This is a genomic window from Pseudomonas sp. GL93 (genome assembly GCF_003408955.1).
Classification (GTDB): domain Bacteria; phylum Pseudomonadota; class Gammaproteobacteria; order Pseudomonadales; family Pseudomonadaceae; genus Aquipseudomonas; species Aquipseudomonas paracarnis.
Genome location: NZ_NKRF01000119.1, coordinates 57,672 through 106,237, shown reverse-complemented (window position 1 = coordinate 106,237; position 48,566 = coordinate 57,672). Strand labels below are relative to the sequence as shown.

Genomic DNA, 48,566 nt, shown 5'->3' with positions numbered 1-48,566 from the left:
GTGCAAGTGATGGCGGCGCGGCGCGATATTGATTGGGGTCGCATTTCATCACAGATGCCTTGGGTCAGCTACTTCTCGCCTGCCAACTGTAGGAGCGAGCTTGCTCGCGAAAAACTCAAGGGCAGCGCGTTAATCCTGGATACACGCGTTATCGTTTTCGTCTTTCGCGAGCAAGCTCGCTCCTACAGGGCAGGAGCGAGTTGCTTTTAGTGCTGCAGGATTTTCTCGAGGAAGTGCTGCGCACGTTCGGAGCGTGCGCTGATGTCGCCGAAGAACTCTTCTTTCGGGCAGTCTTCGATGATCTTGCCGGCGTCCATGAAGATCACGCGGTCGGCCACTTTGCGCGCAAAGCCCATTTCGTGGGTCACACACATCATGGTCATGCCTTCGTGGGCCAGTTGCACCATCACGTCGAGCACTTCGTTGACCATTTCCGGGTCCAGCGCCGAGGTCGGTTCGTCGAACAGCATGACGATCGGGTCCATGGCCAGGGCGCGGGCAATCGCCACACGTTGTTGCTGGCCGCCGGAGAGCTGGCCAGGGTGCTTGTGGGCGTGTGCCGACAAGCCCACGCGTTCGAGCAGTTGCAGGCCCTTCTTGGTGGCTTCTTCTTTGCTGCGGCCCAATACCTTGATCTGCGCGATGGTCAGGTTTTCGGTGATGGTCAGGTGCGGGAACAGCTCGAAGTGTTGGAACACCATGCCTACGCGCGAACGCAGTTTTGGCAGGTTGGTCTTCGGGTCCGCGATGGAGGTGCCATCGACGACGATGTCGCCTTTCTGGAACGGTTCCAGCGCGTTCACGCACTTGATCAAGGTGGATTTGCCCGAGCCGGACGGCCCGCACACCACGATCACTTCGCCTTTTTTAACCTCGGTGCTGCAATCGGTCAGCACCTGGAAGTCGCCATACCACTTGTTGATGTTCTTGATAGAGATCATACGGCAAACCTTTTTTGCAGACGCTTGACCAGCAGCGAGGCGGAAAAGCTGATGATGAAGTAGACGACACCGGCAAAGATCAGGAACTCATTGGAGCGGCCGATGATGTCGCCGTTGGAGCGGGCGGAGTTGAGGAAGTCCACCAGGCCCACGGTGTAGACCAGGGAGGTGTCCTGGAACAGGATGATCGACTGTTGCAGCAGCAACGGCGTCATCTTGCGGAACGCCTGGGGCAGGATGATCAGGCGCATGGTCTGGCCGTAGGTCATGCCCATGGCTTGTGCCGCCGCCATCTGGCCCTTGGGAATCGACTGCACGCCGGCTCGTACGATTTCGCAGAAGTACGCGGCCTCGAACATCATGAACGCCACGACGCAGGAGGTGAACGCGCCGATCGGGGTGTCTTCGCCGGTTATCCAGCGCAGCACGAACGGCACTGCCAGGTAGAACCAGGTGATCACCAGCAGCAACGGGATCGAGCGGAAGTAGTTCACGTAGGCGCCGGCCACGCGGGACAGCAGTTTGTTGGACGACAAGCGCATCAGGGCCAGGAGGGTCCCGATGATGATGCCGCCGACCACGCCCATGACCATCAGCTTCAAGGTCATGACCATGCCGTTCCACAGGCCTGGAATGGCGGGGATGATGCCGCTGAAATCGAAGTCCATTATTTGCCCCCCACGGAGATCAGGCCGGGCACTGCGACTTTCTTCTCGACCACGCGCATCAGCAGCATCAGGCTCATGTTCAGGGTGAAGTAGATCAGCGTGGCCAGGGTGAAGGCTTCAAACAGGTTGGCCGAGAACTCGGCGGTCTGTTTGGTTTGCGCCAGCAGTTCCATCAAGCCGATCAAGGACGCCACGGAGGAGTTCTTGAACACGTTGAGGAATTCCGAGGTAAGCGGCGGAATGATGATGCGGTAAGCCTGGGGCAGCAGCACGTTCCAGTAGATCTGCGGCAGCTTGAAGCCCATGGCGCGCGCCGCGGCTTCCTGGCCGCGTGGCAGCGCCTGGATACCGGTACGCACTTGCTCACACACACGGGCGGCGGTGAACAGGCCCAGGCACACTACGACACTCAGGTAGGCCGAGGTGGTCGGGTTCAGGTCTTGTTTGTACCAGTCCTGCAGGTTCTGCGGCAGCATGTCCGGTACCAGGAAGTACCAGATGAACAGCTGAACCAGCAGCGGCACGTTACGAAACAGTTCCACGTAGCAGGTCGCGATGCCCGATACGAGGCGGTTTGGCACAGTGCGCATGACCCCCAGAATGGAGCCCAGCAGCAAGGCGATAATCCATGCCACGATAGCGATGGCGATGGTCCAGCCCAGCCCGGAGAGGTACCAGTCGAGATAAGTCTCGCTGCCCACGCCGGTGGACTTGAAGAACACGCCCCAGTCCCAGTTGTAATTCATTAGGGTCTCCCCTCGAGATCGATCGATGTACAAGCACCCGCTTGGGGAAGATCCGTTCCCGCCTGACGTTGAACGCCAGGCACACACGATCGGCTCGAAAACCGCCAGGTCGAGTGTTCCAAGTTAAAACCAGCAGGTAATTACAGACGCCTGAGGGAGGGTTGGCTCCCTCAGGACATAAGCTTAGTCAGGTATCAGATTTTTACTTCTGGCGCTGGTTTGTCGCTTGGGTTAGCGATCAGCTCCTTGACCTTGTCGCTCATCGGGAAGTTCAGGTTCAGGCCTTTCGGTGGGATCGGGCTTTCGAACCATTTGGCGTAGATCTTGTTGATCTCGCCGGACTTGTACAGGGCAACAATGGCGTCATCCACGGCTTTCTTGAAGTCCGGGTCGCCTTTGCGAACCATGCATGCATAGGCTTCGAAGGACTGCGGAGTGCCGGTGATAACCCAGTCATCGGGCTTCTTGGCCTTGGCTTCTTCACCGGCCAGCAGGGCGTCGTCCATCATGAATGCAACGGCGCGGCCGCTTTCGAGCATCTGGAAGGATTCGCCGTGGTCTTTGGCGGAGATAACGTTCATGCCCATCTGCTTGTCGGCGTTCATCGCCTTGATGATGCGCTCGGACGTGGTGCCGGCGGTGGTCACGACGTTTTTGCCTTTCAGGTCGGCAAAGTCAGCGTAGGACGGCTTGCCTTCCTTGTCTTTCTTGACGAGCAGGCGGGTGCCGATTTCGAAGATGTTGACGGTGAAATCAACTTGCTGGGCGCGTTCGGTGTTGTTGGTGGTGGAGCCGCACTCCAGATCCGCGGTGCCGTTCTGGATCAACGGGATACGGGTTTGCGAGGTCACCAGGTTGTACTTGGCTTTGAGGTCGGGTTTGTTCAGGTCTTTTTTCAGTTGCTCGACAACGGCCAACTGGATGTCGTGGGAGTAGCCCACGGGTTTGCCCGAACCATCCGCGATGTAGGAAAACGGAATGGAGCTGTCGCGGTGAGCGAGAGTGATGGTGCCGGAGTCGTTGATTTTCTTCAGTGTGCCGGTGAGTTCGGCGGCAAAAACTGGAGTGCTGATCAGAGCAGCAGCGATAGCTGCGCCCAGGATATGGGGAACGATGCGCATCAATACTTCCTCGACATTTGTTTTTTTTATGAAGCCAGCTGAACGGCTCTCTTGTACAGCGACTGCCCGTGACGGCTCCTAAGGCGCCGCAGGCAATCGTTGAAGAGTGTAGAGCATGAGTCGTGCCATACCGAAAACAAAAGGATAACTACATGATTTATATGAAAATTAAGTTTTTGTTTCGGCAATATTCTCGGTTGATAGTCCGGCAAACCGAATAGGGTAGAGGGGCGTGTTCGGAAAACCGAATAGTCCGTAGGAGCGAGCTTGCTCGCGAAAAACCTGAGAGCCCCGCTGGGCGCCAGGCTTCCCGCGTCATCGTTAACGATCTTCGCGAGCAAGCTCGCTCCTACAGTTTTCAGGGGCAAACAAAAATGCCCCGGACCTTTCGGTACGGGGCATTTCTTAACTGTTACGCAACCTGGGCTACGTGGCAGTTGTTACCACTTAGGCTGCAGCAGGAACGCTCAGAGCCTTGATGTGGCCATTCAGGCGGCTCTTATGGCGAGCGGCCTTGTTCTTGTGGATGATGCCTTTATCGGCCATACGGTCGATAACAGGCACAGCCAGAACGTAAGCTGCTTGAGCTTTTTCAGCGTCTTTGGTGTCGATGGCTTTGACTACATTCTTGATGTAGGTGCGAACCATGGAACGCAGGCTGGCGTTGTGGCTGCGACGCTTCTCAGCCTGTTTTGCACGTTTTTTGGCGGAAGGTGTGTTGGCCACCGTCGAGCTCCTCGAAAGACTTTTTAGGAAATAGCAAACAAAATAGGCCGCGAATCATGCCGATGACTTGACGGGTTGTCAAGGGCGGCTGATGCGAACTGCTGAGTGGTCGATCTGAAGAGGCGGGTGATTTATTTCCGGCGCTTGACCTGTAAACTCGCGAGCTTTGGCTCTGTGCTGTTGCAGGCGCGCAGTATCGCATAAGTGGGCGCGTAGTTCGCCTGCTCTTTATCTATAGGCGCAAACTCTTTCAATGAATCTGCTCAAATCGTTGGCTGCGGTCAGCTCTATCACGATGATCTCCCGGGTATTGGGGTTTGTGCGTGACACCCTGCTGGCCCGCATCTTTGGCGCCAGCATGGCCACGGATGCGTTCTTTATTGCCTTTAAACTGCCCAACCTGTTGCGGCGAATCTTCGCCGAAGGCGCGTTTTCCCAGGCGTTCGTGCCGATTCTGGCCGAATACAAGACCCAGCATGGCGAGGAGGCAACTCGTACGTTCATCGCCTACGTCTCGGGTTTGCTGACGCTGGTGCTGATGCTGGTAACCATCGTCGGGATGCTCGCCGCGCCCTGGGTGATCTGGGCCACGGCGCCCGGTTTTGCCAATACGCCGGAAAAGTTCGCGCTGACCACTGATCTGCTGCGCGTGACCTTTCCTTATATATTGCTGATCTCCCTGTCGTCCCTGGCCGGCGCGATCCTCAATACATGGAACCGTTTCTCGGTGCCGGCCTTCGTGCCGACCTTGCTGAACGTCAGCATGATTATTTTTGCGCTGTTCCTCACACCGTACTTCGACCCGCCCGTCATGGCCCTGGGCTGGGCGGTGCTGGCCGGTGGCCTGGCACAGTTGCTGTACCAGCTGCCACACCTGAAAAAAATCGGCATGCTCGTGCTGCCCCGGCTGAACCTCAAGGACACCGGCGTCTGGCGCGTCATGCGCAACATGCTGCCGGCGATCCTCGGGGTGTCGGTCAGTCAGATCTCTCTGATCATCAACACCGCGTTCGCCTCGTTGCTGGTGTCCGGCTCGGTGTCGTGGATGTACTACGCCGACCGCCTGATGGAATTGCCATCCGGTGTGCTGGGCGTGGCGTTGGGCACGATCCTGCTGCCGACCCTGGCGCGTACCTACGCCAGCAAGGATCGCCAGGAATACTCACGTATCCTCGATTGGGGCCTGCGCCTGTGCTTCCTGCTGGTGTTGCCGTGCGCCTTGGCCCTGGGCATCCTCGCCGAACCGTTGACGGTCTCGCTGTTTCAATACGGGCAGTTCGACGCCCATGACGCCTTGATGACCCAGCATGCGCTGGTCGCCTACTCCGTCGGCCTGCTCGGCATTATCGTGATCAAAGTGCTGGCGCCCGGCTTCTACGCCCAGCAAAACATCCGTACCCCGGTGAAAATCGCGATTTTCACCCTGGTCGTTACGCAATTGCTCAACCTGGTGTTTATCGGCCCGCTGGCCCACGCCGGCCTGGCCTTGGCGATCAGCGCGGGTGCGTGCATAAACGCAGGCCTGCTGTTTTACCAATTGCGTAAACAGCAGATGTACCAACCACAGCCAGGCTGGGGCGTGTTTGCGCTCAAGCTGCTGGTGGCGGTCGCCGCGATGTCGGTTGTGCTCTTTGCCCTGATGCACCTCATGCCGGCCTGGGACCAAGGCAATATGCTGGATCGCTTCATGCGCCTGGGTGTGTTGGTGATAGCGGGCGTGGTGGTGTACTTCGGGATGTTGCTGTTGCAGGGTTTTCGCCTGCGCGATTTCAATCGCAAGTCGCTGGGGTAGCGAGTTTGCCGCGATAAAACGGTTGTTTTATCGATTCGACCCATTTGGCCTGCGCTGTTGCCTGTCGTCCACGGCTGGGTATGGTTATAATCGACCACTTTATGAGCAAGAAGCGCGTTATGCAGCTGGTTCGAGGTCTCCACAACCTGCGCCCCGAGCATCGGGGCTGCGTCGCCACTATTGGCAACTTTGACGGTGTTCACCGTGGCCACCAGGCTATCCTGGCTCGGCTGCGCGAGCGTGCGGTCGAGTTGGGCGTGCCCAGCTGCGTGGTGATTTTTGAGCCACAACCTCGGGAGTTCTTTACCCCGGAAACGGCGCCGGCCCGCTTGGCGCGCTTGCGGGACAAGCTGCAGCTGTTGGCGGAGGAGGGCGTGGACCGTGTCCTCTGCCTGGCATTCAACCAGCGTTTGCGCAGCCTCAGCGCCGCCGAGTTCGTCGACCGCATCCTGGTGGACGGCCTGGGTGTGCAACACCTGGAGGTCGGCGACGACTTTCATTTCGGTTGTGACCGGGTCGGGGATTTCGATTTCCTGCAACATGCCGGCGTCAATCAGGGTTTCACTGTCGAAGCCGCGCAAACCGTCGAACTGGACGGCCTGCGCGTGAGCAGCACCCAGGTGCGTAACGCCCTGGCCGCCGCCGACTTCGACCTGGCCGAGCGTTTGCTCGGTCGCCCGTTCCGCATTGCCGGGCGGGTACTGCACGGCCAGAAGCTGGCGCGCCAATTGGGCACGCCAACCGCCAACGTGCAGCTCAAGCGCCGTCGTGTGCCGCTGACCGGGGTATACCTGGTCAGCGTCGACATAGACGGCCGATCGTGGCCAGGAGTCGCCAATATAGGCGTCAGGCCCACGGTTGCAGGTGATGGCAAGGCCCACCTGGAAGTTCACCTTTTGGATTTTGCCGGTGATTTATACGACCGGCGTTTGACGGTGGTTTTCCACCAGAAGCTGCGTGAAGAGCAGCGTTTCGCCTCCCTGGAGGCGTTGAAAACGGCGATCAATGCGGATGTCGCCGCCGCCCGTGCACTAGCCGCACCTAGCGCCCATCGCTAACCGAAGAGCCTTAAATGACCGACTATAAAGCCACGCTAAACCTTCCGGACACCGCCTTCCCAATGAAGGCCGGCCTGCCACAGCGCGAACCGCAGATTCTGCAGCGCTGGGACAGTATTGGCCTGTACGGAAAGTTGCGCGAAATTGGCAAGGATCGTCCGAAATTCGTCCTGCACGACGGCCCTCCTTATGCCAACGGCACGATTCACATCGGTCATGCGCTGAACAAGATTCTCAAGGACATGATCCTGCGTTCGAAGACCCTGTCGGGCTTTGACGCGCCGTATGTCCCGGGTTGGGACTGCCACGGCCTGCCGATCGAACACAAAGTCGAAGTGACCTACGGCAAGAACCTGGGCGCGGACAAGACCCGCGAACTGTGCCGTGCCTACGCCGCCGAACAGATCGAAGGGCAGAAGTCCGAATTCATTCGCCTGGGTGTACTGGGCGAGTGGGACAACCCCTACAAAACCATGAACTTCAAGAACGAAGCCGGTGAAATCCGCGCCTTGGCCGAAATCGTCAAGGGCGGTTTCGTGTTCAAGGGCCTCAAGCCCGTGAACTGGTGCTTCGACTGCGGCTCGGCCCTGGCCGAGGCGGAAGTGGAATACGAAGACAAGAAGTCCTCGACCATCGACGTGGCCTTCCCGATCGCCGACGACGCCAAGCTGGCCGAGGCTTTCGGCCTGGCAAGCCTGGCCAAGCCGGCCGCCATCGTGATCTGGACCACCACCCCGTGGACCATCCCGGCCAACCAGGCGCTGAACGTGCACCCGGAGTTCACCTACGCCCTGGTAGACGTTGGTGATCGCCTGCTGGTGCTGGCTGAGGAAATGGTCGAGTCGTGCCTGGCGCGTTACGAACTGCAAGGTTCGGTGATCGCCACCACCACCGGTTCCGCGCTGGAGCTGATCAACTTCCGTCACCCCTTCTATGACCGTCTGTCGCCGGTGTACCTGGCTGACTACGTGGAGCTGGGCGCCGGCACTGGCATCGTTCACTCTGCGCCTGCCTATGGCGTAGACGACTTCGTGACCTGCAAAGCCTATGGCATGGTCAACGACGACATCCTGAACCCGGTGCAAAGCAACGGCGTGTACGCGCCGTCCCTGGAGTTCTTCGGCGGCCAGTTCATCTTCAAGGCCAACCAGCCGATCATCGATAAGCTCTCGGAAGTCGGCGCGCTGTTGCACACCGAAACCATCAAGCACAGCTACATGCACTGCTGGCGCCACAAGACCCCGCTGATCTACCGCGCCACTGCGCAGTGGTTTATCGGCATGGACAAAGAGCCGACCAGCGGCGATACCCTGCGTAACCGCGCGATCAAGGCCATCGAAGACACCACGTTCGTCCCGGCCTGGGGCCAGGCGCGCCTGCATTCGATGATCGCCAATCGTCCGGACTGGTGCATCTCCCGCCAACGTAACTGGGGCGTGCCGATTCCGTTCTTCCTGAACAAGGAAAGCGGCGAGCTGCACCCGCGCACCGTCGAGCTGATGGAGCTTGTGGCCCAGCGCGTCGAACAGGAAGGTATCGAAGCCTGGTTCAAGCTGGACGCCGCCGAGCTGCTGGGCGACGAAGCGCCGCTGTACGACAAGATCAGCGACACCCTCGACGTGTGGTTCGATTCGGGCACCACCCACTGGCATGTGCTGCGTGGCTCGCACCCGATGGGCCACGAGACCGGTCCGCGCGCCGACCTGTATCTGGAAGGCTCGGACCAACACCGTGGCTGGTTCCACTCGTCGCTGCTGACCGGTTGCGCCATCGACGACCACGCACCGTACCGCGAACTGCTGACCCACGGTTTCACCGTCGACGAGAACGGCCGCAAGATGTCCAAATCCCTGGGCAACGTGATTGCGCCGCAAAAGGTCAATGACACCCTGGGCGCCGACATCATGCGTCTGTGGGTGGCCTCGACTGACTATTCGGGTGAGATGGCTGTTTCGGAGCAGATCCTGCAGCGCAGCGCCGACGCCTACCGTCGTATCCGCAATACCGCGCGCTTCATGTTGTCGAACCTGACCGGTTTCAACCCGGCCACCGACCTGCTGCCGGCTGAAGACATGCTCGCGCTGGACCGTTGGGCCGTGGACCGTACCCTGTTGCTGCAGCGTGAGCTGCAAGAGCACTACGGCGAATACCGCTTCTGGAATGTTTACTCCAAGATCCACAACTTCTGCGTGCAGGAGCTGGGCGGTTTCTACCTCGACATCATCAAGGACCGCCAGTACACCACCGGTGCCAACAGCAAGGCGCGCCGTTCGGCGCAGACCGCGCTGTACCATATCAGCGAAGCGCTGGTGCGCTGGATCGCACCGATCCTGGCGTTCACCGCCGACGAGCTGTGGGAATACCTGCCGGGCGAGCGTAACGAGTCCGTCATGCTCAACACTTGGTACGAAGGCCTGACCGAACTGCCGGCCGACTTCGAACTGGGCCGCGAGTACTGGGCAGGCGTCATGGCCGTCAAGGTTGCGGTGAACAAGGAGCTGGAAGTGCAGCGTGCGGCCAAGGCCGTGGGTGGCAACCTGCAAGCTGAAGTCACCCTGTTTGCCGAGGATGGCCTGACCGCCGACCTGGCCAAGCTGAGCAACGAACTGCGCTTCGTGCTGATCACCTCCACCGCGAGCCTGGCACCTTTCGCCCAGGCCCCGGCAGATGCCGTGGTCACCGAGGTGCCGGGCCTGAAGCTCAAGGTGGTGAAGTCGGCCTTCCCTAAATGCGCCCGTTGCTGGCACTGCCGTGAAGATGTCGGTGTGAACCCTGAGCACCCGGAAATCTGCGGTCGTTGTGTCGATAACATCAGCGGTGAAGGCGAGGTTCGCCACTATGCCTAATGCAGCCAGTCGTTTCGGACGTCTGGGCTGGCTCGTACTGAGCCTGCTGGTGCTGGTCATTGACCAGGTCAGCAAGGCTCACTTCGAGGGCTCCCTGGAAATGTTCCAGCAAATCGTGGTGATCCCGGATTACTTCAGCTGGACCCTGGCCTACAACACTGGCGCCGCCTTCAGCTTCCTCGCTGACGGCGGTGGCTGGCAGCGCTGGCTGTTCGCTGTTATCGCCGTGGTGGTCAGTGCCGTGCTGGTGGTGTGGCTCAAGCGCCTGGGCCGCGACGACACCTGGCTGGCTATCGCGCTGGCCCTGGTATTGGGCGGCGCGCTGGGCAACCTGTATGACCGCATCGCCCTGGGCCATGTGATCGACTTCATCCTGGTGCATTGGCAGAACCGCCACTACTTCCCGGCGTTCAACTTTGCCGACAGCGCCATCACCGTTGGTGCAATCATGCTGGCGCTGGATATGTTCAAGAGCAAAAAAACCGGAGAAACCGTCAATGACTGATCAGGTATTGGCTGAGCAACGCATCGGCCAGAACACGGAAGTCACTTTGCATTTCGCATTGCGCCTGGAAAATGGCGACACGGTCGACAGCACCTTCGACAAAGCCCCGGCGACCTTCAAGGTTGGCGACGGTAACCTGCTGCCCGGTTTTGAAGCGGCGTTGTTCGGGTTCAAGGCGGGCGACAAGCGCAACCTGCAGATCCTGCCGGAAAACGCCTTCGGCCAACCCAACCCGCAAAACGTGCAGATCATTCCACGTTCGCAATTCGAAGGCATGGACCTGTCGGAAGGCTTGCTGGTGATCTTCAATGATGCGGCGAATACCGAATTGCCTGGTGTGGTTAAAGCCTTCGATGATGCGCAAGTGACCATCGATTTCAACCATCCGTTGGCCGGTAAAACCTTGACGTTTGATGTTGAAATCATCGACGTTAAAGCGCTCTAACTGACGAAACCGGTTCCTGTGGGGCTGGCTTGTGTGGGAGCTGGCTTGCCTGCGATAGCATCACCTCGGTGTACCTGATACATCGAGTCGCTTGCATCGTGGGCAAGTCCGCTCCCACAGAGGCTTATTCTATAGAGCTGAGTTGGTCCAATTTCTTGCCCTGCAAGGCACGAGGCACAGCATGCAAATCAAACTCGCCAACCCCCGTGGCTTCTGCGCTGGTGTGGACCGGGCGATCGAAATCGTCAACCGCGCCCTGGAAGTCTTCGGGCCGCCGATTTATGTGCGCCACGAAGTCGTGCATAACAAGTTCGTGGTCGAAGACCTGCGCGCACGCGGTGCGATCTTTGTCGAAGAACTCGACCAGGTACCCGACGACGTTATCGTCATCTTCAGTGCCCATGGCGTGTCCCAGGCCGTGCGTACCGAAGCGGCCGGCCGTGGCCTTAAAGTGTTCGATGCCACCTGCCCGCTGGTGACCAAGGTGCACATTGAAGTGGCGCGTTATAGCCGCGACGGTCGCGAATGCATCCTGATCGGCCATGCCGGTCACCCGGAAGTCGAAGGCACCATGGGCCAGTACGATGCCAGCAACGGCGGCGCCATCTACCTGGTGGAAGACGAAAAGGACGTTGCCAACTTGCAAGTGCACAATCCTGATCGCCTGGCTTTCGTCACCCAGACTACCTTGTCCATGGACGATACCAGCCGCGTCATCGACGCCCTGCGCACGCGATTTCCTGCTATTGGCGGCCCCCGCAAGGATGACATCTGCTATGCCACGCAAAACCGCCAGGATGCGGTCAAGCAACTGGCGGACGAATGCGATGTAGTGCTGGTGGTCGGCAGCCCTAACAGTTCCAACTCCAACCGCTTGCGCGAGCTGGCCGAGCGCATGGCTACACCGGCGTACCTGATCGACGGCGCCGAGGACATGCAGCGCAGCTGGTTCGATGGTGTCGAGCGTATCGGCATCACGGCGGGCGCCTCCGCTCCGGAAGTACTGGTGCGCGGTGTGATCCAACAGTTGCAAGCCTGGGGTGCCACCGGCGCCGATGAGCTGGCGGGCCGTGAAGAGAACATCACGTTCTCCATGCCCAAGGAGCTGCGGGTCCGCTCGCTGCTCTGACGGCAAGGGTGCTGGAATAGCCTCGGCATAACGCCTGTTCGGTCTTATCACTGCGCAGGCTCACGCGACCGCTGGGGGCCAGCACCACCTGGTACAGGCTCTGTGCCTGGTCCTTGTCACACACATGCACCGTGCCGGCACGAAATCCTCCGCCGGCGAACACCGGCTCCCCCAAGCTGCTGAAGCGTACCTGGCTCGTAACCGGGCCATTACCGGCGACCGGCACGCGCCCACTGTCCTCGCGCTCCAGCAATACCGGATTGTCGTCATCCAGGTGGCCGCGTCCACTCACATCCAGTATCACTCGCCATCCCAGGCTCCAATCCTCGCCCTTTGCATGAATGACCACCGCCCGGTTGCGCGCGATGGCCTCGGTGCGTGCGTAGCGCAGCCCGGAGGCGAGTGATTGGGCCGCGCTTTGTCGTTGCTGTGATTCAAGTAAACCCTTGAAACCAGGTACGGCCAGTTGTGCGAGAAAACTGGTGACGATCAGCCCCAGCAGCATTTCAATCAGGGTAAATCCTCGTTGTTTCATGTGCGTTCCCTCCTTGGGCACGAGTGGGTTTTCTAGGTATAGCGCTTGGTCCTTGACGCTGGATGATGGCCTTTATGTCCAAAGTATTTCCCTTTGTTCCGGGAGCAGCGCCGCTCGAAAACCGGCGCTAGTCTTGGATCGCACAGCAGGTCTTGCCTGCTTTTTTCTCCGGCCTTCGACATGGATGACGACGGAAATGCCTGCCTGCCCGAACCGATTCCTGCGCGTTGCGCATTCGCGCCAATCCGGCATGACGCTGGTCGAGGTGCTGGTAGCGCTGTTGATTTTGGCGATCGGCCTGATGGGCGCTGCGGTGCTGCAACTCAACGCGCTCAAGTACACCAACAGCGCCAGGATGACCAGCCAAGCCAGCTTTATTGCCTACGACATGCTCGACCGCATTCGCACCAATGCTGGCGCCGATTACACATGGGGCAGGGCGGAGTTGGCGCCACCCAACACTGCCGCCGCCAGCGTACGTGACCTGGACCTGCACGATTTCGAGGCCAATATCATGGGTTTTGCCGGCGAGGATGCCAAAGGTTCAGTGGTGGTGAATGGGCACGAGGTCACCATCAGCATCAGTTGGGCAGATGCCCGGGCAGCAAACCGTCCAGGGGCGCGGGAAACCTTCACCCTGACCAGCCGCATCAGCAATGAACAGGGAGTATCGCAATGAAGCGCCTTGCGCGAGGTTTCAGCCTGGTGGAAGTGTTGCTGGCGCTCGCCATCGGGTTGGTCCTGATACTTGGGGCGAGCCAGATACTGATCAGCTCACGGTTGACCCATGCCAGCCAGCAGGCCGCCATGGTGCTGCAGGATGATGCGCGGTTTGTGCTGAGCAAGATCACCCAGGATATTCGCCAGGCAGGCATGCTGGGCTGTTTGGCCGTGGCCGCTATCGACAATGCTCCGGCTGCCTTTGATCGGCCGATAAGCTGGGAAGCGGCGGGGGGCGCGAAGTCAATCACGTTGGTCACCGCGAATGTCGGCGATGGCGTCGGCAAGCCGGACTGGACAGTGTTGTCCGACTGCAAGGGGGCGGCCAGGGCTTATGCCGGCACACCACCCGTTGTCGAACCTGGCCAGCTTCGCTTTGGCATACGCCAACTTACCTACACCTACGAATCGGGCCAGTTGAAGATCAGTACCCCGGCAGCACCGGCCAGGGCAGTATTGATGGATAACGTGCGGGCATTCGACGTCAGCTTCGGCATGGCGGCCACCTCGGCATCAACGGTTGTGGTGCGCTATGACAGCCATCCGGCCGATGAGTCGCTGATACGCAGCGTGCGCATCCTCATGACCCTTCAAGACCCCGCTGGGCGGGTGAAGGACCAGACCTACAGTGTCGTGGCAGCACTGCGAAATCGGCTGGGGTAGGTGCAATGACCAAGCATGGTGGCATTCGAGTAGAGCAGACCGGGATGGTGCTGCTGATCAGTCTGGTGTTCCTGTTGGTGCTGTCGCAGTTGGGACTGTCATCGATACAGGCTGCGGTCTCCCAGCAAAAAGTCGCGAGCAGCCTGTGGCATCGCAATCAATCGTTTCAATCTGCCGAAAGCGGCCTGAGGTTGGGAGAGTCGGCCGTGCAGAGGGTTGGCCAGGCGATGCCTGTCTGTCACTCGATCATCCGCTGTGCGCCGCCTGCTGAAGCGTCTTCCTTGACGGCGGCCGGGACGAACCCTGTCTCGGCGGTCACCTGGCTTGCCTTGAAGAATGGGTTTTATGGCATTCAGTCCCTTGGGGAGGGTGAAGGGCTGGCTCACTTGCCGCCCCGTTCTCCAGCCACGCTTTTTCGGGTCACTTCGGTCGGTCTCGCGGGGCAATCGCGCACGGTGCTGGAGACGGTCTATGCACGGGTGGAGGAGGGCGGCCGCGTCAAGTTTCGACGGGTCTTATGGCGGCAACTTCAATAAGGAGCAATCGAATGGGCAAGGAGAGCCAGGGTTTTACCCTGATTGAGCTACTGATGGTCGTGGCGATCATCTCGTTGCTGGCTGGGATTGCGTATCCCGGGTACCTCGGCCAGGTGAAGAAGGTGTATCGGGCGCAGATCGTCGCGTTGTTGAGCGAACAGGCCCAGCACCTGGAGCGTTCTTATACGAGGAATGGCACTTTTATTGATGCAGGCGACGTCAGTGCGGGTAATGATCATTATAGAATCAGTGCCGTCCTCAACCCTCAGGATTTTGACCTGCTCGCCACTCCCGCTGCGGACTCGGTCATGGCGAACGACGCATGCGCAGCATTCAGCTTGACCAGCACGGGTATGCGCGGAAACCCGGGAGCGGGGCCTGAAATGTCGCCCAAGGTCTGCTGGGGGCAAGGATGAGCGTGCTTGAAGAATGGGCGCCGGGCGCGCCTTTCCCTGTTTATCGGCTGGATCAAATGATGGCTAAGCAACAGCAAATGGTGATTGTCGGCGGCGGAGTAATCGGGCTGTTGACGGCGTACAACCTCGCCAGTGAGGGCCAGGCGGTCACACTGCTGGAGCGCGGTGGGCTTGGGCAAGAGTCTTCCTGGGCGGGCGGTGGGATTGTCTCGCCGTTGTACCCGTGGCGCTATAGCCAGGCGGTCACTGCCTTGGCCCATTGGTCCCAGGATTTTTACCCGCAACTGGCGCAACGGCTGTTTGCTGCTACCGGCGTCGATCCAGAGGTACATACCACGGGTTTGTATTGGCTCGACCTGGATGACGAGGCGCAAGCACTGGCCTGGGCTGCCCGTGAAGGGCGACCGTTAAGCAAGGTGGACGTGTCGGCGGCCCATGACGCGGTGCCGGTGCTGGGGGGCGGCTACTCCCAGGCGATCTACATGGCCAACGTGGCCAATGTTCGCAACCCGCGCCTGGTCAAATCACTGAAGGCGGCGCTGCTGGCGTTGCCGAACGTGACGATTCGCGAGCAATGCGATGTGTCGGGCTTTGTGCTCGGCGACGGCAGGGTGGTGGGTGTGAATACCGCTATGGGCCAGGTTTTGGCGGATCAAGTGGTGCTCGCGGCCGGCGCCTGGAGCGGGCAATTGTTGGGTACGCTGGGCCTGGGGCTACCCGTGGAGCCGGTCAAAGGCCAAATGATCCTGTACAAATGCGCGTCCGACTTTTTATCCAGCATGGTCCTGGCCAAGGGGCGTTATGCGATCCCGCGGCGGGATGGGCACATCCTGATCGGCAGCACGTTGGAGCATGAAGGATTCGACAAGACGCCAACCGACACCGCGCTGGAAAGCCTCAAGGCGTCTGCGGTGGAGCTGATTCCCGCCTTGGCGGACGCCGAGGTGGTCGGGCATTGGGCCGGTTTGCGGCCTGGCTCACCCGAAGGTATACCGTTTATCGGTGAGGTCCCTGGGTTCAAGGGGTTGTGGCTCAATTGCGGGCATTACCGCAATGGTCTGGTACTCGCACCAGCCTCTTGCCAGTTGTTCACCGACTTGCTGCTGGCGCGGGTTCCGATCATCGATCCAGTGCCTTACGCCCCCGCAGGTCGCCTCAACGCTGGATAGACTTTGGCCCTTGTTCCAGGTGCGCCTGGGTGCAGTACCATTCCTGGCGTGAACTCAGTGCGCGGTCCTGCGGCAGGTGCACGCCACAGTGGGCGCAACGCACCATCAGGGCCGCATCCGGCTCGGCAGGCCGTTGCTGGCGAGCGGCAGGGTTTTTGAATTTGCGCCAGAACCATACCGCGGCAGCAATGACGGCAATCCAGAACAGTAGACGAAGCATGATGGGCAGTTTCTCGACAAGGAATGCGCCAGTTTAGCCAAGGTGAACACGGGCGCACAGGGCAATAAATACTCGCTCATAAAAAAGGGAGCTCCTTCAGAGCTCCCTTTCGCGTTGCGTCGAACAATCAGTCGAACACACCAAAGGTCATGTAGCTGAACCACGAGCGGTCCTGGTTGTTGCCCAGGGCTTGCGGCTCTTCTTCTTCGATCACATCGCCGTTCTCGTCGTGCGGCTTGAGCTCCGAAGGAATGGCGTCTTTGGCGTCCTGGTACTGCTTGATCACGTCCTGGTTGGCGCGAGTTTCACCCGGCGGCAGCGGTGGACGGGACTCGATCAGGCCCAAGGTGTACTTGCTCAGCCACGAACGGTTGTCTGCTTCGTCAACCTGAGGCACGAACTGGCCGTCTTTCAGGCTAGGGTGGTCAGGGTAGTTGAGCTTCAGGGTTTCCAGGCTGGTAGTCGCCAGGGTGTCCAGGTGCAGACGCTGGTAAGCCTCGGTCATCACGGCCAGGCCGTCACCCACGGACGGGGTTTCCTGGAAGTTTTCCACCACATAGCGGCCACGGTTGGCGGCGGCCACATAAGCCTGACGGGTCAGGTAGTAGTGGGCCACGTGGATCTCGTACGAAGCCAGCAGGTTGCGCAAGTAGATCATGCGCTGCTTGGCGTCCGGCGCGTAGCGGCTGTTGGGGTAGCGGCTGGTCAGCTGGGCGAACTCGTTATAGGAGTCGCGTGCAGCGCCCGGATCACGCTTGGTCATGTCCAGCGGCAGGAAGCGCGCCAGCAGGCCAACATCCTGGTCGAACGAGGTCAGGCCCTTCATGTAGTAGGCGTAGTCCACGTTCGGGTGCTGCGGGTGCAGGCGGATGAAACGCTCGGCAGCGGACTTGGCAGCTTCCGGCTCGGCGTTCTTGTAGTTGGCGTAGATCAGCTCAAGCTGGGCCTGGTCGGCATAGCGGCCGAACGGGTAACGCGACTCCAATGCCTTCAGCTTCGCTGTGGCGCTGGTGAAGCTATTATTGTCCAAGTCTGTCTGAGCTTGCTGGTACAGCTCGACTTCGCTCAGGTTTTCGTCGACGACGTCCTTTGTTGACGAGCAAGCAGCAGTCATGGCGAGGATGGCGATCAGCAGCAGGTGTTTCACTTGCATGGCGGCTTGCGTCCCTATGACGGCCGCTGTCTTGGGCGGGGCCGTCCTGTTATGATGAGCGCCCCGTTGAAAGCCTCGGGGCAAAAGACGCCGTATTTAACCACAAGCGCGCAGCCGAAACCAAAGGCTACGCCACGCCTAGTCTGAGCATGTCCGATAAAATTGAACTTCGCGCAGAGGTGCCGTCCGAATTGGGCGGCCAACGCCTCGATCAAGTCGCCGCACAATTATTCGCTGAGCACTCGCGCTCGCGCCTTTCCGCCTGGATCAAAGACGGCCGCCTGACTGTGGATGGAGCGGTTATCCGCCCGCGAGACATAGTCCATGGCGGTGCGATTCTTGAGCTGACTGCCGAGCAGGAAGCCCAGGGAGAATGGGTTGCCCAGGACATCGAGCTGGATATCGTCTATGAAGACGACGACATCCTGGTCATCAACAAACCCGCGGGCCTGGTGGTTCACCCGGCCGCCGGGCACGCTGATGGCACCTTGCTCAATGCCCTGTTGCACCACGTGCCGGACATCATCAATGTGCCGCGCTGCGGCATCGTGCACCGTCTGGACAAGGACACCACCGGCCTTATGGTGGTAGCCAAGACCATTCAGGCGCAGACGCAACTGGTTACGCAATTGCAGAGCCGCAGCGTCAGCCGCATCTATGAGTGCATTGTGATCGGCGTCGTTGTAGCCGGTGGCAAGATCAACGCACCCATTGGCCGTCACGGCCAGCAGCGCCAGCGTATGGCGGTGATGGAAGGTGGCAAGCAGGCCGTCAGCCACTACCGTGTGCTGGAACGTTTCCGCTCCCACACCCATGTGCGGGTCAAGCTGGAAACCGGGCGTACCCACCAGATTCGCGTGCACATGGCGCATATCAACTTCCCGTTGGTCGGCGATCCTGCCTACGGTGGCCGCTTCCGTATTCCGCCAGCGGCCAGCCAGACCATGGTTGAGTCGCTCAAGACGTTCCCGCGCCAGGCACTGCATGCACGCTTCCTGGAACTGGATCATCCGACGAGCGGTAAGCGTATGAGCTGGGAATCGCCCCGGCCGGACGATCTGGTCTGGCTGCTGTCGCTGCTCAAGCAGGATCGCGAGGCGTTTGTCGGATGAGTGACTGGCTGATACCTGACTGGCCCGCGCCGGCTCGGGTAAAAGCCTGTGTTACCACCCGTGCGGGCGGCGTCAGCCTGGCGCCGTTCGACAGCCTCAACCTGGGCGATCATGTCGAGGACAGCCTTGAGGCGGTCCTTGAAAATCGCCGTCGGCTGAGTGACGCCTTCGATATCCAGCCTGCCTGGTTGCGCCAAGTCCATGGTACTCACGTGGTTGAGGCCGATCCGGCCCTTACTGTCGAGGCTGACGGCAGTTGGACCAGCACCGCTGGTATCGCCTGCACGTCTATGACAGCCGATTGCCTGCCGGCGCTGTTCTGTAATCGGGCGGGCCCCCGGGTTGCCGCAGCCCATGCCGGTTGGCGTGGTTTGGCGGCCGGCGTGCTGGAGGCCGCGTTCGAAAGCCTGGATACCGCACCCGAAGACGTTCTGGTCTGGCTCGGCCCTGCCATTGGCCCACAAACCTTCGAGGTCGGCCCGGAAGTGCGTGAAGCATTCATGCAGCAACTGCCGGCCACTGCTGAAGCCTTTGTTCCCGGCCGCAACCCCGGCAAATTCATGGCCGACATCTACCAGCTGGCGCGCCTGCGTCTGGCAGCGCGCGGTGTTAGCGCTGTGTATGGTGGCGGTTTGTGCACTGTGACCGACCCGCGTTTCTTTTCTTATCGCCGCAGCCCGCGTACGGGCCGATTCGCCTCCCTTATCTGGCTTGAACGCTAGACTGTCCTGACCTGTATCAACCGTGCGCCGCTTGAAACGCCCAGAATCCACCCCATCTATAAGGGTATCTGGCAGGTTTCTTCATTCAGGATGTGTTTGTTCATAGCTCCGGCCTGCTCAAAAGGAAGGTGACTAATGCGTATTGATCGTTTAACCAGCAAATTACAGTTGGCCTTGTCCGACTCTCAATCCTTGGCGGTGGGCCTCGACCATCCGGCCATTGAGCCTGCGCACTTGATGCAGGCGCTCCTGGAACAGCAAGGTGGTTCTATCAAACCCTTGCTGATGCAGGTGGGCTTTGACGTTAATAGCCTGCGCAAGGAGTTGAGCAAAGAGCTCGACCAACTGCCGAAAATCCAGAATCCCACCGGCGACGTGAATATGTCCCAGGATCTGGCGCGCCTGCTCAACCAGGCTGACCGCCTGGCCCAGCAGAAAGGTGACCAGTTCATCTCCAGCGAACTGGTGCTGCTCGCCGCCATGGACGACAACAGCAAACTCGGCAAATTGTTGCTGGGCCAGGGCGTGAGCAAGAAAGCCCTGGAAAACGCCATCAACAACCTGCGTGGCGGCGAAGCGGTCAACGACCCCAACCACGAGGAGTCGCGCCAGGCCCTGGACAAATACACCGTCGACCTGACCAAGCGTGCCGAAGAAGGCAAGCTCGACCCGGTGATCGGCCGTGACGACGAAATCCGTCGCACCATCCAGGTGTTGCAACGTCGCACCAAGAACAACCCGGTGTTGATCGGTGAACCTGGCGTGGGTAAAACCGCGATTGCCGAAGGCCTGGCCCAGCGCATCATTAATGGTGAGGTGCCGGACGGTCTCAAAGGCAAGCGCCTGCTGTCTTTGGATATGGGCTCGCTGATTGCCGGTGCCAAGTTCCGCGGTGAGTTCGAAGAGCGCCTCAAATCTCTACTTAACGAATTGTCGAAGCAGGAAGGACAGATCATTCTGTTTATCGACGAATTGCACACCATGGTTGGCGCCGGTAAGGGCGAAGGCTCCATGGACGCCGGCAATATGCTCAAGCCCGCCTTGGCGCGGGGTGAGTTGCACTGCGTCGGTGCGACCACGCTTAACGAATACCGTCAGTACATCGAGAAGGACGCAGCCCTTGAGCGTCGCTTCCAGAAAGTACTGGTGGAAGAGCCGAGCGAAGAAGACACCATCGCGATCCTGCGTGGCCTGAAAGAGCGCTATGAGGTCCACCATAAGGTGGCGATCACCGACGGTGCGATCATTGCGGCGGCCAAGTTGAGCCACCGCTATATCACCGATCGCCAGTTGCCGGACAAGGCTATCGACCTGATCGACGAAGCGGCCAGCCGCATCCGTATGGAGATCGACTCCAAGCCGGAAGTGCTGGATCGCCTGGATCGCCGCCTGATTCAACTGAAAGTCGAATCCCAGGCGCTGAAGAAAGAAGAAGACGAAGCGGCCAAGAAACGCCTGGAAAAACTTCAGGAAGAAATTGTCCGCCTGGAACGCGAGTATTCGGACCTCGAAGAAATCTGGACCTCGGAAAAAGCCGAAGTACAGGGCTCGGCGCAGATCCAGCAAAAGATCGAGCAGTCCCGCCAGGAACTGGAAGCGGCGCGCCGTAAAGGTGACCTGAACCGCATGGCCGAGTTGCAGTACGGGGTGATCCCGGACCTGGAGCGCAGCCTGCAGATGGTCGACCAGCATGGCAAGCCTGAGAACCAGTTGCTGCGCAGCAAGGTGACCGAGGAAGAAATTGCCGAAGTGGTCTCCAAGTGGACCGGTATTCCCGTGTCGAAGATGCTCGAAGGCGAGCGCGACAAGTTGCTGAAGATGGAAAGCCTATTGCATCAGCGCGTCATCGGCCAGGAAGAGGCGGTGGTGGCGGTCTCCAACGCGGTACGGCGTTCGCGGGCAGGTTTGTCCGACCCGAACCGTCCAAGTGGCTCGTTCATGTTCCTCGGCCCAACCGGCGTGGGTAAGACCGAGTTGTGCAAGGCCCTGGCCGAGTTCCTCTTTGATACTGAAGAGGCCATGGTGCGGATCGATATGTCCGAATTCATGGAGAAACACTCGGTGGCTCGTCTGATCGGTGCGCCACCAGGCTATGTGGGTTACGAAGAGGGCGGTTATCTGACCGAAGCCGTGCGGCGCAAGCCTTACTCGGTGATCCTGCTGGATGAGGTCGAGAAGGCGCATCCGGATGTGTTCAACATCTTGCTGCAGGTGCTGGAAGATGGTCGCTTGACGGACAGCCACGGGCGCACGGTGGACTTCCGCAATACGGTGATCGTGATGACTTCCAATCTGGGGTCGGCACAGATCCAGGAATTGGTGGGTGATCGTGAAGCCCAGCGTGCGGCGGTGATGGACGCGTTGACCACGCACTTCCGTCCGGAGTTCATCAACCGGGTCGACGAAGTGGGGATCTTCGAGCCTCTGGCGCGGGATCAGATCGCGGGTATTACCGAAATCCAGTTAGGCCGCCTGCGTAGCCGTCTGGCCGAGCGCGAGTTGGACCTGGAGCTGAGCAGCGAAGCGTTGGACAAGCTGATCGCGGTCGGTTACGACCCAGTATATGGCGCACGGCCACTCAAACGTGCGATCCAGCGCTGGATCGAGAACCCACTGGCGCAGCTGATTCTGTCGGGCAGCTTTATGCCTGGCACCCGCGTCACGGCGACGGTGAAAGACGACGAAATCGTCTTCCATTAAGGCCTGTGCTTGGCGCAGCCAGAGAAGGCCCCGCATTGCGGGGCCTTTTTTTTCGATAGGGCGTTGAACTGTAAGGCAAAGGCTTGTAAAGTGCGCCCCGCAGCAACGTCAGCCCACGGGTTTCTTCTCCCCAAGAAGAAATCAGAAAGAAGCGCAAATCATTGTCTTAAAAGCAATTTAAAGGGTTGACAGGGGTTTTTAAGATTGTAGAATAGCGCGCCTCAGAGACGCTAACGTAGCGATACGGACAGGGTCGAAGAGGAAGCAACACAGCAGTAACTTTGAAATATGTAGTTCCGTGATAGCTCAGTCGGTAGAGCAAATGACTGTTAATCATTGGGTCCCAGGTTCGAGTCCTGGTCACGGAGCCAATTTCAAACCGGGGTATAGCGCAGTCCGGTAGCGCGCCTGCTTTGGGAGCAGGATGTCGGGAGTTCGAATCCCCCTACCCCGACCATATTTGGGTCGTTAGCTCAGTTGGTAGAGCAGTTGGCTTTTAACCAATTGGTCGTAGGTTCGAATCCCACACGACCCACCATTTTTGAGACCAGTTAACGCTGGGATCGAATCTTAAGATCAGAGGCCAAAAGCGCTGATCGAAGAAGGCGACTGAAAGGTCGCCTTTTTATTACCGGGGTATAGCGCAGTCCGGTAGCGCGCCTGCTTTGGGAGCAGGATGTCGGGAGTTCGAATCCCCCTACCCCGACCATATTAAAAATCCTCGTATCGAAAGATACGGGGATTTTTTTTGTGTGCGCGAATCCTGAATTCTCCGCAAAACAAATGTGGGAGCGGGCTCCCACATTTACCAGGTCTCCTTCGAGACCAGGTTGTTAATGCAATTTAAGGCGTGGCTCGGTGCCGCGGCCGATCTTGCTGCCCAGCATCAGCATCGCCGTGCGGAAGAACCCATACAGCGCCATCTGGTGCATCCGGTACAGCGACACGTAGAACATCCGCGCCAGCCAGCCTTCCAGCATCACACTGCCCGTCAAATTGCCCATCAAGTTACCCACCGCGGAAAAGCGCGACAGCGAGATCAGCGAACCGTAGTCGGTGTACTTGTAGGTCGGCAGTTCCTTGCCTTCAATTCGCAGCTTCAGCGACTTGGCGAGCAATGAGGCCTGTTGGTGAGCCGCTTGGGCCCGTGGCGGCACATTGCGGTCGGTGCCCGGCTGCGGGCAGGCGGCGCAATCACCAAAGGCGAAGATATTTTCGTCGCGGGTGGTTTGCAGTGTTTGCAGGACTTGCAGCTGGTTGATGCGGTTGGTTTCCAGGCCATCGATGTCCTTGAGGAAACCGGGCGCGCGGATACCGGCCGCCCATACTTTCAGGCTGGCCGGAATCACCTGGCCGCTGCTGGTGATCAAGGCATCGGCGGTCACTTCACTGACCGCCGAGTTGGTCAGTACGGTCACCCCTAGTTTTTCCAGGGTCTTGTGCACGGGCCCACCGATCCGCTCCGGCAGTGCAGGCAGTACTCGCGGGCCGGCTTCGATCAGGGTGATGTGCATGTTTTCCGGCTTGATACGGTCCAGGCCATAGGCGGCTAGCTCGTGGGCGGCGTTATGCAGCTCGGCGGCCAGTTCAACGCCGGTGGCACCGGCGCCCACGATGGCGACGCTGATCTGTTCGACGGCGTCGGTCTGCCCGGCATGGGCGCGCAGGTAGTGGTTGAGCAATTGCTGGTGGAAGCGCTCGGCCTGCTTGCGGGTGTCGAGGAATAGGCAATGTTGCGCTGCGCCTTCAGTGCCGAAGTCGTTGGTAGTGCTGCCTACCGCAATCACCAGGCTGTCGTAGCCCAGCACCCGGGCAGGCACCAGTTCGCGGCCTTCTTCGTCGAGGGTGGCGGCCAGCTGGATTTTCTTCTGCTCACGATCAAGCCCGCTCATGCGCCCTAGCTGGAACTCGAAGTGGTTCCATTTCGCTTGGGCAACATAGTTGAGTTCGTCTTCAGATGAGTTCAGTGAGCCGGCGGCCACTTCGTGCAGTAACGGCTTCCAGATGTGGGTCAGGTTAGTGTCGACCAGCGTGATGCTGGCCTTGCCACGCTTGCCCAGGGTCTTACCCAGGCGGGTAGCCAACTCCAGGCCGCCGGCACCGCCGCCGACGATAATAATACGATGGGTCATGGGGATATCTCGCAAGGCTAAAAGAAATCGGAGCAGTTACCCTCGCGAGCGCCAGGCGGCTCATAGCGTCAGGTAACTCAATAGGCGGCTCAGCGCACCGAGCCCGATGACCACTACCAGCACCACGCAGAGGAGCAGCCACGGCCGGAAAGGCTTGCGCTCGACTCTGTTCTGGGAAAGTCGCAGGTACTCTTCGACACGCTCTTGGTCATCGGGTTTCAGGCGGCTGGTCATAAAGGCCTCGTCAGGTAGACGTTGCAAAGGGGCGCCACGTTACAGCCAGGGCATCAAAGGCTGATGCCGACATCAAACACTATGCTGCGCCCCAGGTTGTTGCGCAAGAAGTCCGGCGCGTCGGGATGTGCAAACAGCACCCGGGCGAAGGTCGGCCCCACCAGTGAAAGCGAGCGCCAGCCCTGGCGCAGGTATTCGGTCGGCGGCGGAAAATGGCTGTTGAGGTCCAGTACTTCGCGCTTTAGGCTGGTAAACGCAATGAGGTCCAACTCCCCCAGGTCCATGCCGCGTTCTTTGTAGTTGTGGGCTTTTTTACGCAGTGTGGGGGCCAGGCGCAGCAGGAACTCATGGGCGGGAATTCGCCGTGGCTTGGCTTCGCGCCGTACCAGTTGGCTTAAAGAGAAAGCACTGCGCCTGCGCAGCAGCTCATCGCGCCACTCGTCGTTCAGGCGTCGGCCCTCGTCCAGCACAAAAAAGACCTCGAAGCTGGCGTCACGAAACAACACGTCGGGCGGCTCCTGGCCCGCAGCGTGAAACTCTTCGACGCGGTAGGGCACGTTCAAGCCTTGCAGCAGGCGCTGGCAGACCCAACGCTCACGCTCCCACTTGCGGGCATTGGACAGAAACGCATTGGCTTGTTCGGCTGCTACGGTGAGCAGGCGCAAATAATCTGAGTCATCCATAGTCGCAGCTTAGCGTTCAAATGATGACCACAGGAAGTCTTGCCTTAAAACGCGGGTGTAGAATGCTGATGTGTAGCAGGCCCAGGGACGAGGTGTGTGATGAGGTTTTTGATAAAGGCAGAGCATCCGTGATCAGTGCAGCGGTTCTGGCACCCCAGACGCTCGGCCTCGGCTGGCTGGTGTATGCGCCCGTGTTGATGTGGGCGATGCTGCGCTCGCCATGGCTGGAGCTGTTTGCCGACCGTCGGCGCCAGCACTTGCTGTTCGGCACGGTGTTCGCGCTGTTCATGCTGTGGCTGGTGCGACGGGATTTCGATACCGGCGTGTCCTACCACTTTATCGGCATGACCGCCGTGACCTTGCTGCTGGATTGGCCGCTGGCAATCGTCGGTGGCTTTGCCGCCCAGCTTGGCTTGATGCTGTTGGGGCGCGAGGATCTGGCCGCGCTTGGCGTCAATGGCCTGCTCCTGATCGTGCTGCCGGTGTTGGTCACCGAAGGGTGCGCGCTGTTGGTAGAGCGGGCTCAGCCGCGAAACCCCTTTGTGTATATCTTCTGTTCGGGCTTTTTTGCGGCCGCACTCTCGGCATTGCTGTGCCTGTTGGCCGGCCTGGGCCTGCTGTGGTTCGACGGCCTTTTTGCGATGCCTGAATGGCTGGAGGATTTTGTCGGTTACCTGTGGCTGATCATCTTTCCCGAAGCCTTTATCAACGGCATGGTCATCAGCGCGCTGGTGGTGTTTTGCCCGGAATGGCTGGAGACCTTCAACCGTACTCGCTACCTCTCGGCGCCGTGGAAGGACGACGATTCGCGGCGTTGATCCAGGTCAAATGCCAGGCAGCGGCGCGGGTCCATGCTCTGCAAAATTTTCAGGAGCACGGATCATGAGTGTGTACGAGTGGGCACGGCAGGAGTTGCGCAGAAGCCAGGATGCAGCGCAGGAAATCGGTTTTGACCCCGGCTTGACTTTGCGCGCCATGCTCAGTGCAGTGGTGCAGCAAAGCAAGGGTGTACGCAGTTTTGAAGACCTGGCCGACGAGTTGCAATACCTTGCAGAAAATCTCGACGACCAGCAGGAATATGCCTTTATGCGGCCTTAGTGGCGCGGCGGCAGGTCTTCGGAAAACAGTTCATCTTCGGCGTCCGGGGCCACGGGAATCTTGTGTTCTTCAGCGGCCCAGGCACCCAGGTCGATAAGCTTGCAACGGTCCGAGCAGAACGGCCGGTTGAGGTTGGTCGCTTTCCATTCCACGGGTGCACCGCAGGTTGGGCAGTCGACGGTCAAGGGTTGGCTCATGATCGGCCTCCACGCAAAGTAAGGTAAAAGTGGTGCAGTCGCTCGACCTCGCCGTGCAGCCAGGCGAGGTCCTTATCGTTGACCAGCACGTCATCGGCATGGTTCAGGCGGTCTTCGCGGCTGGACTGGGCCTTGAGAATTGCCTGCACCTGTTGTTCGCTGATGCCGTCGCGCTGCAGGGTACGCTGAATCTGCAGCGATTGCGGCACGTCGATCACCAGGATGCGCTGGGTCATGCTGTACTGCCCGGACTCGATCAGCAGTGGCGACACCAGGATCGCGTAGGGCGATTGGGCGCGTGCCAGGTGGCTGCGAATTTCCTCGGCGATCAGCGGGTGCAGCAAGGCTTCCAGCCACAGGCGCTCTTGCGGGACCTCAAAGATCAGTTTGCGCAGCGCGGCACGGTCCAGTTGACCGTCGGCTTGCAGCACGTCGCTGCCGAAGTGTTCGGCGATGCGTGCCAGGGCCGGGCGGCCAGGTTCGACGACCCAGCGCGCGGCGTGATCGGCATCCACCAGGTCGATGCCCAGCTTGATAAAGTGCTCGGCCGCAGCACTTTTGCCGCTGCCAATGCCGCCCGTGAGCCCAAGAATCCAGGGTGTTGCAACAGAAGTGGTCATCTGAAACCGACAGACTGCAAATAGAAGTCGGTTATTTGACCACCCCAGAGCAATGCAATCCAGCCGGCAATTGCCAGGCAGGGGCCAAACGGCATCGGCGCTGACACCTGGGCCTTACGCAAACGCAGCAGGATCAGCCCGACAAACACGCCCAACAGTGAGGCCATCAGCAGGGTCATCGGCAGAATCTGCCAGCCGCCCCAGGCTCCCAGCAAGGCCAATAACTTGAAGTCGCCATGGCCCATGCCGTCTTTGCCGGTGGCCAGCTTGAACAGCCAGAACAGGCACCACAAGCTCATGTAGCCGATGACCGCGCCCCACACAGCATCGGGCAGGGGCGTCAGCAGGTCAGCACTGTTGAGGATCAGCCCCAGCCATAGCAGCGGCAGCACCAGCACATCCGGCAGCAGTTGGTGGTCCAGATCAATCAGGCTCATGCCCAGCAAGCCCCAACTCAACAGCATCACTGCGCCGGCTTGCCAGCCGAAGCCGAAGTGCCAGGCGACAGCGGTTGAGATCAGCGCGCACGCGAGTTCGGTGAGGGGGTAACGCAGGCCGATGGGCTCGCGGCAGTGGGCACAACGCCCCCGGAGCAGCAGGTAGCTGAGCACCGGGATATTTTCCCAAGACCGAATCGGTTGATTGCAGTGCGGGCAGCAGGAGTTCGGGTGCATCAGATTATAGGCCGGCCCACCGGGCTCGGCTGGCAAGTCGAGAATCTCATGGGCCTGGGCACGCCATTCCCGCTCGAGCATTTTTGGCAGGCGCCACGCCAGCACATTGAGGAAGCTGCCGACGATCAGGCCCAACACCAACGCCAGGCCCGCAAACGCCCAGGGATGTTCGCTCAGCAGCAGGCTCAAAATGCCGTCCCCAATTGGAACACCGGCAGATACATGGCGACTACCAGCGCTCCGACAATGCCTCCCAGTACAACCATGATCAGCGGCTCCATCAGGCTGGTGAGGTTGTCGACCAAAGTATCCACGTCTGACTCGTAGTGGTTCGCGACTTTTTCCAGCATGCGGTCCAGGGTGCCGGACTCCTCCCCGATTGCGGTCATCTGGATCGCCATGCCTGGGAACAGGCCGCTGTTATGCATCGATTGATTCAACTGCATGCCTGTGGATACATCGTGGCGCATACGTTCGATTGCCTGTTTGAAGGGGCCATTGCCGACGGCGCCGGCCACCGAACCCAATGCCTGTACCAGAGGGACGCCCGCCGCAAAGGTGGTGGAAAGTGTGCGAGCGTAGCGAGCAACCGCAGATTTGTGCAGCAGTTTGCCTGCCACGGGCACTTTCAACAAACCCGCCGCCCACCAATGGCGAAACCCCGGGTAAGTTCGATAGGCATGATGCCCAGCGACCATTATGGCGCCCACGCCCAGCGCCAGCATCCACCACGCTTGTTGCAACAGTTCTGACAGTGCAATGACTCCCAGAGTAAACCCCGGCAATTGGCCGTTGACCCCGGCGAACAGGTTCTGGAACTGCGGCACAACGTGAATCAACAGCACTGTGCTCACCCCTGTGGCAATCACCAGTACCGCGACAGGGTAGGTCATGGCTTTCTTGATCCTGGTTTTGAGCCGTTGGCTTTTTTCCAAATGAATCGCCACGCGCTCGAGCAAGGTTTCCAGGGCGCCAGCCATTTCGCCAGCTGCCACCAGATTGCAATACAGCTCATCGAAGTAACGGGGATATTGGCGCAGGGCAGCGGCCAAGGAGTGTCCGCTGGCAATGTGCTGTTTCAACGCCTTCACCAGTTCTCGCAGTTGTGGGTTTTCGACGCCTTCGCTGATGATGTCGAAGGCTTGCAGCAGCGGGATGCCGGCTTTGAGCAAGGTGGCCAACTGGCGAGTGAACAGGGCGATATCCACAGGCGTTATTCGCGCCTTGAAGGCCGGTAGTGCGCAAGTTTTCTTGCGCACACGCTCAGGGCAGATCCCTTGCTGGCGCAGTTGTACCTTGATCAGCGCAAGGTTATGGCCGGCGATTTGTCCGGAAACCCGGCGCCCTTTGCGGTTGATGCCTTCCCAGGCATAAATTGTCGACGTGTCGTTCATGTGAGGTTGGCGCACCCAGGTCGTGAAGAATTTATAGCTTAGTCAGATGGCGGATGCGGGCAGGCTGGCGCTGAGCGATAAAATGTCAGATTGTGCGTCTTGCAGGCCATGGACTGCGTGGGGATGAGTACACTGACGCCGTTGCACACTGCGGGGCGCAGGACGCGCCTTGTCATGGTTCTATTCTGGAGAGTGAAAGAGATGCGTCAAAAAGGGTTTACCTTGATCGAGTTATTGATCGTCGTGGCAATCATCGGCATTTTGGCCACCATCGGTCTGCCCATGTACACCAAGCACCAGGCCAAGGCCAAGTTCACGGCGGGGTTGGCTGAAATCAGCGCTCTAAAGGCTGGCTACGAGGACGCTATCAACCAAGGTACCGTGCCGACCCTGGCCCTCATCGGGGGCACAAGCCCTACCGCCAACTGCACCATCGAAGTGACAGGCGATGTGGCCTCGGGCGCCGGTACCCTGCGTTGTGAAATCCTCGATGCGCCCGCGCCCGTGCTCGGCAAGACCATCACCTTGACCCGCAGCGCCACCACCGGCTGGAGCTGTGCCACCACGGTAGAGCCGCAATACGCTGCCAAGGGCTGCGGCGCCCACGGCGCGTGACAGTCGCCGGGCGGTGAGCGAGCAAGTTGCTGCATGCCCAATGCAGTGCTAGCTTTAGCCCACCGCCCGTGTAGCTCAGCCGGTAGAGCAGCGCACTCGTAACGCGAAGGTCGCAGGTTCGATTCCTGTCTCGGGCACCACAGGCACCACTGTTTCAACGGCAATGTTTTCAGATGATCCCAGAATGGTTCTGAAGGCCAGGTGAGCCGGGCATTTGCGCCCGCTCTTTTGTATCTGCCCAACCTTGAAGACCCAGATGCATCCCCATTCCTCGATCTAAGAGAACAACATGACCACGACTGAGATGACCCAGGAAGCACGGCACGAACAAGCGCTCAAGCACTACCTTGAAGCGACGCCGCAGCTTAAAGAAGAGATCAAGGACCTGAGTGCCGACGATCAGCGCGACCAGATTCAGTGGGCATTTGAAGATGAGGCCGAGAGCCAGGGCTACCAGCCTTGGGAGCTGACCCTCAAGTACACCTCGACACCCGAAGAGTTCGAAGCCGCGCGGTTGGCCTTGCACAAAGAGGCCGCCGAAGTGCTGGGTGTCGATTGGGACGAGTACTGCGAGATGAATAACCTCGTCGTCTAAGCACGGCGGGCTTGTTGTGGCGAGGGAGCTTGCTCCCGCTGGGCTGCGAAGCAGCCCCAAATTGGGTGATCGAAATACGTCAGGTGTACGTCGATGAACGGTTTGGGAGCACTGCGCACTCCAGCGGGAGCAAGCTCCCTCGCCACAATCGCCCGGCCCTGCATGGTTTCTTAGATACTCAGGCGCATCGACAGGTCCACCGCTTTCACATCCTTGGTCATAGCACCGATGGAGATGTAGTCCACGCCGGTTTCAGCGATAGGCAGCAAGGTGGTTTCATTGATCCCGCCGCTGGCTTCCAGCTTGGCCTTGCCTGCGTTCAGGCGCACGGCTTCGCGCATGTCTTCCAGGCTCAGTTCATCCAGCATGATGATGTCGGCACCCGCCGCCAGGGCTTCGCGCAATTCCTCCAGGCTTTCCACTTCGATTTCCACCGGCTTGCCCGGGGCGATCTTGTGGGCGGCGGTGATCGCTTGGGCAATACCACCGCAGGCGGCGATGTGGTTTTCCTTGATCAGGAACGCGTCATACAGCCCGATACGGTGGTTGTGGCAACCGCCGCAGGTCACCGCATATTTTTGCGCCAAGCGCAGGCCCGGCAATGTCTTGCGGGTGTCCAGCAGCTTGACCTGGGTGCTGGCGACAAAGTCCGCCAAAAATTGCGCACGGGTCGCAACCCCTGACAGCAATTGCAGAAAATTCAACGCGCAACGTTCACCACTGAGCAGCGAGCGGGCAGGGCCCTCAAGGTGGAACAACGCCTGGTTGGGGCTCACCCGTTCACCGTCAGCCACCTGCCAGTGCACGGCAACCCGTGGGTCCAGTTGACGAAACACTGCATCCACCCACGCCGTGCCGGCGATAACAGCCGCCTCACGGGTAATGATCGTGGCCTTGGCCAGCCGTTCGGCCGGGATCAACTGCGCGGTGATGTCACCACTGCCGATGTCTTCCAGCAGTGCGCGGCGCACGTTGGCTTCGATTTCGGCGGTGAGGTCGGCAAGACGGAGGTTCGGCATAACAGGCTCCACAAACAAAGTGCCTCGATTATAGGGCCAGCATGCGTTCTAACCCAGGCTCGCCACTCATTTACCGCACAAAGTCAGAGTGGGCTGGCGCAACTGCCCTCGTTTGCAAGATAATCTCGCGCCTTGCAATTGGCGTCATAGCTTTGACGTCTTGGTGGTGAACGGGATGTTTGCAGTGCCTGCCGGGCCTGCGCCCGTCTTCCACCTCTCAAAACCGCCGTTTCAGGAGGCCAGGATGCACAATGACGGGAAGGTGGTGCCTATCAACAGGGCACAGGCCACGCCATCGCCGCTCGCGCGCCTGCCGGTGGTGTTGCTGCAGGTGCGTGACAAGGCTGCACAACAGCTGCAACAGGGGTTGCAGGAACTGTTCGATAACGCCGACGACACCCTGTTCGAAATGGCCGAAAAGGCCCGTAGCACCGTCGACCATCATATTTTTTTCGAGGCCATGCGCGACCTGCGCCTCAAGCGCAAGAACTTCGAGCGCGTGTTCATGGAGCAGCTGTTCGTGGCGTTCGCCAACCTGGGCCAGGCCCGGTGCAGCGGGGCACACCTGGTGCCGGTGGTGTCTTATGAGGCGGTACCCGGCACCAGCGCGGATGACGTGGAAAAAGCCGTGGCCCTGGAGGCGATGCTCGGTCGGGTTCGGCATCGTGATGGCTTGGCCCTGGGGCAATTGAGCGCGCGCATGAGTGAACTGCTCGGCAGGCGCCTGGATGATCCTGAAAACCCCTTGGGTCCGGCGCGGCTGTGCGAGTTTTTCCTGCAAGCAGGGCGCAGCCTGGGGGTGGAAATCCGCGTCAAGCTGGTCATGCTCAAGCTGTTTGAGAAATACGTGCTCAGTGACGCCGACCTGTTGTATGGCGAGGCCAACCAATTACTGATCGCCACTGGCGTATTGCCGGAACTCAAGGCGGTGCCGTCCCGTCGAGCCGGCGGGCGTGCGGCCCGGGAGCACCAGCATTGCACCAGCCAAGCGCTGGCCGACCCGCCGCTGGATAAAAGCGGCCAGCAAGCGTTCAGCGCCTTGCAGAAGTTGCTGGTAGCCGTGCGTGGCAGCGTGGCTCCGACCCTTGAAGCCAGTGCCGAACCGCAACCCATTGCCACCCGCGATCTGCTGCGGCTGCTGTCGCATTTGCAACAGTATGTACCGGAGCCGGAGAGCGAGGACGATTTCGACCTGCGCAACCAGCTGGAGCAGTTGCTCACCCGGGTCAGTGTCAAAAGTGGCAAGTCGCGGGTATTAGAGGAAGCAGACGAAGATGTGATCAATCTGGTCGCCATGCTGTTCGAGTTCATGCTCGATGACAGCAGTGTGCCGGACGCTTTCAAGGCGCTGATCGCTCGCTTGCAGATCCCGCTGCTGAAAGTGGCGGTGCTGGACAAGAGCCTGTTCAGTTGCGCGGAGCATCCGGCGCGGCGCTTGCTCAATGACATCGCGAGCGCCGTCATCGGCTGGAGCCCGCCCCATGACCACCCACGGGACAACCTCTACCTGTGTATCGAGCAACTGGTACAGCGTTTGTTGAATGAGTTCGTCGAGGACCCGGCGATTTTCACCTCGCTGCTCACCACGTTCAGTGCGTTTACAGCTCAAGAGCGCACGCGCAGCGAGCAACTTGAGCGACATACCCGTGACGTCGAGCAAGAGCGCCTGCATATCGAGGTGGCGCGCCAGCGTGTCGCGCAGGTGCTCAATCGGCGGCTCGCGGGCAAAACCTTGCCGCAATCGGTGCTGCAATTTGTGCAGCAGGCCTGGAGCCAGGTGCTGTTAGTGGCCGTTCTCAAGCACGGTGAACAATCGCTGCAATGGCAAACGTCGCTGCGTACCCTGGATGAGTTGGTCTGGAGCGTGGGCCTGCGTGAAGACACCGAAGCGGGCCGGCGTTTGCTTGAGCAATTACCTGGGCTGCTCAAGGCATTGCGTGGCGGGTTGGCCGGTGCGGCGTTCGATCCGTTCAGTACTCGCGAGTTTTTCCTGCGGTTGCAGGCCATGCATGTCGAGCCGCTCGACAGCGAGGTGCTGGTGGAAGTCCGTGAGCCTTTTGCCCTGTGGGCTGGCCCGCCGGCTGCCGACGAACCATTAACCTCTGATGACCCCGACCTGCTCAAGGCCCAGCAGTTGCGAGTCGGTGACTGGGTAGCGTTGCAGCAAAATGAAGCCGGTAACCTGCGCTGCAAGTTGACCGCAATCATGCCGCCCGCCGATACCTATATTTTTGTCAGCCGAGCGGGCCTCAAGGTGCTGGAGAAAAGCGCGGGCCAGTTAGCCCTGGCATTCAAGCAGGACGTCCTGCACACCTTGGACGATGGCCCGCTGTTCGAACGTGCGCTGGCCGTCGTGGTGGGCGACCTGCGGCAACTCAATCGCGGCAAGTGATCGCAACCGCAGGGTGGAACGCGGCATACTGGTCACACCTCGTCTCACTCAAGGAGCCTGTATGCAGTTGGACCCCGCCAGCGGTTGGTGCCAGGGCATTCGTCATTGCCCTTCGCCCAACTTCAACGAGCGCCCTGAAGGCGAAATCTCGCTGTTGGTGGTGCATAACATCAGTTTGCCCCCGGCGCAGTTCAACACCGGCAAGGTGCAGGAGTTTTTCCAGAACCGCCTGGATATATCAGAACATCCCTACTTTGAAGGGATTGCCAGCCTACGGGTGTCTGCGCATTTTCTGATTGAACGTGACGGCACTGTGACGCAATTTGTTTCGTGCCGTGATCGGGCCTGGCATGCCGGTATTTCTGTCTTTGAGGGGCGCGAGGTCTGCAACGATTTTTCTCTGGGAATCGAGCTGGAAGGCACGGATGACCTACCGTTCACCGATGCCCAGTATGCGGCGTTGATCGACTTGGCACGCCAACTGTTGGCCGCTTACCCCGCGATCACCCATCAACGTATTTGTGGTCACAGCGACATCGCTCCGGGGCGCAAGACCGACCCGGGCCCCGCTTTTGATTGGATGCGCTTTCGCAGCGCCCTGCAGGATGGAGGACACGAACGATGAGTTTCCTGGTGTTGGTGCTGGCGGTATGGATCGAGAAGTTCTCGGCCTTGCGCCTGCGGTTGCAGCGCGACGGTGGATGGCTGCGTGAGCTGGCCAAGCTGGAATCGAGTCCGCGCATGGGCCAGCGGCCCTGGTTGATCCTGCTGGTATTGGTGCTGCTGCCGGTGGCGTTGCTGGCGTTGTTGTTGCTGGTCCTGGAGCCGGTGGCCTATGGCCTGTTGGCATTGCCGGTGCACTTGCTGGTGGTGATCTACAGCCTGGGCCGTGGCGATCTATTGGCAGGGCTGGGGCCGTTTCGCGATGCCTGGCGGCGCGGTGACCTGCAAGCGGCCGAGCATGTGGCCGAACGCGACCTCAAGCTTGGCGCCGACAGTGGTGAGCAACTGCTGGAGCGTGTCCAGGGCTACCTGCTGTGGCAGGCGTATCAAAGCTTTTTCGCGGTGATTTTCTGGTATTTCCTGCTGGGCCCGGTGGCCGCCCTGGCGTACCGCCTGTTGGCGCTGGCCAGCGAAAACAGCCAGAACCCCTTGGTGGCCGAGCGCGCCACGCAATTGCGCCACGCGTTTGACTGGTTGCCGGTACGCCTGCTGGCGGCCAGCTTTGCCTTGGTGGGCAATTTCGTCGGGGTCAGCCGGGTGATGCTCCACGAACTGCTGAGCTGGGACATCAGCGCTGCCCAACTGATGGACAAAGTCGGCCTGGCCGCCGCGGAAATTCCTCCCCCCGTGGTGGGGGCCGATGGCATCAACAGCCTGGATCGCCTGTGGGAGCTGCTGCTGCGTGCGGCGGTGCTGTGGTATGCCGGGTTTGCCATCTGGACGGTGTTGCCCTGATGGTAGGAGCGAGCTTGCTCGCGAAAAACGTCAACGATAACGCGTGCTTCCTGAATAAACGCGGCGTCGTTAAGTTTTTCGCGAGCAAGCTCGCTCCTACATGGCGTTAGGGCTTTCCCCTTGCCACATTTGGCCTCCAGACACGCCGTTAACCTTACGTTACAAAACTCCCTTTCGAATTGAGCTATACAGATAGAGCGCCAAATAGTGGCTATCTGCCGCCGCCCTGCGCCTCAATAAAAATAAAAGAAGGGGAGGTCACCTGTGAAGAGCTTGCTCTATCCCGCCGTCGCGCTGATGAACCGCCTGAGCTTCGGCATGAAGTTCAGCCTGATCAGCGTGCTGTTCCTGCTGCCGATGCTGGCGACCAACTATTACCTGGTGCGCGATTCGTGGCGCGAATACCAGGGCACCCGCGTCGAACTGCAAAGCCTTGACCTGCTTGGCAGCAGCCTGGCGTTGCGTCGCGAGCTGGAAACCCTCAACAACCAGGTACAGATCAACGCCACCCTCGGCCAGTCTGGCAAAGCGGCAGACCTGGAGACCAGGATCAGCGCCTTGGAAGCCAGTGTAGTGGAGCGCTTGCAGGGCTTGCGCGCCATCGCGACCCAGCCCGAGCACGTTGCCGTCTTCGACAGTAAGCGCGATGAGCTGATCGCTGCGTTCAAGGCTCAGCAACAGGAAACCTCGTTGCTCAACAAGGCGGCGTTGATCGGCAAGTTACTCAACCAGGCCCAGATGTTCAGCCAGATTATTGCCAGCCAAGCCGGCTTGAGCCGTGATCCGCAAAGTGATCTGCGCCAGCTCAGTGACCTGGTCACCACCGTCACCCCTCAAGTCACCCAGGCCTTGGGTGAAGGCCGTGCGATGGGCGCGTATTCCCTGGGGCAGGGCTTTATCAATTCGTCCTCCAGCACCCGTTTTGACGAACTGCTGCAGCAGCTGGAAAAACTTCATGGTGAATATGGCCTGAAGCTGCAGGACGCGCTGGGCGCCAGCCAGGCCGCGCACGCCGCCCTCGACGTCTCGGCGCAAGCCAGCCAGGCGAGCCTTAAGCAAGGCAGTGAATTTTTCGAAGAGCAGGTGGTGATGGCCGAGACCCTCGACGCGCCTTGGCAGGGGTTTTATGACGGCGTCAGCCAACTAATGGCCAAGACCTATCAGTTGGATGACGCCACCCTGGCGTTCCTCGGGCAGCAGTTGCAGCAGCGCCTGGCGCAAAACCGCCTGCACATGGTGTTGCTGATCGTGGCCCTGGCGGCGGTGTTTGCGCTGATTTTCTATCTCTATGCCGGTTTCTTTGTTTCCACTCGCACCACCTTGCGCCGCCTGGGGGCGATGATGGACAAAGTGGCGGCGGGGGACATGACGGTCACCTTCGTGGCTCAAAGCCGTGACGAACTAGGGGATTTGGGCCAGGTGTTCAATGGCACCGTGGCCAAGATTCATGACCTGATCGAGCGCGTTGGGCATACGGTCAGCCAGGTGGAGTTGCAGGCCGGCCAGGTGCAGGCGGTGTCGGCACAGAGTAACCAGGCGGTGTCCGGCCAGCGTAGCCAGATCGAACAAGTGGCGACGGCAATGAACCAGATGTCCGCCACCGCCCAGGAGGTGGCGCGTAGCGCGGCGGCGGCGGTCAGCAGTGCCCAGAGCGTCAATGATGAAACGGTCACCGGGCGTGCGCTGGTGCAATCCCAGCAAGGCGGCATCGCGCGCCTGGCGGCGGAGATCGACGAGTCGGTGCGGGTGATCAACCAACTGGCTGCCGACAGCCAGTCCATCAGCAGCGTTTTGGAAGTGATCAAGAGCATTGCCGAGCAGACCAACCTGCTGGCGCTCAACGCGGCCATCGAAGCCGCGCGCGCCGGTGACCAAGGGCGCGGGTTTGCGGTGGTGGCCGACGAGGTGCGCACCCTGGCTCGGCGCACCCAGCACTCCACCGAGGAAATCGAGCAGATGATCAGCCGCTTGCACAGCGGCGTCGGTGCGGCGGTGAAGGCCATGGGCAGCAGCCATGAAATGGCGAATGGCACGGTGGGGCAGTCGGAAAAAGTCCAGCAAGCCCTGGAAAATATCCTGGGAGCGGTCGGGATGATCGTCGACCAGAACCAGCAGATCGCCGCCGCCGTGGAGCAGCAAACGGCGGTCGCCCAGGACATCGACCAGAATATTGTCGAAATCAACCGCGCCGGCGAACATGCGGCGCAAGGCGCCCAGCACACGGAAGCGGCCAGTCGGCAGTTGGCAATCCAGGTGGTTGAGTTGAAGCAATTGATTGGTGCGTTTCGGGTGTAGGGAGGTTCTGAAGGATGTAGCTACCGACCCTGTGGTCGATGTCTTGATTTACCTGGGCATGTTTTATCGCGGCGTGAATAGGTGAAAATTTATTTCATCCGTCACGGTCACGAGGAGACAAAACGATGGCCGCTGCAATCGGTATCAAAGGGCATTGCGCCCAGTGCGACATGACGTTTGAACTCAAGCCTTGGCAACTGAATGCCATTGCCATTGATGTGCCGTTTGACTGTACGTATTGCCACTGCGGTTTGCAGTTGGAGTGCGTCAAGCAGTTGCGCCAGTTCAAGGCCCTGGACCAATGGGCGCTGGTACGTCCGAGCATGATCATGCTGACATGCGTGACCTTGCTGGTGGCCTTGTTCGCTGAATGGTTGGGGCTGCTCAGTGTGATCGGGCAACTGAACGTTTCGCTGGTCGCCGTGCTGATCCATTTGCTAGTGGTGCGCTATGCGCGCCATCGACAGACAATGATCTTGAGGTTGCAGGTGATCAGTCCGCTACCAGTTGAACAGCTCGCACGCATTGCGTGTGCTCGCCTCAGCCAGCAATAGAGGGCGGGTGCCCATGCGCTCGGCCAGGGCCGTGCAGATGTCTGGCAGGTGCTGCGGGCTATTGCGCTGGTTGGGGTACATGGCCGGGGCCATATCCGGCGCATCGGTTTCCAGCACCACGGCGTCGAGTGGCAACTGCGCCAGTACCCGGTGCATGCGCAACGCCTGGGGCCAGGTGGCAGCGCCGCCCAGGCCCAGTTTGAACCCCAGCTTGATGTACTCGCGCGCCTCTTCAGCGCTGCCAGCGAACGCGTGGATGATGCCGCCTCTGGGCACGCGGATGCGCTTGAGGGTGGCAATCACGGCGGCGTGGCTGCGGCGAACGTGGAGCAAGGCCGGCAGTTGGAAATCCACCGCGAGTTTCAGCTGGGCTTCAAATAACTGTTGCTGGCGCTCGTGGTCCAACTGTTCGAGAAAGTAATCCAGGCCAATTTCGCCCACGGCGCACAGTTGCCGGTGGCCATGCAGGCGCGTCAACCAGTCGCCCAGCTCCAGCAGGTCTGCGGGGCGATGCTCATCGAGATACACCGGGTGCAAGCCGAAGGCGGCGAACAAGCCTTCGTCCTGTTGCACCAAGTCCCACAGCCGCTGCCAATTTTTCTGGTACACCCCCAGCACCACCAGGCGCCGCACGCCGAGTTCACGGCTGTGGGCGAGGACGTGCGGGCGATCCTGGTCGAAGTCCTCGAAGTCCAGGTGCGTGTGGGTGTCGATCAGCTCCACGCTCAGGCCTCGTGGATACGCTGCTTGAAGGTCCGGCCAATCGCATGCACGCCGGGTTGGTACTGTTCTTCTTCAATGGCGGCCAGGGCCAGGCGCAGGGCGGTCTCGGCAATCAACTGATGTTGCTGGGCCATGGCGTTGACCGGCAGCGGGAGGAAATCCAGCAACTGGGTATCGCCGAAGGTGCCCAGGCGCAGGGGGCGTGACTTGAGGGGGAAGTCATGCAGCGCATCAAACACGCCTTGCAGCAGTACGTAGGAGGTGGTTACCAGCGCGTCCGGCAGATGCCCCAGGCGTTGCAGCAGTTGCTCCATCAGCTCTCGGCCGCAGTCACGACTGAAGGCTTCGCCCTGTTCGATGATCACTTCGCCCGTAAAGCCCTGCAGCGCATCACGGAAACCGGCGGTACGTGCCTGGCTGATGCTCAGCTCGGGCCGCGCGCCAATCAGTGCGATCTGTTTGGGCAGTGGTTGCAGCAGGCTGCTGGTGAGTTGCCTGCAGGCCTGGTGGTCGTCGCTGACCACGGAGCAGAACTGGTTCGGCTCCATCTCCCGGTCGATGGCAATCACCGGCAGCCCCTTGGCCTGCAGCTCGCGATAGCTGTCATCGCTGGCCGGCAGGCAACTGGCGACGAACAGCGCATCGCAACGCCGCGCCCGGAACAGTTGCAGCAGTTGGCGTTCGCTGTCCGCTTCATCATCGGAGCTGGCGATCAGCAGTTGATAGCCCCGCGCCCGTGCCCCTTGTTCCAGCAGTTTGGCGATGCGTGCGTAGCTGGGGTTTTCCAGGTCTGGCAGGATGAACCCCAAGGTTCGCGTATGCCGGCTGCGCAGCCCGGCGGCTTGAGGGTTGGGGGTAAAGCCATGGGCTTGGACCACGGCACGCACACGCTCAACGGTTGCGTTGCTGATGCGCTGCTGTTCGGCCTTGCCATTGATGACATAGCTGGCGGTGGTAACGGACACACCGGCCAGACGTGCGATATCACTGAGTTTCAAACCGGGATTTCCTTGTTTTTTGGCGCTCGCCCCGACATTTTGTCCAATCGTAACCGATTCCAGCATTCGACCAATGTCCCACAGCAAGCGCCGAGTGGCCCTTCAAGCTTGCGCAATTAACGCGTAATCTGCCATAAATTCTAGATTAAACGTTTCAGCAAGCGTATTTTTACGATGTTCGCCACTGAGTGACTACTGCCAATTGACCGCTCAGTCAGTTAATTTTGAACCTATTTACCTACAACAATACCTAGTGCGCCCGTCGCACTAACTAGGAGAACGGCATGCTTGAGCTCACTGTAGAGCAGATATCCATGGGCCAGGTGGCTGTGGATAAATCTGCTGCCTTGCACCTGCTCGCTGACAAATTAGTGGCCGATGGCCTGGTTGCCGAAGGTTACCTCAGTGGCCTGCAAGCCCGTGAAGCCCAAGGTTCGACCTTTCTCGGCCAAGGCATTGCCATCCCCCATGGCACGCCAGAAACCCGCGACCAGGTGTTTTCCACCGGTGTGCGCTTGCTGCAGTTCCCCGAAGGGGTGGACTGGGGCGATGGCCAGATCGTCTACCTGGCGATTGGCATCGCGGCTAAATCCGATGAACACCTGCGCCTGTTGCAACTGCTCACCCGTGCCCTCGGTGAAACCGACCTGGGCCAGGCGTTGCGCCGTGCCGGCAGTGCCGAAGCCCTGTTGAAACTGTTGCAAGGCGCGCCCCAGGAACTGGCGTTGGATGCGCAGATGATCAGCCTGGGCGTGTCGGCCGATGATTTTGAAGAGTTGGTGTGGCGCGGCGCACGCCTGCTGCGCCAGGCCGACTGTGTGAGCAATGGCTTTGCCGCCGTATTGCAGCAGGTCGACGCGCTGCCCCTGGGCGATGGCCTGTGGTGGTTGCACAGCGAACAGACGGTCAAGCGTCCGGGCTTGGCCTTTGTGACGCCGGACAAGCCCATGCGTTACCTCGGCCAACCCTTGCACGGCCTGTTCTGCCTGGCGAGCCTTGGTGAAGCGCACCAGACCCTGCTTGAACGCCTGTGTGCCTTGCTCATTGAAGGGCGCGGCCAGGAGTTGGGACGCGCCACCAGCAGCCGCGCGGTGCTGGAAGTGCTGGGCGGTGAACTGCCGCCGGACTGGCCCAGCGCCCGCATTACCCTGGCCAACGCCCACGGGTTGCATGCACGCCCGGCCAAGATCCTGGCGCAGTTGGCGAAAAGTTTTGATGGCGATATTCGCGTGCGCATCGTCGACGGCGCGGTGGGTGCCGTGTCGGTCAAAAGCCTGAGCAAGTTGCTCAGCCTCGGCGCACGTCGTGGCCAGGTGCTGGAGTTTGTGGCCGAGCCGACGGTGGCCGGCGATGCACTGCCCGCCCTCTTGGCCGCCGTGCAAGAGGGCCTTGGCGAAGAGGTCGAGCCCTTGCCCACGGTGAGCGCACAGCCAGTGCAGGTTAACATCGAGCCCGTGCTCAGTGCGCCACTGAGCGGTAGCCAACTCCAGGCCATTGCCGCCGCACCGGGTATCGCCATCGGCCCGGCCCATATCCAGGTGCCGCAGGTGTTCGATTACCCGTTGCGCGGTGAGTCCGCCGCCGCCGAACGCCAGCGTCTGTACACGGCCTTGAGCGAGGTGCGCACGGATATCCAGGGCCTGATCGAGCGTAGCCAGGCCAAGGCCATCCGCGAAATTTTCATCACCCACCAGGAAATGCTCGACGACCCGGAACTGACCGACGAAGTCGACACCCGCCTCAAGCAAGGCGAAAGCGCCGAAGCCGCCTGGATGAGCGTGATCGAAGCCGCCGCCAAGCAACAGGAAGCCTTGCAGGATGCCTTGCTGGCCGAGCGTGCTGCGGACTTGCGTGACATCGGCCGCCGCGTGCTGGCCCAGTTGTGCGGCGTCCAAAGCGTGCAGGAACCGAGCGAGCCCTACATCCTGGTGATGGAAGAGGTCGGCCCTTCGGACGTGGCGCGTCTGGACCCGGCCCGCGTTGCCGGCATTCTCACCGCCCGGGGCGGCGCCACCGCCCACAGTGCCATCGTCGCTCGCGCCCTGGGCATTCCGGCCTTGGTCGGCGCTGGCGCTGCGGTGTTACTGCTCAACGCCGGTACGCCGCTGTTACTCGATGGCCAGCGCGGTCGCCTGCATGTGGACCCCGACGCCGCCACCCTGCAACGGGCCACCGTGGAGCGCGACAGCCGCGAACAGCGCTTGCAAGCCGCTTCGGCCCAACGCCATGAACCGGCGCTGACCCGTGACGGCCACGCCGTGGAAGTGTTCGCCAACATTGGCGAAAGCGCCGGGGTGGCCAGTGCAGTGGAGCAGGGCGCCGAAGGCATTGGCCTGCTGCGCACCGAACTGATTTTCATGGCCCACCCCCAGGCGCCGGACGAGGCCACCCAGGAGGCCGAATACCGTCGCGTACTCGACGGCCTCAATGGTCGCCCGTTGGTGGTGCGCACCCTGGATGTAGGCGGTGACAAGCCCTTGCCCTATTGGCCGATTGCCGAAGAGGAAAACCCCTTCCTGGGTGTACGCGGCATTCGCCTGACGTTGCAACGCCCGCAGATCATGGAAGCGCAACTGCGCGCATTGCTGCGTGCAGCGGATAACCGCCCGCTGCGCATCATGTTCCCCATGGTCGGCAGCGTGGATGAGTGGCGCGCCGCCCGGGACATGACCGAGCGCCTGCGCCTTGAGATCCCAGTGGCGGACCTGCAACTGGGGATCATGATCGAAGTGCCCTCAGCCGCGTTGCTGGCGCCGGTCCTCGCCAAGGAAGTCGACTTCTTCAGCGTCGGCACCAACGACCTGACCCAGTACACCCTGGCCATCGACCGCGGCCACCCGACCCTGTCGGCCCAGGCCGATGGCTTGCACCCGGCAGTCCTGCAACTGATCGACATCACCGTGCGCGCCGCCCATGCCCACGGCAAATGGGTGGGCGTGTGCGGCGAGTTGGCGGCGGACCCGCTCGCGGTGCCGGTGCTGGTCGGCCTCGGTGTGGATGAGTTGAGCGTGTCGGCCCGCAGCATTCCCGAGGTGAAGGCGCGGGTGCGTGAATTCAGTCTGAGCGAGGCCCAGGGCCTGGCGCAACAAGCACTGACAGTGGGTTCGCCCGCCGAAGTGCGTGCCCTAGTGGAGGCCGTGTAGATGGCGAATATTCTGACCCTGACGCTGAACCCGGCGTTGGACCTCACGGTACGCCTGGCGCACCTGCAACCCGGTGAGGTCAATCGCAGTGAAGCGATGCTCACCCACGCGGCGGGCAAGGGCGTGAATGTAGCGCAGGTGCTGGCGGACCTTGGCCATTACGTCAGCGTGGGCGGGTTCCTCGGCAGTGCCAACCCCCAGGCTTTCAATGCGCTGATCAAGCGCCGTGGGTTTGGCGATGCCTTCATCCGTGTCCCCGGCGAAACCCGGAGCAACATCAAGATTGCCGAACAGGATGGGCGGGTTACCGACATCAATGCACCGGGGCCGCTGGTGACTGAAGAGGCGCAAAAAGCGCTGCTCAAAATGATCGCGATGATTGGGCCGGAGTTCGATGCGGTGGTGGTGGCCGGTAGCTTGCCGCGCGGCGTCAGCCCGCAGTGGTTTAAAGGTTTGCTGGAGGCGTTGAAAGACCTGGGGTTGAAAGTCGCCCTGGACACCAGCGGCGAAGCGCTGCGCCTGGGGTTGGAGGTTGGCCCGTGGCTGGTCAAACCCAATACCGAAGAGTTGGCCGAAGCCTTGGGTAACGCCACCGATGCCATCAGCCGACTGCATCAGCAAGGCGTCGAGCATGTGGTGGTCTCCGACGGGGCCGCAGGCGTGACCTGGTACCGCCCAGGTGCGGCGCTGCACGCCACGCCGCCCAAGGTGGCAGTGGCCAGTACTGTGGGTGCCGGCGACTCGCTGCTGGCCGGGATGCTCCACGGTTTGCTCAGTGGCGACACGCCGGAGCACACCCTGCGCCGGGCCACGGCGATTGCCGCGATGGCGGTGACACAGATCGGTTTTGGCATCAGCGATGACGCGCAGTTGGCGCATCTCGAAAGCGGCGTCGCTGTGCGCGCGCTGACAGAACAATAAGAGGGTTTGTGATGAAGTTAGCCATTGTTACCGCCTGCCCGAACGGCATGGTCACCAGTGTGCTGTGCGCCCGCTTGTTGGACGCCGCCGCCCAGCGCATGGGCTTGCACACCAGTGTTGAAGTCGTCGATGTGCAGCGCCCGGAACGCCAGTTGTCCCAGGCGACGATTGATGATGCCGAGTGGGTGCTGCTGGTCAGCAGTACCCCGGTGGATATGCAGCGTTTTGTCGGCAAGCGCGTGTTCCAGGCCACGCCGGCCCAGGCGCTGGCGGACGTAGAAGGCGTATTGCGCCGGGGCGCTGAAGAGGCTCAGGTGTATGTCGCCAGTGACGCCCCGGTATTGGCGAAGAACGCGCCGCGTATCGTCGCGATTACTGCGTGTCCGACCGGGGTGGCCCACACCTTCATGGCCGCCGAAGCCTTACAGCAGACCGCCAAGCGCTTGGGCTACGACTTGCAGGTCGAGACCCAAGGCTCGGTGGGCGCCCGTACACCACTGAGCGCGCAAGCCATCGCCGAGGCAGACGTGGTGCTACTGGCGGCGGATATTGAAGTCGCCACCGAGCGGTTCGCCGGCAAGAAGATTTACCGCTGTGGCACCGGCATTGCCCTCAAGCAATCCGAAGCCATCCTCAACAAAGCCCTCGCCGAAGGTGCGGTGGAAAGCGCGGCCAGCGGTGCACCGGCCAAGGCCGAGAAAACCGGCGTCTACAAACACCTGCTCACCGGCGTGTCGTACATGTTGCCGATGGTGGTGGCGGGGGGCTTGCTGATCGCCTTGTCGTTTGTGTTCGGCATCCATGCCTTCGAACAGCCCGGCACCTTGGCGGCGGCGCTCAAATCCGTGGGTGACCAGGCGTTCCTGTTGATGGTGCCGCTGCTGGCGGGCTACATCGCCTACTCGATTGCCGACCGTCCTGGGCTTGCGCCCGGCATGATCGGCGGGCTGCTGGCGGGGACGCTGGGGGCTGGGTTTATCGGCGGCATCCTCGCCGGTTTCGTCGCCGGGTATTGCGTCAAGCTGATCAGCCGCGCGGTGCAACTGCCCCAGAGCCTGGAAGCGCTCAAGCCGATCCTGATCATCCCGTTACTGGCGAGCCTGTTTACCGGCTTGGTGATGATCTACCTGGTGGGCCCACCGGTCGCTCGTTTGCTCACGGGCCTGACGGATTTCCTCAGCACCATGGGCACCACCAACGCGGTGCTGCTGGGTATTCTGCTCGGCGGCATGATGTGCGTGGACTTGGGCGGGCCGATCAACAAGGCGGCCTATGCGTTCTCGGTTGGCCTGCTGGCCGCGTCGAGCGGCGCGCCGATGGCCGCGACCATGGCCGCCGGCATGGTGCCGCCGATTGGCATGGGCATCGCTACGTTCCTGGCCCGGCGCAAGTTCGCCCAGACCGAGCGCGAGGCCGGCAAGGCGGCGATGATCCTGGGGCTGTGCTTTATCTCCGAAGGCGCGATTCCCTTCGCCGCCAAAGACCCGCTGCGCGTCATTCCAGCCAGCATCGCCGGTGGTGCGTTGACGGGCGCGCTGTCGATGTACTTTGGCTGCAAACTCGCCGCGCCCCATGGCGGGTTGTTTGTGCTGGGGATTCCGAATGCGATGAACCATGCGTTGTTGTACTTGTTGGCGATTGTGGCGGGCAGTGGGTTGACCGGGTTGGTGTATGCCGTGCTCAAGCGGCCGGAAGCGGCCGAGCTGGCCGTGACTGCCTGACCAATACCCTGTAGGAGCGAGCTTGCTCGCGAAGAACTCAACGGCGCCGCGTTCATTCAGCAAGCCCGCGTGATCGTTGACGTTTTTCGCGAGCAAGCTCGCTCCTACAGTTGGATCCTGTCATCTGCGCTTCATCCCATCATGTTTAAGTGGCCCTTTTGATACTCAAGAGGGCACCTGCATGAGCCACTTCGATCTGGGTCGCCGCCGTGTGATGCAAGCCGTGGGCGCTGGCCTGTTGTTGCCGGGCCTGGCGCCGGCGGTGATCGCTTCGGTGAAGGACCGACCGCAACTCACTGACGGCGTGCAATCGGGCGACCTGCAGGGCGATCGCGCGATGATCTGGAGCCGCAGCGACCGCCCGGCGAAAATGGTGGTGGAGTGGGACACTCGCAGCGTGTTCAGCAACCCGCGCCGATTCGTCTCGCCCCTGGCTGATAGCCGCACCGACTTTACCGCCCGTGTCGAGCTCACCGGGCTGCCGGTCGACCAGGCGATTTTCTACCGCGTGCACTTCGAAGATGCCCAGAGCGGCGTCGCCAGCGAGCCTTGGTTCGGCCACTTGCGTAGCGTGCCGCAACAGCGGCGTGATATCCGTTTTGTGTGGAGCGGCGACACCGTCGGCCAAGGCTTCGGCATCAACCCGGACATCGGTGGCATGCGCATCTATGAAGCCATGCGCCTGCGCCTGCCGGACTTTTTTATCCACAGCGGCGACACCATCTACGCCGACGGCCCGGTCCCCGCGCAGCTCACCACTGAAGGCGGGCGCATCTGGCGCAACATCACCACTGAAGCCAAAAGCAAAGTCGCCGAAACCCTCGATGAATATCGCGGCAATTACCGCTACAACCTGCTGGATGAAAACGTACGCCGTTTCAATGCCGAGGTGCCGCAGATCTGGCAGTGGGACGATCACGAGGTGATCAACAACTGGTCATCGAGCAAGCAGTTGGATGAGCGTTACCAGACCCGCGACATCAACACCCTGGTGGGCCGTGCCCGCCAGGCCTGGCTGGAATATTCACCCATGCGCCGACAGAGCGCCGACGGTGGCGGGCGCATTTATCGCAAGCTCAGTTATGGGCCGCTGCTGGATGTGTTTGTGTTGGATATGCGCAGCTATCGTGGGCCGAATGACGACAACCTGGGCGCTGAAAAACCCTTCCTCGGGCGTGAGCAGTTGGACTGGCTCAAGCGCGGGCTCAAGGCATCGCAAGCGCAGTGGAAGGTGGTCGCCGCCGACATGCCCATCGGCCTGGGCGTGCCCGACGGTGAAGTCAGCCCCGGCGTGGCGCGTTGGGAAGCGATCGCCAATGGCGACCCTGGCCCGGCGCAAGGGCGTGAGCTGGAGATCGCCGAACTGCTGGGGTTCCTGCATGAGCACAAGGTGCGCAACCACGTGTGGCTGACGGCCGATGTGCATTACTGCGCGGCGCATCACTACCACCCGGACCGCGCGGAGTTCCAGGATTTCGAGCCGTTTTGGGAGTTTGTAGCGGGGCCGTTGAATGCCGGGAGCTTCGGGCCCAATCCGCTGGACAAAACCTTTGGCCCGCACGTGGTATTCCAGAAGGCGCCACCGGCACAGAACACCTCGCCGTTTGCGGGCTTTCAGTTTTTTGGTGAAGTGCAGATAGATGGGCAGACGGCGGAGTTGACGGTGATGCTACGGGACTTGGACGGGGTTTTAGTGTTCGAGCAAAAACTGCAACCGGCCTGATCGTTCCCACGCTCTGCGTGGAAACGCATCCTGTGGCGCTCCGCGTCACGCCGTCAAGAGCGGACGCGGAGCGTCCAGGGCGGCATTCCCACGCGGAGCGTGGGAACGATCAAGGCAGGCGTTAGCAGGGTCAGTAGACATCCCGACGATAGCGGCCCTGTTCGATCAGGCGCTCCAGCGCCTCATTGCCCAAGATGTCTGCCAGTGCCTGATCCACCCCCGTCGCCATCCCTTGCAAGCTGCCACACACATAAATCGCTGCGCCGTCCGCCAGCCATTTGCGCAGCACATCCGCTGACTCGCGCAGGCGATCCTGTACGTAGACCTTCTCCTCTTGATCACGGGAAAACGCCAGGTCCAGCAGGGCCAGGTCTCCACTGGCGAGCCAGCCTTGCAGTTCGTCCTGGCACAGGTAGTCGTGGGCGATATTGCGTTCACCAAACAGCAGCCAGTTTCGCTGCTGGCCGTCGGCAATGCGTGCTTTGAGCAAGCTGCGCAGGCCGGCAAGGCCGGTGCCGTTGCCCAGCAGAATCAGCGGCACCGGCGCGTCGGGCAAATGGAAGCCGCTGTTGCGCCGCAGGCGCAGGCTGATGGCCGAGCCGAGGGCGGCATGTTCAGTCAGCCAGCCGGAGCCAAGCCCCAGGCTGCCGTCGGGGTGGCGCTCCTGGCGAACGATCAGCTCCAGTACGCCGTCGCTGGCAATCGAGGCGATGGAGTATTCGCGCATGCCCAGGGGGACCAGCGCATCCACCAATGCCTGGGCGTGCAGGCCGACCAGGTGCGTGCGGTTGTCCGGTAGTTGGCGCGTGGCCAGGGCCTGATCAAGGGTGTGGGCCACGCCGTCGATCACCACGCCGTCGCTGCCGACCAAGCCCAGTCCGGCCAGGAAGTGTTCGATGGCCCAGGGGCAATTGCGCGGCAGGACTTCCACCAGGTCGCCGGCCAGCCAGCTGTGCGCAGACGTGGATGTGAGGCCCAGCAGGTAGACGGGCGAGCCGACACTGTCGGGGTTGAGCAGAGTGCGTTGGCTCAGGGTCCAGTTTTCGTACTGGGCCGTCGGCCAGGCCGCTGCCGGAGCATGCCCGGTGAGCTGGCCCAGTTGCTGTTGCCAGGCCTGCAGCGCCAGGCTGTCGCCGCTGTCGACTTCCACCGGTGCGAACAGCGGGGTGCCGCCCTGGTTGGTCAGCCAGAAATGCAGGCGCCGGGCAAAGCCGCAAAAATGTTCGTACTGCCGGTCACCCAGGGCCAGCACCGAGTAGTTCAAGCCTTTGAGGGGCAGCGCCTGGCCGAGCACGCTGCGCTCGAACCCACGGGCGCTGTCGGGGGCTTCGCCGTCGCCAAAGGTACTGACCACGAACAGCGCGTTCTGCGATTGGCTGAGGTCGTCGCGGCTGACACTGCCCAGGGGCTGCACCTTCACCGCCAGGCCCGCAGCCTGCAGTTGCCCGGCCGTT

47 protein-coding genes, 5 tRNA genes and 2 pseudogenes (1 of these 54 only partly in view) are annotated in these 48,566 nt (G+C 60.8%); 34 read left to right on the top strand and 20 right to left on the bottom strand.

Going from position 1 to position 48,566, the window contains the following annotated elements:
* A partial coding sequence (locus CER19_RS28945; RefSeq protein ID WP_218568485.1) for a hypothetical protein occupies positions 1-210 on the top strand: 210 nt, incomplete at its 5' end.
* Here CER19_RS28945 and CER19_RS25235 read toward each other — a convergent pair.
* The 6 genes and pseudogenes from CER19_RS25235 to rpsT all read right to left on the bottom strand — a co-directional run bounded on the left by CER19_RS25235 (position 207) and on the right by rpsT (position 4,202).
* A complete protein-coding gene (locus CER19_RS25235; RefSeq protein WP_007916729.1) occupies positions 207-941 on the bottom strand; it encodes an amino acid ABC transporter ATP-binding protein in 735 nt (244 codons plus the stop codon). The genes CER19_RS28945 and CER19_RS25235 overlap by 4 nt on opposite strands.
* The gene (locus CER19_RS25230; RefSeq protein WP_056790065.1) at positions 938-1,609 is read right to left on the bottom strand and encodes an amino acid ABC transporter permease; all 672 of its coding nucleotides are present in this window, start codon (positions 1,607-1,609) and stop codon (positions 938-940) included. Before CER19_RS25230 ends, CER19_RS25235 begins: the two co-directional genes overlap by 4 nt.
* Positions 1,609-2,355, bottom strand: coding sequence for an amino acid ABC transporter permease (locus CER19_RS25225; RefSeq protein WP_056790068.1), 747 nt, complete (start codon positions 2,353-2,355; stop codon positions 1,609-1,611). Before CER19_RS25225 ends, CER19_RS25230 begins: the two co-directional genes overlap by 1 nt.
* A gap of 194 nt (positions 2,356-2,549) precedes the next feature.
* A complete protein-coding gene (locus CER19_RS25220; RefSeq protein WP_003188957.1) occupies positions 2,550-3,476 on the bottom strand; it encodes a glutamate/aspartate ABC transporter substrate-binding protein in 927 nt (308 codons plus the stop codon).
* A 239-nt stretch (positions 3,477-3,715) separates the two neighbouring features.
* A pseudogene (locus CER19_RS29235) lies at positions 3,716-3,817 on the bottom strand (outer membrane lipoprotein carrier protein LolA); the annotation flags it as partial.
* Positions 3,818-3,923: 106 nt separating this feature from the next.
* Positions 3,924-4,202, bottom strand: coding sequence for a 30S ribosomal protein S20 (gene rpsT, locus CER19_RS25210; protein WP_003188401.1), 279 nt, complete (start codon positions 4,200-4,202; stop codon positions 3,924-3,926).
* A gap of 253 nt (positions 4,203-4,455) precedes the next feature.
* On the opposite strand from rpsT, the gene murJ reads away from it, so the two are divergent.
* The 6 genes from murJ to ispH all read left to right on the top strand — a co-directional run bounded on the left by murJ (position 4,456) and on the right by ispH (position 11,977).
* The gene (gene murJ / locus CER19_RS25205; RefSeq protein WP_116668385.1) at positions 4,456-5,994 is read left to right on the top strand and encodes a murein biosynthesis integral membrane protein MurJ; all 1,539 of its coding nucleotides are present in this window, start codon (positions 4,456-4,458) and stop codon (positions 5,992-5,994) included.
* A 119-nt stretch (positions 5,995-6,113) separates the two neighbouring features.
* A complete protein-coding gene (ribF, locus tag CER19_RS25200; protein WP_165861672.1) occupies positions 6,114-7,052 on the top strand; it encodes a bifunctional riboflavin kinase/FAD synthetase in 939 nt (312 codons plus the stop codon).
* Positions 7,053-7,066: 14 nt separating this feature from the next.
* A complete protein-coding gene (gene ileS, locus CER19_RS25195; protein ID WP_116668383.1) occupies positions 7,067-9,898 on the top strand; it encodes an isoleucine--tRNA ligase in 2,832 nt (943 codons plus the stop codon).
* On the top strand, positions 9,891-10,403 hold the full coding sequence (gene lspA / locus CER19_RS25190; protein WP_003188406.1) for a signal peptidase II: 513 nt from the start codon (positions 9,891-9,893) through the stop codon (positions 10,401-10,403). The genes ileS and lspA overlap by 8 nt, the downstream gene beginning before the upstream one ends.
* Positions 10,404-10,410: 7 nt before the next feature.
* On the top strand, positions 10,411-10,848 hold the full coding sequence (locus CER19_RS25185) for a peptidylprolyl isomerase (protein ID WP_169855857.1): 438 nt from the start codon (positions 10,411-10,413) through the stop codon (positions 10,846-10,848).
* A gap of 181 nt (positions 10,849-11,029) precedes the next feature.
* A complete protein-coding gene (gene ispH, locus CER19_RS25180) occupies positions 11,030-11,977 on the top strand; it encodes a 4-hydroxy-3-methylbut-2-enyl diphosphate reductase (protein ID WP_003188409.1) in 948 nt (315 codons plus the stop codon).
* On the opposite strand, the gene CER19_RS25175 is transcribed toward ispH, so the two are convergent.
* Positions 11,931-12,512, bottom strand: coding sequence for a GspH/FimT family pseudopilin (locus tag CER19_RS25175; RefSeq protein ID WP_116668382.1), 582 nt, complete (start codon positions 12,510-12,512; stop codon positions 11,931-11,933). The two genes, ispH and CER19_RS25175, sit on opposite strands and share 47 nt — an antisense overlap.
* Before the next feature lie 196 nt (positions 12,513-12,708).
* Here CER19_RS25175 and pilV point away from each other — a divergent pair, with 196 nt between their 5' ends.
* The 5 genes from pilV to thiO are packed head-to-tail and all read left to right on the top strand — an operon-like array spanning position 12,709 to position 16,016.
* A complete protein-coding gene (pilV, locus tag CER19_RS25170; protein ID WP_116668381.1) occupies positions 12,709-13,191 on the top strand; it encodes a type IV pilus modification protein PilV in 483 nt (160 codons plus the stop codon).
* Positions 13,188-13,895, top strand: a complete 708-nt coding sequence (locus tag CER19_RS25165; protein ID WP_116668380.1) for a PilW family protein — start codon at positions 13,188-13,190, stop codon at positions 13,893-13,895. The genes pilV and CER19_RS25165 overlap by 4 nt, the downstream gene beginning before the upstream one ends.
* Before the next feature lie 5 nt (positions 13,896-13,900).
* Complete coding sequence (locus tag CER19_RS25160) at positions 13,901-14,431, top strand: PilX N-terminal domain-containing pilus assembly protein (protein WP_116668379.1); 531 nt, start codon at positions 13,901-13,903, stop codon at positions 14,429-14,431.
* An 11-nt stretch (positions 14,432-14,442) separates the two neighbouring features.
* Positions 14,443-14,847, top strand: a complete 405-nt coding sequence (locus CER19_RS25155; protein WP_116668378.1) for a type IV pilin protein — start codon at positions 14,443-14,445, stop codon at positions 14,845-14,847.
* A gap of 59 nt (positions 14,848-14,906) precedes the next feature.
* Positions 14,907-16,016, top strand: a complete 1,110-nt coding sequence (gene thiO, locus CER19_RS25150) for a glycine oxidase ThiO (RefSeq protein ID WP_116668386.1) — start codon at positions 14,907-14,909, stop codon at positions 16,014-16,016.
* Here thiO and CER19_RS25145 read toward each other — a convergent pair.
* Both CER19_RS25145 and CER19_RS25140 read right to left on the bottom strand, forming a co-directional pair.
* On the bottom strand, positions 16,003-16,236 hold the full coding sequence (locus CER19_RS25145) for a PP0621 family protein (RefSeq protein WP_116668377.1): 234 nt from the start codon (positions 16,234-16,236) through the stop codon (positions 16,003-16,005). The genes thiO and CER19_RS25145 overlap by 14 nt on opposite strands.
* Before the next feature lie 127 nt (positions 16,237-16,363).
* Positions 16,364-17,389 carry an outer membrane protein assembly factor BamD gene (locus CER19_RS25140; RefSeq protein WP_094774497.1) on the bottom strand — a complete coding sequence of 342 codons (1,026 nt, stop codon included), beginning with the start codon at positions 17,387-17,389 and terminating at the stop codon, positions 16,364-16,366.
* Between the two features lie 149 nt (positions 17,390-17,538).
* Between CER19_RS25140 and rluD the strand changes: the two genes are divergently transcribed.
* The 7 genes from rluD (at position 17,539) to CER19_RS25105 (ending at position 22,632) form a co-directional block, all read left to right on the top strand.
* A complete protein-coding gene (gene rluD, locus CER19_RS25135) occupies positions 17,539-18,501 on the top strand; it encodes a 23S rRNA pseudouridine(1911/1915/1917) synthase RluD (RefSeq protein WP_116668376.1) in 963 nt (320 codons plus the stop codon).
* Complete coding sequence (pgeF, locus tag CER19_RS25130; protein ID WP_116668375.1) at positions 18,498-19,223, top strand: peptidoglycan editing factor PgeF; 726 nt, start codon at positions 18,498-18,500, stop codon at positions 19,221-19,223. The genes rluD and pgeF overlap by 4 nt, the downstream gene beginning before the upstream one ends.
* A 135-nt stretch (positions 19,224-19,358) precedes the next feature.
* On the top strand, positions 19,359-21,923 hold the full coding sequence (gene clpB, locus CER19_RS25125; protein WP_116668374.1) for an ATP-dependent chaperone ClpB: 2,565 nt from the start codon (positions 19,359-19,361) through the stop codon (positions 21,921-21,923).
* A gap of 295 nt (positions 21,924-22,218) precedes the next feature.
* Positions 22,219-22,294: transfer RNA gene (locus CER19_RS25120), tRNA-Asn, on the top strand.
* 9 nt (positions 22,295-22,303) lie between these two features.
* Positions 22,304-22,380, top strand: a tRNA-Pro gene (locus CER19_RS25115).
* A 5-nt stretch (positions 22,381-22,385) separates the two neighbouring features.
* Positions 22,386-22,461, top strand: a tRNA-Lys gene (locus CER19_RS25110).
* Between the two features lie 94 nt (positions 22,462-22,555).
* Positions 22,556-22,632, top strand: a tRNA-Pro gene (locus tag CER19_RS25105).
* 124 nt (positions 22,633-22,756) lie between these two features.
* On the opposite strand, the gene CER19_RS25100 is transcribed toward CER19_RS25105, so the two are convergent.
* The 3 genes from CER19_RS25100 to CER19_RS25090 are packed head-to-tail and all read right to left on the bottom strand — an operon-like array spanning position 22,757 to position 24,972.
* Complete coding sequence (locus CER19_RS25100) at positions 22,757-24,055, bottom strand: NAD(P)/FAD-dependent oxidoreductase (protein WP_014716868.1); 1,299 nt, start codon at positions 24,053-24,055, stop codon at positions 22,757-22,759.
* Between the two features lie 60 nt (positions 24,056-24,115).
* Positions 24,116-24,289, bottom strand: a complete 174-nt coding sequence (locus CER19_RS25095; RefSeq protein WP_116668373.1) for a DUF3094 family protein — start codon at positions 24,287-24,289, stop codon at positions 24,116-24,118.
* A gap of 53 nt (positions 24,290-24,342) precedes the next feature.
* Positions 24,343-24,972: a DUF1780 domain-containing protein gene (locus tag CER19_RS25090; RefSeq protein ID WP_003188431.1), complete on the bottom strand. Its 630-nt coding sequence runs from the start codon at positions 24,970-24,972 to the stop codon at positions 24,343-24,345.
* A 128-nt stretch (positions 24,973-25,100) separates the two neighbouring features.
* Here CER19_RS25090 and CER19_RS25085 point away from each other — a divergent pair, with 128 nt between their 5' ends.
* Together CER19_RS25085 and CER19_RS25080 are read left to right on the top strand one after the other, a co-directional pair.
* On the top strand, positions 25,101-25,790 hold the full coding sequence (locus tag CER19_RS25085) for an energy-coupling factor ABC transporter permease (protein WP_116668372.1): 690 nt from the start codon (positions 25,101-25,103) through the stop codon (positions 25,788-25,790).
* A gap of 64 nt (positions 25,791-25,854) precedes the next feature.
* Positions 25,855-26,070 (top strand): hypothetical protein, encoded by a 216-nt coding sequence (locus tag CER19_RS25080; RefSeq protein ID WP_003171680.1) that lies wholly within the window; start codon positions 25,855-25,857, stop codon positions 26,068-26,070.
* Here CER19_RS25080 and yacG read toward each other — a convergent pair.
* The 4 genes from yacG to CER19_RS25060 are packed head-to-tail and all read right to left on the bottom strand — an operon-like array spanning position 26,067 to position 28,955.
* Entirely contained in the window at positions 26,067-26,267 is a 201-nt protein-coding gene (gene yacG / locus CER19_RS25075) for a DNA gyrase inhibitor YacG (RefSeq protein ID WP_003188437.1), read from the bottom strand. The two genes, CER19_RS25080 and yacG, sit on opposite strands and share 4 nt — an antisense overlap.
* Positions 26,264-26,887 carry a dephospho-CoA kinase gene (gene coaE / locus CER19_RS25070; protein WP_032903992.1) on the bottom strand — a complete coding sequence of 208 codons (624 nt, stop codon included), beginning with the start codon at positions 26,885-26,887 and terminating at the stop codon, positions 26,264-26,266. Before coaE ends, yacG begins: the two co-directional genes overlap by 4 nt.
* A complete protein-coding gene (locus tag CER19_RS25065) occupies positions 26,884-27,750 on the bottom strand; it encodes an A24 family peptidase (RefSeq protein WP_116668371.1) in 867 nt (288 codons plus the stop codon). The genes coaE and CER19_RS25065 overlap by 4 nt, the downstream gene beginning before the upstream one ends.
* A complete protein-coding gene (locus tag CER19_RS25060; protein ID WP_116668370.1) occupies positions 27,747-28,955 on the bottom strand; it encodes a type II secretion system F family protein in 1,209 nt (402 codons plus the stop codon). Before CER19_RS25060 ends, CER19_RS25065 begins: the two co-directional genes overlap by 4 nt.
* Positions 28,956-29,156: 201 nt before the next feature.
* Between CER19_RS25060 and CER19_RS25055 the strand changes: the two genes are divergently transcribed.
* The 3 genes from CER19_RS25055 (at position 29,157) to CER19_RS25045 (ending at position 30,165) form a co-directional block, all read left to right on the top strand.
* Complete coding sequence (locus tag CER19_RS25055; RefSeq protein ID WP_116668369.1) at positions 29,157-29,570, top strand: pilin; 414 nt, start codon at positions 29,157-29,159, stop codon at positions 29,568-29,570.
* 64 nt (positions 29,571-29,634) lie between these two features.
* Positions 29,635-29,710, top strand: a tRNA-Thr gene (locus CER19_RS25050).
* 149 nt (positions 29,711-29,859) lie between these two features.
* Entirely contained in the window at positions 29,860-30,165 is a 306-nt protein-coding gene (locus CER19_RS25045) for a DUF6388 family protein (protein WP_034126255.1), read from the top strand.
* 170 nt (positions 30,166-30,335) lie between these two features.
* Here CER19_RS25045 and nadC read toward each other — a convergent pair whose 3' ends face one another.
* Positions 30,336-31,184, bottom strand: coding sequence for a carboxylating nicotinate-nucleotide diphosphorylase (nadC, locus tag CER19_RS25040; protein ID WP_073523961.1), 849 nt, complete (start codon positions 31,182-31,184; stop codon positions 30,336-30,338).
* Positions 31,185-31,428: 244 nt separating this feature from the next.
* Here nadC and CER19_RS25035 point away from each other — a divergent pair, with 244 nt between their 5' ends.
* The 6 genes and pseudogenes from CER19_RS25035 (at position 31,429) to CER19_RS25015 (ending at position 37,883) form a co-directional block, all read left to right on the top strand.
* Complete coding sequence (locus CER19_RS25035) at positions 31,429-33,576, top strand: DUF1631 domain-containing protein (protein WP_116668368.1); 2,148 nt, start codon at positions 31,429-31,431, stop codon at positions 33,574-33,576.
* Positions 33,577-33,637: 61 nt separating this feature from the next.
* A complete protein-coding gene (ampD, locus tag CER19_RS25030) occupies positions 33,638-34,201 on the top strand; it encodes a 1,6-anhydro-N-acetylmuramyl-L-alanine amidase AmpD (protein WP_116668367.1) in 564 nt (187 codons plus the stop codon).
* Positions 34,198-35,034, top strand: a complete 837-nt coding sequence (gene ampE / locus CER19_RS25025) for a regulatory signaling modulator protein AmpE (protein ID WP_116668366.1) — start codon at positions 34,198-34,200, stop codon at positions 35,032-35,034. Before ampD ends, ampE begins: the two co-directional genes overlap by 4 nt.
* A gap of 297 nt (positions 35,035-35,331) precedes the next feature.
* Positions 35,332-36,423: pseudogene (locus CER19_RS29495) on the top strand (methyl-accepting chemotaxis protein); the annotation flags it as partial.
* A complete protein-coding gene (locus CER19_RS29490) occupies positions 36,400-37,329 on the top strand; it encodes a methyl-accepting chemotaxis protein (RefSeq protein ID WP_371921563.1) in 930 nt (309 codons plus the stop codon). The pseudogene CER19_RS29495 and the gene CER19_RS29490, both read left to right, overlap by 24 nt.
* A gap of 125 nt (positions 37,330-37,454) precedes the next feature.
* Complete coding sequence (locus CER19_RS25015; RefSeq protein WP_116668364.1) at positions 37,455-37,883, top strand: hypothetical protein; 429 nt, start codon at positions 37,455-37,457, stop codon at positions 37,881-37,883.
* On the opposite strand, the gene CER19_RS25010 is transcribed toward CER19_RS25015, so the two are convergent.
* Entirely contained in the window at positions 37,830-38,606 is a 777-nt protein-coding gene (locus CER19_RS25010; protein WP_116668363.1) for a TatD family hydrolase, read from the bottom strand. The genes CER19_RS25015 and CER19_RS25010 overlap by 54 nt on opposite strands.
* A gap of 2 nt (positions 38,607-38,608) precedes the next feature.
* Positions 38,609-39,604: a catabolite repressor/activator gene (gene cra, locus CER19_RS25005; protein WP_014716882.1), complete on the bottom strand. Its 996-nt coding sequence runs from the start codon at positions 39,602-39,604 to the stop codon at positions 38,609-38,611.
* Between the two features lie 284 nt (positions 39,605-39,888).
* Between cra and ptsP the strand changes: the two genes are divergently transcribed.
* From ptsP to CER19_RS24985, 4 genes are all read left to right on the top strand, one after another.
* Positions 39,889-42,747 carry a phosphoenolpyruvate--protein phosphotransferase gene (gene ptsP, locus CER19_RS25000; RefSeq protein WP_116668362.1) on the top strand — a complete coding sequence of 953 codons (2,859 nt, stop codon included), beginning with the start codon at positions 39,889-39,891 and terminating at the stop codon, positions 42,745-42,747.
* Positions 42,748-43,668 carry a 1-phosphofructokinase gene (gene pfkB / locus CER19_RS24995; protein WP_116668361.1) on the top strand — a complete coding sequence of 307 codons (921 nt, stop codon included), beginning with the start codon at positions 42,748-42,750 and terminating at the stop codon, positions 43,666-43,668.
* A gap of 11 nt (positions 43,669-43,679) precedes the next feature.
* Complete coding sequence (locus tag CER19_RS24990) at positions 43,680-45,389, top strand: PTS fructose-like transporter subunit IIB (RefSeq protein WP_116668360.1); 1,710 nt, start codon at positions 43,680-43,682, stop codon at positions 45,387-45,389.
* A 181-nt stretch (positions 45,390-45,570) separates the two neighbouring features.
* Positions 45,571-47,112: an alkaline phosphatase gene (locus tag CER19_RS24985; RefSeq protein WP_116668359.1), complete on the top strand. Its 1,542-nt coding sequence runs from the start codon at positions 45,571-45,573 to the stop codon at positions 47,110-47,112.
* Between the two features lie 130 nt (positions 47,113-47,242).
* Here the strand turns inward: CER19_RS24985 and CER19_RS24980 are convergent, their stop codons facing one another.
* Positions 47,243-48,566, bottom strand: partial view of a sulfite reductase flavoprotein subunit alpha gene (locus CER19_RS24980; protein WP_116668358.1) — the 3' portion only. Its footprint extends 1,202 nt past the window's final position; 1,324 of the gene's 2,526 nt are visible here — the last part of the coding sequence; the start codon falls outside the window, past its right edge; its stop codon occupies positions 47,243-47,245.

What these genes read in the sequence shown, in the direction of transcription:
- CER19_RS29490 (WP_371921563.1), top strand. Translation starts at nt 36,400, where the DNA reads ATGACGGTCACCTTCGTGGCTCAAAGCCGTGACGAACTAGGGGATTTG.
- ampD (WP_116668367.1), top strand. Translation starts at nt 33,638, where the DNA reads ATGCAGTTGGACCCCGCCAGCGGTTGGTGCCAGGGCATTCGTCATTGC.
- pgeF (WP_116668375.1), top strand. Translation starts at nt 18,498, where the DNA reads ATGAGTGACTGGCTGATACCTGACTGGCCCGCGCCGGCTCGGGTAAAA.
- yacG (WP_003188437.1), bottom strand. Translation starts at nt 26,267, where the DNA reads ATGAGCCAACCCTTGACCGTCGACTGCCCAACCTGCGGTGCACCCGTG.
- CER19_RS25095 (WP_116668373.1), bottom strand. Translation starts at nt 24,289, where the DNA reads ATGACCAGCCGCCTGAAACCCGATGACCAAGAGCGTGTCGAAGAGTAC.
- CER19_RS25140 (WP_094774497.1), bottom strand. Translation starts at nt 17,389, where the DNA reads ATGCAAGTGAAACACCTGCTGCTGATCGCCATCCTCGCCATGACTGCT.
- ampE (WP_116668366.1), top strand. Translation starts at nt 34,198, where the DNA reads ATGAGTTTCCTGGTGTTGGTGCTGGCGGTATGGATCGAGAAGTTCTCG.
- CER19_RS25145 (WP_116668377.1), bottom strand. Translation starts at nt 16,236, where the DNA reads ATGCTTCGTCTACTGTTCTGGATTGCCGTCATTGCTGCCGCGGTATGG.
- CER19_RS24985 (WP_116668359.1), top strand. Translation starts at nt 45,571, where the DNA reads ATGAGCCACTTCGATCTGGGTCGCCGCCGTGTGATGCAAGCCGTGGGC.
- CER19_RS25235 (WP_007916729.1), bottom strand. Translation starts at nt 941, where the DNA reads ATGATCTCTATCAAGAACATCAACAAGTGGTATGGCGACTTCCAGGTG.
- CER19_RS25155 (WP_116668378.1), top strand. Translation starts at nt 14,443, where the DNA reads ATGGGCAAGGAGAGCCAGGGTTTTACCCTGATTGAGCTACTGATGGTC.
- ptsP (WP_116668362.1), top strand. Translation starts at nt 39,889, where the DNA reads ATGCTTGAGCTCACTGTAGAGCAGATATCCATGGGCCAGGTGGCTGTG.
- CER19_RS25175 (WP_116668382.1), bottom strand. Translation starts at nt 12,512, where the DNA reads ATGAAACAACGAGGATTTACCCTGATTGAAATGCTGCTGGGGCTGATC.
- CER19_RS25100 (WP_014716868.1), bottom strand. Translation starts at nt 24,055, where the DNA reads ATGACCCATCGTATTATTATCGTCGGCGGCGGTGCCGGCGGCCTGGAG.
- CER19_RS25035 (WP_116668368.1), top strand. Translation starts at nt 31,429, where the DNA reads ATGCACAATGACGGGAAGGTGGTGCCTATCAACAGGGCACAGGCCACG.
- coaE (WP_032903992.1), bottom strand. Translation starts at nt 26,887, where the DNA reads ATGACCACTTCTGTTGCAACACCCTGGATTCTTGGGCTCACGGGCGGC.
- CER19_RS25220 (WP_003188957.1), bottom strand. Translation starts at nt 3,476, where the DNA reads ATGCGCATCGTTCCCCATATCCTGGGCGCAGCTATCGCTGCTGCTCTG.
- clpB (WP_116668374.1), top strand. Translation starts at nt 19,359, where the DNA reads ATGCGTATTGATCGTTTAACCAGCAAATTACAGTTGGCCTTGTCCGAC.
- thiO (WP_116668386.1), top strand. Translation starts at nt 14,907, where the DNA reads ATGGCTAAGCAACAGCAAATGGTGATTGTCGGCGGCGGAGTAATCGGG.
- CER19_RS25015 (WP_116668364.1), top strand. Translation starts at nt 37,455, where the DNA reads ATGGCCGCTGCAATCGGTATCAAAGGGCATTGCGCCCAGTGCGACATG.
- CER19_RS25080 (WP_003171680.1), top strand. Translation starts at nt 25,855, where the DNA reads ATGAGTGTGTACGAGTGGGCACGGCAGGAGTTGCGCAGAAGCCAGGAT.
- ribF (WP_165861672.1), top strand. Translation starts at nt 6,114, where the DNA reads ATGCAGCTGGTTCGAGGTCTCCACAACCTGCGCCCCGAGCATCGGGGC.
- nadC (WP_073523961.1), bottom strand. Translation starts at nt 31,184, where the DNA reads ATGCCGAACCTCCGTCTTGCCGACCTCACCGCCGAAATCGAAGCCAAC.
- pfkB (WP_116668361.1), top strand. Translation starts at nt 42,748, where the DNA reads ATGGCGAATATTCTGACCCTGACGCTGAACCCGGCGTTGGACCTCACG.
- CER19_RS25230 (WP_056790065.1), bottom strand. Translation starts at nt 1,609, where the DNA reads ATGGACTTCGATTTCAGCGGCATCATCCCCGCCATTCCAGGCCTGTGG.
- CER19_RS24990 (WP_116668360.1), top strand. Translation starts at nt 43,680, where the DNA reads ATGAAGTTAGCCATTGTTACCGCCTGCCCGAACGGCATGGTCACCAGT.
- CER19_RS25165 (WP_116668380.1), top strand. Translation starts at nt 13,188, where the DNA reads ATGAAGCGCCTTGCGCGAGGTTTCAGCCTGGTGGAAGTGTTGCTGGCG.
- CER19_RS25045 (WP_034126255.1), top strand. Translation starts at nt 29,860, where the DNA reads ATGACCACGACTGAGATGACCCAGGAAGCACGGCACGAACAAGCGCTC.
- pilV (WP_116668381.1), top strand. Translation starts at nt 12,709, where the DNA reads ATGCCTGCCTGCCCGAACCGATTCCTGCGCGTTGCGCATTCGCGCCAA.
- CER19_RS25225 (WP_056790068.1), bottom strand. Translation starts at nt 2,355, where the DNA reads ATGAATTACAACTGGGACTGGGGCGTGTTCTTCAAGTCCACCGGCGTG.
- ispH (WP_003188409.1), top strand. Translation starts at nt 11,030, where the DNA reads ATGCAAATCAAACTCGCCAACCCCCGTGGCTTCTGCGCTGGTGTGGAC.
- rluD (WP_116668376.1), top strand. Translation starts at nt 17,539, where the DNA reads ATGTCCGATAAAATTGAACTTCGCGCAGAGGTGCCGTCCGAATTGGGC.
- CER19_RS25060 (WP_116668370.1), bottom strand. Translation starts at nt 28,955, where the DNA reads ATGAACGACACGTCGACAATTTATGCCTGGGAAGGCATCAACCGCAAA.
- CER19_RS25090 (WP_003188431.1), bottom strand. Translation starts at nt 24,972, where the DNA reads ATGGATGACTCAGATTATTTGCGCCTGCTCACCGTAGCAGCCGAACAA.
- lspA (WP_003188406.1), top strand. Translation starts at nt 9,891, where the DNA reads ATGCCTAATGCAGCCAGTCGTTTCGGACGTCTGGGCTGGCTCGTACTG.
- CER19_RS25055 (WP_116668369.1), top strand. Translation starts at nt 29,157, where the DNA reads ATGCGTCAAAAAGGGTTTACCTTGATCGAGTTATTGATCGTCGTGGCA.
- CER19_RS25160 (WP_116668379.1), top strand. Translation starts at nt 13,901, where the DNA reads ATGACCAAGCATGGTGGCATTCGAGTAGAGCAGACCGGGATGGTGCTG.
- murJ (WP_116668385.1), top strand. Translation starts at nt 4,456, where the DNA reads ATGAATCTGCTCAAATCGTTGGCTGCGGTCAGCTCTATCACGATGATC.
- ileS (WP_116668383.1), top strand. Translation starts at nt 7,067, where the DNA reads ATGACCGACTATAAAGCCACGCTAAACCTTCCGGACACCGCCTTCCCA.